This window comes from Virgibacillus tibetensis (assembly GCF_036026595.1).
Lineage (GTDB): Bacteria > Bacillota > Bacilli > Bacillales > Amphibacillaceae > Virgibacillus_P > Virgibacillus_P tibetensis.
The window spans coordinates 115,344-173,014 of sequence record NZ_JARZFX010000006.1 but is presented as its reverse complement, the minus strand read 5'-3'; the positions used below and the strand labels follow the sequence as shown (position 1 = coordinate 173,014).

Annotated in this window: 63 protein-coding genes (2 of these 63 cut by a window edge); 16 read left to right on the top strand and 47 right to left on the bottom strand. The window is 40.8% G+C overall.

What is annotated here, in order from left to right; translation table 11 throughout:
• Nucleotides 1-144, bottom strand: partial view of a S8 family serine peptidase gene (locus tag QGM71_RS13495; RefSeq protein ID WP_327608088.1) — the 5' portion only. 2,976 nt of this gene lie to the left of the window's left edge; 144 of the gene's 3,120 nt are visible here — the first part of the coding sequence; the start codon lies at nt 142-144; its stop codon lies beyond the left edge, outside the window.
• A gap of 732 nt (nt 145-876) precedes the next feature.
• The gene (locus tag QGM71_RS13490) at nt 877-1,953 is read right to left on the bottom strand and encodes a glycosyltransferase family 4 protein (RefSeq protein WP_327608087.1); all 1,077 of its coding nucleotides are present in this window, start codon (nt 1,951-1,953) and stop codon (nt 877-879) included.
• Between the two features lie 202 nt (nt 1,954-2,155).
• Between QGM71_RS13490 and QGM71_RS13485 the strand changes: the two genes are divergently transcribed.
• A complete protein-coding gene (locus QGM71_RS13485; RefSeq protein WP_327608086.1) occupies nt 2,156-2,560 on the top strand; it encodes a hypothetical protein in 405 nt (134 codons plus the stop codon).
• Nucleotides 2,561-2,607: 47 nt separating this feature from the next.
• Here the strand turns inward: QGM71_RS13485 and QGM71_RS13480 are convergent, their stop codons facing one another.
• From QGM71_RS13480 to QGM71_RS13470, 3 genes are read right to left on the bottom strand one after another with little or no spacing between them, the layout of a single operon-like run.
• Nucleotides 2,608-3,267, bottom strand: a complete 660-nt coding sequence (locus QGM71_RS13480; protein WP_327608085.1) for a TetR/AcrR family transcriptional regulator — start codon at nt 3,265-3,267, stop codon at nt 2,608-2,610.
• A 32-nt stretch (nt 3,268-3,299) separates the two neighbouring features.
• Nucleotides 3,300-4,322, bottom strand: coding sequence for an ABC transporter permease (locus tag QGM71_RS13475; protein WP_327608084.1), 1,023 nt, complete (start codon nt 4,320-4,322; stop codon nt 3,300-3,302).
• Between the two features lie 15 nt (nt 4,323-4,337).
• Nucleotides 4,338-5,060 (bottom strand): ABC transporter ATP-binding protein, encoded by a 723-nt coding sequence (locus QGM71_RS13470; RefSeq protein ID WP_327608083.1) that lies wholly within the window; start codon nt 5,058-5,060, stop codon nt 4,338-4,340.
• Between the two features lie 259 nt (nt 5,061-5,319).
• Between QGM71_RS13470 and QGM71_RS13465 the strand changes: the two genes are divergently transcribed.
• The gene (locus tag QGM71_RS13465; RefSeq protein ID WP_327608082.1) at nt 5,320-6,057 is read left to right on the top strand and encodes a threonine/serine exporter family protein; all 738 of its coding nucleotides are present in this window, start codon (nt 5,320-5,322) and stop codon (nt 6,055-6,057) included.
• Nucleotides 6,058-6,078: 21 nt separating this feature from the next.
• Nucleotides 6,079-6,519 (top strand): threonine/serine exporter family protein, encoded by a 441-nt coding sequence (locus tag QGM71_RS13460; protein WP_327608081.1) that lies wholly within the window; start codon nt 6,079-6,081, stop codon nt 6,517-6,519.
• Nucleotides 6,520-6,726: 207 nt separating this feature from the next.
• Here QGM71_RS13460 and QGM71_RS13455 read toward each other — a convergent pair whose 3' ends face one another.
• The 5 genes from QGM71_RS13455 to QGM71_RS13435 form a co-directional block, all read right to left on the bottom strand.
• The gene (locus QGM71_RS13455; protein ID WP_327608080.1) at nt 6,727-7,026 is read right to left on the bottom strand and encodes a hypothetical protein; all 300 of its coding nucleotides are present in this window, start codon (nt 7,024-7,026) and stop codon (nt 6,727-6,729) included.
• Nucleotides 7,027-7,872: 846 nt separating this feature from the next.
• On the bottom strand, nt 7,873-10,944 hold the full coding sequence (locus QGM71_RS13450) for an efflux RND transporter permease subunit (protein WP_327608079.1): 3,072 nt from the start codon (nt 10,942-10,944) through the stop codon (nt 7,873-7,875).
• 2 nt (nt 10,945-10,946) lie between these two features.
• A complete protein-coding gene (locus QGM71_RS13445; protein WP_327608078.1) occupies nt 10,947-11,801 on the bottom strand; it encodes an efflux RND transporter periplasmic adaptor subunit in 855 nt (284 codons plus the stop codon).
• 27 nt (nt 11,802-11,828) lie between these two features.
• A complete protein-coding gene (locus QGM71_RS13440) occupies nt 11,829-12,707 on the bottom strand; it encodes a TetR/AcrR family transcriptional regulator (protein ID WP_327608077.1) in 879 nt (292 codons plus the stop codon).
• Between the two features lie 202 nt (nt 12,708-12,909).
• The gene (locus QGM71_RS13435; protein ID WP_327608076.1) at nt 12,910-13,398 is read right to left on the bottom strand and encodes a competence protein ComK; all 489 of its coding nucleotides are present in this window, start codon (nt 13,396-13,398) and stop codon (nt 12,910-12,912) included.
• Between the two features lie 385 nt (nt 13,399-13,783).
• On the opposite strand from QGM71_RS13435, the gene gvpQ reads away from it, so the two are divergent.
• The 12 genes from gvpQ to QGM71_RS13375 all read left to right on the top strand — a co-directional run bounded on the left by gvpQ (nt 13,784) and on the right by QGM71_RS13375 (nt 20,194).
• Entirely contained in the window at nt 13,784-14,344 is a 561-nt protein-coding gene (gene gvpQ / locus QGM71_RS13430; RefSeq protein ID WP_327608075.1) for a gas vesicle protein GvpQ, read from the top strand.
• Between the two features lie 65 nt (nt 14,345-14,409).
• A complete protein-coding gene (gene gvpA / locus QGM71_RS13425; RefSeq protein ID WP_327608074.1) occupies nt 14,410-14,688 on the top strand; it encodes a gas vesicle structural protein GvpA in 279 nt (92 codons plus the stop codon).
• 402 nt (nt 14,689-15,090) lie between these two features.
• Complete coding sequence (gvpO, locus tag QGM71_RS13420) at nt 15,091-15,357, top strand: gas vesicle protein GvpO (protein ID WP_327608073.1); 267 nt, start codon at nt 15,091-15,093, stop codon at nt 15,355-15,357.
• A 19-nt stretch (nt 15,358-15,376) separates the two neighbouring features.
• Nucleotides 15,377-16,294: a gas vesicle protein GvpN gene (gvpN, locus tag QGM71_RS13415; protein WP_327608072.1), complete on the top strand. Its 918-nt coding sequence runs from the start codon at nt 15,377-15,379 to the stop codon at nt 16,292-16,294.
• A gap of 5 nt (nt 16,295-16,299) precedes the next feature.
• Entirely contained in the window at nt 16,300-17,067 is a 768-nt protein-coding gene (locus QGM71_RS13410; protein ID WP_327608071.1) for a GvpL/GvpF family gas vesicle protein, read from the top strand.
• Complete coding sequence (locus QGM71_RS13405; protein WP_327608070.1) at nt 17,064-17,303, top strand: gas vesicle protein GvpG; 240 nt, start codon at nt 17,064-17,066, stop codon at nt 17,301-17,303. The genes QGM71_RS13410 and QGM71_RS13405 overlap by 4 nt, the downstream gene beginning before the upstream one ends.
• Before the next feature lie 28 nt (nt 17,304-17,331).
• Nucleotides 17,332-18,129, top strand: coding sequence for a GvpL/GvpF family gas vesicle protein (locus tag QGM71_RS13400; RefSeq protein WP_327608069.1), 798 nt, complete (start codon nt 17,332-17,334; stop codon nt 18,127-18,129).
• Nucleotides 18,130-18,143: 14 nt separating this feature from the next.
• Nucleotides 18,144-18,407, top strand: a complete 264-nt coding sequence (locus tag QGM71_RS13395) for a gas vesicle protein (RefSeq protein ID WP_327608068.1) — start codon at nt 18,144-18,146, stop codon at nt 18,405-18,407.
• Nucleotides 18,385-18,684, top strand: a complete 300-nt coding sequence (locus QGM71_RS13390) for a gas vesicle protein K (RefSeq protein ID WP_327608067.1) — start codon at nt 18,385-18,387, stop codon at nt 18,682-18,684. Before QGM71_RS13395 ends, QGM71_RS13390 begins: the two co-directional genes overlap by 23 nt.
• 29 nt (nt 18,685-18,713) lie before the next feature.
• Nucleotides 18,714-19,025: a gas vesicle protein gene (locus tag QGM71_RS13385; RefSeq protein ID WP_327608066.1), complete on the top strand. Its 312-nt coding sequence runs from the start codon at nt 18,714-18,716 to the stop codon at nt 19,023-19,025.
• Between the two features lie 88 nt (nt 19,026-19,113).
• On the top strand, nt 19,114-19,812 hold the full coding sequence (locus QGM71_RS13380) for a YtxH domain-containing protein (protein WP_327608065.1): 699 nt from the start codon (nt 19,114-19,116) through the stop codon (nt 19,810-19,812).
• Nucleotides 19,813-20,005: 193 nt separating this feature from the next.
• On the top strand, nt 20,006-20,194 hold the full coding sequence (locus QGM71_RS13375) for a putative motility protein (RefSeq protein WP_327608064.1): 189 nt from the start codon (nt 20,006-20,008) through the stop codon (nt 20,192-20,194).
• 102 nt (nt 20,195-20,296) lie between these two features.
• Here the strand turns inward: QGM71_RS13375 and QGM71_RS13370 are convergent, their stop codons facing one another.
• A complete protein-coding gene (locus QGM71_RS13370; protein ID WP_327608063.1) occupies nt 20,297-20,512 on the bottom strand; it encodes a hypothetical protein in 216 nt (71 codons plus the stop codon).
• A gap of 238 nt (nt 20,513-20,750) precedes the next feature.
• Entirely contained in the window at nt 20,751-21,170 is a 420-nt protein-coding gene (gene fabZ / locus QGM71_RS13365) for a 3-hydroxyacyl-ACP dehydratase FabZ (RefSeq protein ID WP_327608062.1), read from the bottom strand.
• 170 nt (nt 21,171-21,340) lie between these two features.
• Between fabZ and QGM71_RS13360 the strand changes: the two genes are divergently transcribed.
• Complete coding sequence (locus QGM71_RS13360) at nt 21,341-21,487, top strand: lmo0937 family membrane protein (protein ID WP_327608061.1); 147 nt, start codon at nt 21,341-21,343, stop codon at nt 21,485-21,487.
• A gap of 161 nt (nt 21,488-21,648) precedes the next feature.
• Here QGM71_RS13360 and QGM71_RS13355 read toward each other — a convergent pair whose 3' ends face one another.
• The 35 genes from QGM71_RS13355 to QGM71_RS13185 form a co-directional block, all read right to left on the bottom strand.
• Complete coding sequence (locus QGM71_RS13355) at nt 21,649-22,020, bottom strand: DNA-directed RNA polymerase subunit beta (protein ID WP_327608060.1); 372 nt, start codon at nt 22,018-22,020, stop codon at nt 21,649-21,651.
• 120 nt (nt 22,021-22,140) lie between these two features.
• Complete coding sequence (locus tag QGM71_RS13350; protein WP_327608059.1) at nt 22,141-22,971, bottom strand: flagellar hook-basal body protein; 831 nt, start codon at nt 22,969-22,971, stop codon at nt 22,141-22,143.
• Between the two features lie 10 nt (nt 22,972-22,981).
• A complete protein-coding gene (locus tag QGM71_RS13345; protein WP_327608058.1) occupies nt 22,982-23,785 on the bottom strand; it encodes a flagellar hook-basal body protein in 804 nt (267 codons plus the stop codon).
• 183 nt (nt 23,786-23,968) lie between these two features.
• Nucleotides 23,969-24,970 (bottom strand): rod shape-determining protein, encoded by a 1,002-nt coding sequence (mreB, locus tag QGM71_RS13340; RefSeq protein WP_327608057.1) that lies wholly within the window; start codon nt 24,968-24,970, stop codon nt 23,969-23,971.
• A 322-nt stretch (nt 24,971-25,292) separates the two neighbouring features.
• Entirely contained in the window at nt 25,293-25,574 is a 282-nt protein-coding gene (gene spoIIID, locus QGM71_RS13335; RefSeq protein ID WP_327608056.1) for a sporulation transcriptional regulator SpoIIID, read from the bottom strand.
• 551 nt (nt 25,575-26,125) lie between these two features.
• Nucleotides 26,126-26,248: a hypothetical protein gene (locus QGM71_RS13330; RefSeq protein WP_327608055.1), complete on the bottom strand. Its 123-nt coding sequence runs from the start codon at nt 26,246-26,248 to the stop codon at nt 26,126-26,128.
• Between the two features lie 153 nt (nt 26,249-26,401).
• The gene (locus QGM71_RS13325) at nt 26,402-27,415 is read right to left on the bottom strand and encodes an AimR family lysis-lysogeny pheromone receptor (RefSeq protein WP_327608054.1); all 1,014 of its coding nucleotides are present in this window, start codon (nt 27,413-27,415) and stop codon (nt 26,402-26,404) included.
• A gap of 236 nt (nt 27,416-27,651) precedes the next feature.
• On the bottom strand, nt 27,652-28,488 hold the full coding sequence (locus tag QGM71_RS13320) for a peptidoglycan DD-metalloendopeptidase family protein (RefSeq protein WP_327608053.1): 837 nt from the start codon (nt 28,486-28,488) through the stop codon (nt 27,652-27,654).
• Nucleotides 28,489-28,736: 248 nt separating this feature from the next.
• Nucleotides 28,737-29,933, bottom strand: a complete 1,197-nt coding sequence (spoIID, locus tag QGM71_RS13315) for a stage II sporulation protein D (RefSeq protein WP_327608052.1) — start codon at nt 29,931-29,933, stop codon at nt 28,737-28,739.
• Nucleotides 29,934-30,168: 235 nt separating this feature from the next.
• Nucleotides 30,169-31,176 (bottom strand): ABC transporter ATP-binding protein, encoded by a 1,008-nt coding sequence (locus tag QGM71_RS13310; protein WP_327608108.1) that lies wholly within the window; start codon nt 31,174-31,176, stop codon nt 30,169-30,171.
• 1 nt (nt 31,177) lies between these two features.
• Nucleotides 31,178-32,131, bottom strand: coding sequence for a C40 family peptidase (locus QGM71_RS13305; RefSeq protein WP_327608051.1), 954 nt, complete (start codon nt 32,129-32,131; stop codon nt 31,178-31,180).
• 127 nt (nt 32,132-32,258) lie between these two features.
• Nucleotides 32,259-33,356 (bottom strand): dipeptide epimerase, encoded by a 1,098-nt coding sequence (locus QGM71_RS13300; protein ID WP_327608050.1) that lies wholly within the window; start codon nt 33,354-33,356, stop codon nt 32,259-32,261.
• An 18-nt stretch (nt 33,357-33,374) separates the two neighbouring features.
• The gene (locus QGM71_RS13295; RefSeq protein ID WP_327608049.1) at nt 33,375-34,292 is read right to left on the bottom strand and encodes a S66 peptidase family protein; all 918 of its coding nucleotides are present in this window, start codon (nt 34,290-34,292) and stop codon (nt 33,375-33,377) included.
• 121 nt (nt 34,293-34,413) lie between these two features.
• A complete protein-coding gene (locus QGM71_RS13290) occupies nt 34,414-36,072 on the bottom strand; it encodes a peptide ABC transporter substrate-binding protein (RefSeq protein ID WP_327608048.1) in 1,659 nt (552 codons plus the stop codon).
• A gap of 19 nt (nt 36,073-36,091) precedes the next feature.
• Nucleotides 36,092-37,096, bottom strand: coding sequence for an ABC transporter ATP-binding protein (locus QGM71_RS13285; RefSeq protein ID WP_327608047.1), 1,005 nt, complete (start codon nt 37,094-37,096; stop codon nt 36,092-36,094).
• 8 nt (nt 37,097-37,104) lie between these two features.
• Complete coding sequence (locus QGM71_RS13280) at nt 37,105-38,061, bottom strand: ABC transporter permease (protein ID WP_327608046.1); 957 nt, start codon at nt 38,059-38,061, stop codon at nt 37,105-37,107.
• A gap of 1 nt (nt 38,062) precedes the next feature.
• Nucleotides 38,063-38,995 (bottom strand): ABC transporter permease, encoded by a 933-nt coding sequence (locus QGM71_RS13275; protein ID WP_327608045.1) that lies wholly within the window; start codon nt 38,993-38,995, stop codon nt 38,063-38,065.
• Between the two features lie 133 nt (nt 38,996-39,128).
• Complete coding sequence (locus QGM71_RS13270) at nt 39,129-39,953, bottom strand: M55 family metallopeptidase (protein WP_327608044.1); 825 nt, start codon at nt 39,951-39,953, stop codon at nt 39,129-39,131.
• Between the two features lie 314 nt (nt 39,954-40,267).
• Entirely contained in the window at nt 40,268-41,596 is a 1,329-nt protein-coding gene (murA, locus tag QGM71_RS13265) for a UDP-N-acetylglucosamine 1-carboxyvinyltransferase (protein ID WP_327608043.1), read from the bottom strand.
• A gap of 34 nt (nt 41,597-41,630) precedes the next feature.
• Nucleotides 41,631-42,344 carry a YwmB family TATA-box binding protein gene (locus QGM71_RS13260; protein WP_327608042.1) on the bottom strand — a complete coding sequence of 238 codons (714 nt, stop codon included), beginning with the start codon at nt 42,342-42,344 and terminating at the stop codon, nt 41,631-41,633.
• A gap of 113 nt (nt 42,345-42,457) precedes the next feature.
• Nucleotides 42,458-42,688: a DUF1146 family protein gene (locus QGM71_RS13255; protein ID WP_327608041.1), complete on the bottom strand. Its 231-nt coding sequence runs from the start codon at nt 42,686-42,688 to the stop codon at nt 42,458-42,460.
• A gap of 555 nt (nt 42,689-43,243) precedes the next feature.
• Entirely contained in the window at nt 43,244-43,639 is a 396-nt protein-coding gene (locus QGM71_RS13250) for a F0F1 ATP synthase subunit epsilon (RefSeq protein ID WP_327608107.1), read from the bottom strand.
• Between the two features lie 121 nt (nt 43,640-43,760).
• Complete coding sequence (gene atpD / locus QGM71_RS13245) at nt 43,761-45,173, bottom strand: F0F1 ATP synthase subunit beta (RefSeq protein WP_327608040.1); 1,413 nt, start codon at nt 45,171-45,173, stop codon at nt 43,761-43,763.
• Between the two features lie 40 nt (nt 45,174-45,213).
• Nucleotides 45,214-46,074: an ATP synthase F1 subunit gamma gene (atpG, locus tag QGM71_RS13240; RefSeq protein ID WP_327608039.1), complete on the bottom strand. Its 861-nt coding sequence runs from the start codon at nt 46,072-46,074 to the stop codon at nt 45,214-45,216.
• Nucleotides 46,075-46,325: 251 nt separating this feature from the next.
• Entirely contained in the window at nt 46,326-47,837 is a 1,512-nt protein-coding gene (atpA, locus tag QGM71_RS13235) for a F0F1 ATP synthase subunit alpha (protein WP_327608038.1), read from the bottom strand.
• Between the two features lie 18 nt (nt 47,838-47,855).
• Complete coding sequence (locus tag QGM71_RS13230) at nt 47,856-48,401, bottom strand: F0F1 ATP synthase subunit delta (protein ID WP_327608037.1); 546 nt, start codon at nt 48,399-48,401, stop codon at nt 47,856-47,858.
• Nucleotides 48,398-48,925 (bottom strand): F0F1 ATP synthase subunit B, encoded by a 528-nt coding sequence (atpF, locus tag QGM71_RS13225; RefSeq protein WP_327608036.1) that lies wholly within the window; start codon nt 48,923-48,925, stop codon nt 48,398-48,400. The genes QGM71_RS13230 and atpF overlap by 4 nt, the downstream gene beginning before the upstream one ends.
• 134 nt (nt 48,926-49,059) lie before the next feature.
• A complete protein-coding gene (gene atpE / locus QGM71_RS13220) occupies nt 49,060-49,266 on the bottom strand; it encodes a F0F1 ATP synthase subunit C (RefSeq protein ID WP_327608035.1) in 207 nt (68 codons plus the stop codon).
• 89 nt (nt 49,267-49,355) lie between these two features.
• Nucleotides 49,356-50,078: a F0F1 ATP synthase subunit A gene (atpB, locus tag QGM71_RS13215; protein WP_327608034.1), complete on the bottom strand. Its 723-nt coding sequence runs from the start codon at nt 50,076-50,078 to the stop codon at nt 49,356-49,358.
• A 23-nt stretch (nt 50,079-50,101) separates the two neighbouring features.
• Nucleotides 50,102-50,470 carry an ATP synthase subunit I gene (locus QGM71_RS13210; RefSeq protein ID WP_327608033.1) on the bottom strand — a complete coding sequence of 123 codons (369 nt, stop codon included), beginning with the start codon at nt 50,468-50,470 and terminating at the stop codon, nt 50,102-50,104.
• Between the two features lie 597 nt (nt 50,471-51,067).
• Nucleotides 51,068-53,269: a S8 family serine peptidase gene (locus tag QGM71_RS13205; protein ID WP_327608032.1), complete on the bottom strand. Its 2,202-nt coding sequence runs from the start codon at nt 53,267-53,269 to the stop codon at nt 51,068-51,070.
• A 125-nt stretch (nt 53,270-53,394) separates the two neighbouring features.
• Complete coding sequence (wecB, locus tag QGM71_RS13200) at nt 53,395-54,510, bottom strand: non-hydrolyzing UDP-N-acetylglucosamine 2-epimerase (protein WP_327608031.1); 1,116 nt, start codon at nt 54,508-54,510, stop codon at nt 53,395-53,397.
• Nucleotides 54,511-54,543: 33 nt separating this feature from the next.
• The gene (upp, locus tag QGM71_RS13195) at nt 54,544-55,173 is read right to left on the bottom strand and encodes a uracil phosphoribosyltransferase (protein ID WP_327608030.1); all 630 of its coding nucleotides are present in this window, start codon (nt 55,171-55,173) and stop codon (nt 54,544-54,546) included.
• A gap of 980 nt (nt 55,174-56,153) precedes the next feature.
• Nucleotides 56,154-57,389, bottom strand: coding sequence for a serine hydroxymethyltransferase (locus tag QGM71_RS13190; RefSeq protein ID WP_327608029.1), 1,236 nt, complete (start codon nt 57,387-57,389; stop codon nt 56,154-56,156).
• A gap of 30 nt (nt 57,390-57,419) precedes the next feature.
• Nucleotides 57,420-57,671, bottom strand: partial view of a TIGR01440 family protein gene (locus QGM71_RS13185; RefSeq protein WP_327608028.1) — the final stretch only. It continues 324 nt past the right edge of the window; 252 of the gene's 576 nt are visible here — the last part of the coding sequence; its start codon lies beyond the right edge, outside the window; it ends in the stop codon at nt 57,420-57,422.

Here is a 57,671-nt window from a genome sequence, read left to right as displayed (position 1 = left end):
CGTTTCCTTCAAAATTTCATTGGTAGGATTTATTTTCTTTTGATTTTCTGGAAGAGATTTGGTTAAAGATAATGCACTTACGGATGAAAAGTTACTTAATGCAAGTAAAACTATTAATGCTATGACCGCTAATCTTTTAAACATGTAGTTCCCCCTCGTATTTAATTTATTACTGAACACCTTATGACTGCTTGTCCTCCCCTCCACTGAATGGACTAAGACTTAATATTCAGATAGTATTAATCATACAAAGTTTCGGAAAATTTTACCAGTGTAAATAGACCTAGTAAAATAGAATTACTGTTTCTGGTTTATATGATAAATTCACTTATATATCGAGGGTTTTATGTGAGACTATTGGCCTACGTGGTTAGTTAATAGACTATTTTCGTTTATTGAATTGAGGTTTATAGTAGCAAAGCATCGGGTGTGGGCGGTCGGTTAGGCATGATGGATGATCGGTTACGCGTGGTCGTTGATCGCTTAGACCGGGATGGCGAGCGCTTAGGCATGCTCGTCGATCGCTTAGGCAGGATGGCTGATCGCTTAGACCGGGGTGGAGAGCGGTTAGGCATGATCGTCGATCGATTAGACCGGGGTGGCGAGCGCTTTGGCGAATCGTCGATCGGTTACGCCGGGATGGCGAGCGCTTAGACAGGATCGTCGATCGATTAGACCGGGGTGGCGAGCGCTTAGACAGGATCGTCGATCGATTAGACCGGGGTGGCGAGCGCTTAGACAGGATCGTCGATCGATTAGACCGGGGTGGCGAGCGCTTAGACAGGATCGTCGATCGCTTAGACCGGGCGGACGATCGGTCCTGTACAATGTCGAGGCACAAAAAAGACCAGCTACAGTGTAGCGGGTCTTTCTGCTTTATTGGTCTCTTTTTTTCCTGCCAATCAGCCTGCCGAGCATATCGAGTACGGGGCGTTTTCCGCCCATTACCAATCCAATTATTTCTGCGAATATATGTAGCAGGATTAATACGAACAGGGTGATGATAAGGGCTGTTGTTATGCTTGCATTGGAAAACAGGATGGCCATGGTGCCGAATAAGGAGCTAAAGGCGTAAATAATCAGTACTGTTTTCCGGTGACTGTAGCCTAAGGCGAGCAGTTGGTAGTGAATATGCTTGTTGTCGGCCATCATGATACTTTCTTTATTATATGCTCTTCTGATGATGGCGAATAGTGTATCAAAAATTGGAACTGCCAGTACGATAATTGGTATAATGAAACTGAACAGGGCGATATTTTTAAACAAGCCAAGCATGGAAACGACTGCAATCATATAGCCAAGAAAGTTCGATCCTGTGTCACCCATGTAGATCCTGGCCGGGTAAAAGTTATGATAGAGGAATCCAAGGTTGGAGCCGATCAGAATTATGCACAGATAGGCGACCATCACTTGGGCATCAATAATTGCCATGATGAATATACTTGTTAGTGCGATTGTCGTAACACCGGCAGCAAGCCCGTCCAAGCCGTCGATCAGATTAATCGCATTCGTAATGCCGACAACCCATAAAACCGTTATTAGCACACTGACGAATCCAAGCTCAATCGTTCCAATGAATGGCAATGTCAATTTTTCAATAATGAGGCCGGATGATACAAGAAATGTTGCTGCAATAAACTGCCCGCTGAGTTTAATCACTGGCCTGATGCTGTAGCGGTCATCCAACGCACCTGTCAGTAGAATAACAAGGGCACCAAGTACAATTTCTGGAAGGTGGGGGTGGCTGGGCCATAAATACAGTCCACCTGAAAAAGCACCAAGGAAAATAGCTAAACCTCCCAGCCTTGGCGTTATTTTCGTATGTATTTTTCGATGGTTAGGAAGATCGACAGCCCCAACTTTTATCGCAAATTTTTTCACTGGATAGGTTAGCAGAAACGTTGAGCCCAATGCAATGATAAAAGCGATGAATAAATCCATATAGTTTAACATAATATTCTCCTAAGCTTCTGATAGTCTCGGGTGTAGGCGCAAAATGTTGATTGTCGAACATTAACTGAACTCGTATCGATTATATCGAAACGTGGCACGTATTAGCAAATTATATTTCAAGATCGGATTGAGTAATTTTAAAGTATATGATACTATTACTTGATGTTTTTTTACAATTATCAAAATAAAAGGAGGATGAGAAATGGGACCTTATATTTTTATTACTGCTGCTGTATTAGCTGTTATCCCCATTTTATTTCTTTATAAAATAAATATGGAAAAATTAAAGGAAGATCCAAAGCAGATCAACAAAGTGCAACGAAACTTCATGATTGGGGTCGCTGTAAGTGAAATTATACCGTTAATACTTCTTGTTTATGGATTTATGAATTTAACACCAGTCAGTGGCATCGAAGAATTATTTTTACCTGGCATTATATTGTTGTTCCTTGTGGGTTATTCTATTTTCTTTGTTTTACTACAGAAGAATTTCGATGTGAAGCCGGAGACAAAAGCAACAATCAGTTCTTTTGCTATGGTGAGCCTGCCAATTACAATGGCATTTCCAATTATTGCATTTGTATCTTTGTTCCTAATGCTTCCATAGTAACAGAATGAGAGCCTGCACATTATGCAAGCTCTCTTTTTATACTGTCATTTCCCAATTCCGTTCATTATATAATCAATCGTTTGTTTGATTTCCTGTTCGTCGTTCCATTCAGCATTTGGTTGGATAATGAATCTAGTTATTAAAAATCCAATGATGCTCGGTACAGCCATTCGAATCATTGTTTGATTGGGTATATCCTTCAGGTCACCCCTTTTTTTATAATGATTTAACACTTCACACATAGCAGGATGAACTTTCTCAGTAAAAGCTCTTTTGTATGCGGCTTGTATTTCCGGGTGAAACGATAATTCCTGCAGGACAATTTTAAGTAAAGGCACATTGGTTTTAACGAATTCAAAGCGATTTTCCACAAAAGCATATAAAAATTCCTCAAATGTCTGATAAGATTTGCTGAACGCTTGGTCAACAAATTGCTCAGCAAAGAACGGTGCAGAGATATTTGTTACTACTGGTGTGACAATCGCGACAAGCAGGTCTTTTTTTGTACGGTAATGGCGAAAAATTGTCCCCTCCGCTACTCCTGCCTGCTTGGCGATTTCACTTGTTGAAGTATTATAATATCCTTTTTCAGAAATGATTTTGATTGCAGCTTCAAGGATTTGCAGCTGCTTTTGTGTCATCGTATTATCCTGATTAAGGGTTTCTACCAATTGCTTAAACATCTCTTCATTTGAATCTGACATACATAGGCCTCCTGGAGCATTGCTTTACTATATTATAACTTTCGGTGACGCTTTAAAGCTACTATATTAAGAATGATAAATACAAGTGAAAAAGCAACCAGCAAACCAATGTCAGTTAAAATATCGGGTATTTGCTGTCCGCGAATCATAATTTCCTTTAATGAATTTGCACCATAATATAGCGGCATCAGTTTCCCTATTCCTTCCAACCACGGTATCGATTCAATATGAAAGATACCTGTAAAAAACACCTGTGGGACGATAATTACCGGGATGAACTGTATCATTTGAAACTCGTTTTTAGCATATGCCGACAGCAATGTTCCAAGGCTTAAGGCCGAGATTGCCAGCAAGATAGTAATGAAAAGCACCTGCCAAAAAGATCCTTCCATATAAATACCGAGTACATAGATCGAGAAAACAGCTATGATTACGGATTGGATTACGATGAAAATTCCAAAGCCGCTTAGATACCCTACTACGATTTCCCATCTCCTCAGTGGAGTTGCCAGCAGTCTTTCCAGGGTTCCTTGTGTCCTTTCACGTAGGAAGGTAACCCCGCCGATAATAAATGTGAAAAAGAATACAAAAAATCCAATAAGTACGGGTCCTACATTATCAAATAAGTTTAGATCCATAGAGCCATGAAGGAAATCCATATTAAAGTCAATCTCCGCAGGATTTAATTGTTTCGACATATTGCTTAGTACACGCTGAACAGCTGCTGTCGCTTGAGGATCGCTTCCCTCTAACATTACTTCAATGCTGTTATTGTTAGTATCAATCCCCACATATGCATCAATTGTTTGATCCTGCAAGGCTTTTTCAGCATTGTCTTTACTCATTTTTTTAGTGATAGCATGCTGTGTTTCAATATTGTCCGCTAGCTGTGGAGGTACATCTGTGATGGCAATCGTTGGCTCATAATCCTCAGTATCTAATACAAGCCATAATAATGTCATAACAAATAACGGTGCAAACATCATCAGTGCAACGCTGCGCTTATCCCGTAAAAATTGCTTGATAATCCGTTTAATAATGCCTCGAATTCGCATACTTAGTACCCCCAATTATTTTTTACTTTTTCCATAGTATAAAAATGCTTCTTCCAATGTCTCGGACTCACTTGATTCTTTTAACTCACCAGGACTTCCCTGTGCGATCACATATCCGTCACGCAACAAAGCTAGTCGGTCACATTTATCTGCTTCATCCATTACATGCGTGGTGATAATAATCGTTGTACCTTCTGCTTGAAGCTTTTTCAAATCATCCCAAATAGAAGCGCGAAGTACTGGATCAATTCCTACTGTCGGTTCATCTAAAATGAGAAGGGACGGACGGTGCAATAATGCTGCAGCCAACGACATACGGCGCTTCATGCCACCAGAATAATTGTCTACTATTTTATTAAGATTATCGGATAAATTAACAACAGCGGCTGCCTCTTGGATGCGCTGGTCACGTTCTTTTTTTCCTATACCGTATATACTTGCAAAAAAATCAAGATTTTCTTTTCCAGTTAGATCATTATATAATGCATCCGATTGAGCCATATAGCCGATTTGCTGCAGCTGCTTAAGCGATGGCATTGGAGTGTTGGCAATCTGGACAGTTCCTTCCGTGGGAATCAGCAGACCGATCAGGATTTTCACTAAAGTAGTTTTCCCCGATCCTGAAGGTCCAAGCAAACCGAAAAGCTGCCCCTCCGGTATGGTTAAGTTCAAATCTTTTATTACTGTTTCGTCTGCAAACTGATGTTGAATATTGTTAAGCATAATAAAACCGGACATTTCATCTCCCCCTATTAAAATGAATGGTTGTTTGATTATCAGTGCCGTGTATGACTGAGTGCTCTGTTTAATTTTTGAATCGAACAGTTAGCGAGTGATTACTCACTTTTATTGTACGTTGTTTTATTCACCTTGTAAAGACACTTTTCGTTTCTCGTTATTTTATCAGCAATGTCACTGTTTAAGATTTTAACCTTCCATTCACACGTAACACGCTCTATAATATGATATAGACTTAATCAAAAAGGCAGGTGCAGCTATGAAAGAGCAGGTTATGATCTCGAAAGTATGTATGCTTGCAGGGAAAATTATGCTGGAAAGCGGCGCAGAGACATATCGAGTTGAGGACACGATGAACCGGATTGCCGCAGCCTTTGGATTGGAGGATGCGCAAAGCTATGCGACGCCGACTGGCATTAATTTTTCCGTTGATAGTGGAGAGCCTACGCATTTCAAAAGAATTTCCAATCGAACAAATAACTTACATAAAATAACGGAAGTAAACAGCATTTCCCGTCAGATAACAGCCGGCGAGATTAACATAAATGAAGCAATCTCTTTGTTGAATGGCGTTGGGAAAATGAGTTTTGCCAACTGGCAGAAGATTGTTGCTGCTGCATTTGTCAGTGGATCATTCACCATTATGTTCGGTGGTACTTGGCATGATTTCATTCCATCGTTCGTTGCTGGTGGGGCTGGTTTTGCGGCAATGCTAGGTTTTGAACGGATAGTGGAAATCCGTTTACTTGCGGAGTTTTTCGCTTCCTTTATTATTGGACTTGCTGCAGTAATTTTCATAAGCAACGGGCATGGCGTTATGTTGGATAAAATAATTATCGGCGCAGTTATGCCACTCGTCCCGGGACTTCATATTACGAATGCAGTTAGGGACCTGATGGCTGGACACCTCGTAGCTGGGCTTTCCAAGGGAGTCGAGGCCATACTCACCGCCTTTGCTATTGGCACAGGCGTGGCAGTCATATTTGCTTTTGTATAGTTATACAGGGAGGGAAAAATCATGATGATCATTGCTCAACTTGGAACGAGCTTTATAGCAGCCGCCGGATTCGGCATTCTGTTCAATGCGCCCCGACAAGCTCTTATTCAATGTGGACTTGTCGGTATGTTCGGTTGGATTTTATATTATATACTTGTTCAGCAAGGCATGAATGTTGTGCCATCCACCCTATTTGGCGCGATGCTCGTCGCTATCCTAAGCCAAATTTGCGCGAAGCTGTATAAAACACCAATCATTGTTTTCAATGTGTCTGGCATTATCCCCCTCGTCCCAGGTGGCATTGCCTATGATGCGATGCGCCATTACGTGGAAAACGACTATTTCACGGCCGTGCAGTTGTCCGTGCAGGTTATGCTACTAGCTGGTAGTATTGCGATTGGATTGATGTTTTCGGAGGTAGTGAATCGGATTGTAAATAAATTGGTTATGCGGAAAAGTTAACATAGTAATTCAATACAAAAGACTTGTCTAATTAAGCTAGACAAGTCTTTTTTCAAATATAATTGCGTTAAAATGTGGTTAATTTAAGTAGCATCGTGAGTAGCAGCTTTATCGTTGGGAGTAGGTGCATTACTCATTAGGAAGACTGCAGAGAGCATATGCTTGATTCACACCAACAACAGGGCTCCCATACTGTACTTGGAATCTTTATGCTGATTCTCTGTCAGGCATTAAACCGGTAATGAATAAAACAATTGCTGTTAAAACATGCATTAAAAAACCTACGAATGGGATCCACCCAATTAGCGATGTTATTATCCCTAATATACTTCCGGCGCTTGCCCCTCTGTCCCTTTTTGTCAAAACCAATGTTACTAAATGCAGAAATAGCATGAAAAACAGTGGCGCCCATGCATTTCCAATTATATAAGCCCCACCCAAAATAGGAATACCCAACAGGGCTTCGAGCGATCCTGTAATAAATTTCATTATCCGTGATAGTGACATGTTATTCCCTCCAGTCTAACTTCCATATTTAACATTCCCTAATTAGCTTTAATTGAATCTTTGCTGATGGAATTTCTGTGGATTTTGTTGCGGTGTGGGGTTTGTGGTGGTTTGGTGTTTGGCATGACCGCTGTCCCGCCTTGATTCAGCGATCGATACACTTAATTCAGCGGTCAACTTGCTTATTCCCGCGTTCAGACCAGTTATTTCAGCGCTTGTTCAGCTTAATCCCGCGTTCAACCCGATTTATTCAGCGTTCGACTCTTTGGGCATGAAAACAGACCGTGCTGATCTGCATGCGATTCGACCGTTTTGGGATGACACACGCCCTGCCTCCATTCAGCGATCGATACACTTTTTCCAGCGATCAGATTGTTTATTCCCGCGTTCAGACCAGTTATTTCAGCGCTTGTTCAGCTTAATCCCGCGTTCAACCCGATTTATTCAGCGTTCGACTCTTTGGGCATGGAAACAGACCGTGCTGATCTGTATGCGATTCGACTGGTTTGGCTTGACACACGCCCAGCCTTCATTCAGCGAACTGTCCACTTTTTCCAGCGTTCAGATTGTTTATTCCCGCGTTCGGACCAGATGATTCAGCGCTTATTCAGCTTTATTCCCGCGTTCAACCTGGTTTATTCAGCGATCGACTCTTTGGGCATGAATACAGCCCGTGCTGATCTACATGCGATTCGACCGGTTTGGCTTGACCGCTGCCAAGCCTTCATTCAGCGATCAGCCATTTGGGCGTCAAAACAGCCCGAACCACTCACAACCGACCATGCTACCACACTACACAACAGTAGAAGCTCCCCGCGGACGGGGAGCTTTGGCTTTATTAATCAGCTATGCTTTCTTTTTCTTTCTGCGTCCTACTATTTTCTGTGTTAAATCGTCAAATAATGAGTAGACAACTGGGATGAGCAATAGTGTGAATATGCTGGAGACTCCCAGTCCGAATATGATTGTGACGGCCAGTGGCTGCTGGGTTTCAGCACCTTCTCCTAATGCCATTGCCAGTGGCACCATTGCTAGTATGGTTGTTAATGTTGTCATAAGAATTGGGCGAAGTCTGCTTGTTCCTGCTTCAAGTATTGCTTCGTATCTGTCTACCCCTTTTCGCCGGGTAATATTAATGTAGTCAACTAGTACAATAGAATTATTGACCACTATACCGGCGAGCATGATAATCCCAATGAATGCTGGGATGCTTAGTGGTATTCCCACTACGAACAGTCCGACCATTACACCAACGATAGTTGCTGGTAGGGAAAACATGATGATTAATGGGAACAGGAAGTTTTCAAATTGAATTGCCATTACGGCGTATACCAGGAAGATTGAGAATACTAAGGCCAGTGCCAGGTCGGCAAATGAATCTGCCATATCCTGTGCTTGCCCACCGATCTCATAGCTGTAGCCTTCTGGTAAATTGATGTCAGCCAATACATCCTCTACATCTGAAACGACACTACCTAAGTCACGTTCCACCACATCACTTGTTACATTCATTTGTGGCTGTTGGTTTTGTCGCAGCAATGTAACAGGTCCGCTCATTTCCTGGAAGTCAGTTACTTCTTCTAATGGAAGTAGGGTTCCTGTCGGTGTTTGTATTTTCATATCCTGCAAGTCGCTGATCGTACTGCGCTTGTTCTCAGGATACAAAAGGGTTACATCCATCTCATGACCCGCTTCACGAAATTGTGTAGCTACTTGGCTTGTGAATTGCATTTGGATTTGGCCCAGAATCTGTTCCTGAGTTAATCCGTACATGGCTGCCTGATCATCGTCAATGATAATATTCAGCTGTGGTACCCCTTCTGATGCTGCTGATTCCGGATTGTAAACACCGTTGACTGATGAAATCTCTGCAACTACCTGTTCAGCCAGGTCTGTTAAAACAGCATGCTCAGGGCCGTTTAATTGGATTTGGATCGGATCACCCATGCTCATACCTGAGTCCATGGAGCTAACGGTTATTTCAGCTCCTGGGACGTCGCTTAGATCTTTATCTATATTTTGAACGATTTCGGTTGTTGTTTTATCACGGTCACTGGCTGGGACGAGCTGCAGCGTATAAGTGGCCGAGTTACTGCCGCCCCCCATTCCTCCACCAAAGCCACCGCCGCCAATGCTAACGTAATTTGTTTCGATGTCTTTTTCATAACCCTGCAGCCGTTCATTTACTTGTTCAACAATGCCTTCGGTATGGATTAGCGAACTCCCTGCATCTGTTTCCACACGGATTTCCAATTGGCCCTGATCGGCGGATGGAATGAATTCTGCCCCTATGAACGGGGTTAGTGCCAAGCTTCCTGCGATCGCAAGGAATGTACCTGCGACGGTTGTCTTCCTGTGATTCAGAACCCATTTTAAGACACTGCGGTATTTTCCTTTAACCCAATCGAGAAAACGGTCAAACCAGTAACGGCGGCCGCTGTCCTCCATTGCTTTTGAAAGCAATTTAGACGAGAGCATCGGCACTAGTGTGATTGCGATTACTAGTGACGCAATTAATGCGAACGATACTGCTAACGCGAGCGGTGTAAATAGATCAGATGCAATTCCTTCTACATAAACAATTGGTAAAAATACAACCAATGTCGTTGTGGTGGAGGCAATTACTGCTGGTGCCAGTTCAGATGCCCCTTTAATTGCTGAATCGACCAGACCGTAACCGCGTTTCCTGTAAGAATAAATGTGTTCGAGAATAACGATCGAGCTGTCGACCATCATTCCAAGCCCCAACGCTAATCCACCCAATGTTAGGATGTTCAGCGTCTCTCCTGTGAAATACAAAAGTATAAAGGTAGAGATAATTGCGATCGGAATAGATAATCCAATAACGATGGTTGCCCGGAAACTTTTTAGGAACAGGAGTAAGACAAAGATCGATATGGCTCCACCTATTAAGATATTCTTGACAACAGAATCGATGGACATTTGAATAAATTGCGATGTATCAATAATGACATCCAAATTTACATCACTTGGTAAACCTGCATTCAATTCTGCGATTCCATGTGTAATATTTGTAGCGACATCCACTGTGTTGCTATCTGTTTTCTTCAGAATAGATAACACGACTGATGGGGTGCCATTTACTAATGTCACCGATGAGGAGTCCTTAAATGTATCTTGGACTTCTGCCACATCCTCTACATGGATGGTAGCTCCCGCTTCGGTTTGCAGAATCGTCCGTTCAATATCCCCGATGGATTCAAACTCTCCCTTCACACGAATCTGAAGGTCCTTATTTCCTTTTTCCACCGTTCCTACCGATGCAGACTGGTTCGAACTATTCAGTGCTTGAACGATGCTTTGTGTGTTTACTCCGTACTGCTGCAGTTTAGATTGATCCAATACTACCTGGATCTCACGGTCTTTTCCACCTTCAACAGACACAGATGCGACTCCACCCTGACGTTCAAAATAAGGTACAATCTGGTCGTCAGCAATTTGCGTTAATGCTGCTGAATCCTTCCCGGTTAATCCAACCCACATAACAGGCAGCTGATCCGGGTTAAAGCGCATAATATTCGGCTCTCCTGCACGGTCAGGCAGGAATCCTTTTGTCTGGTCAATCTTCTCCCTTACATCAAGCAGTGCCTGATCGAGATCAGTCCCATTGCTGAACATCATGATTACCATTGATGACCCGGACTGTGATTGGGATTGAATGGTTTCAATTCCCTCTACAGTGCTAACAGCTGACTCGATTGGTCTGCTGACTAAATTTTCTACTTCCTGTGGCGCTGCGTCCTGATATGATGTGGCAACTACTGCGATTGGCAGATCAATTTCCGGGAACAGGTCGATTACCAAACTTCGCATCGAAATGATACCAAGTGCAATAATGGCAGCCACGATCATAATGACGCCAACTGGTCTTTTTACGGATGTACTAATAAGTTTCAAAATTATTCCCCTCTCACCACGTTGACCTGGTCGCCATCAGAAAGTGTCAGCTGACCACTGACAACTACCTGATCGCCTGCTTGGATATCGCCTTCAGCTGCTGTCTCATCTGATTGTGTATCTTTGATTGTAATTGTTGTTTTAACAGCTTGTTCATCTTGAATAACGTAAACAAACGTTTCATCATTTTCCTCCACCACTGCTGCTGTTGGAATAATAATCGCTTCTGTTATTCGTTTCTCCGCAACATACATCGTTCCGACCATTCCAGGTAAAATAGTTCCTTCTTTATTTTCAACTGTCGCCTCAACCGGGTATAGTCCCGTATCATCCGGCATGGTGCTGATTGATGTAATCTCTGCATCATAATCTTCATCGGCAAGCACGATCGTTAACTTATCCTCTTTTTTAAAAAGAGAACGGACATCAGAGGTCACCGAAAAAGTAACCTTTACCGAATCCATGTTAGCGATAACAGCTAGGGGCTCTGAATCGGAGATCATATCCCCTTCAGCCGCTTCCAGGCTGGTGATTTCGCCATCTCTTGATGCGCGGATGTTTTGCTTTCCTGCAGGTGTAGCGATGGTAGCAATAAGATCATCTTCCTCCACCTTGTCGCCATTTTCTACTTCCAGCACATCAATTTCTCCAGGCATTTGTACCATTACTGGTGTCGTGCTCATCGGCGAAGTTCTACCGTAGACAGATTTCTCAATAACTAAGTCTCCAACAATGACCTTTACTGTTTCTACTGATGTTACCCGCTCCGTTTTTTCCTCATTAGTATCATCCTCATTGCATGCAGCAAGTAAACCAATCAAAAGAACAGCTGCCACGCTTAACACGATTTTTTTCATTCTAATTCTCCTCCTATATAAGGTCATTTAATGTATAAGTTCTATATTTAATAATTGAGCAATCCGCTTACACTCCGGCATCAGCTCCGGTGATCGGCCAAAGTGGGCAAGCAGCCCTTGAATAATAAGCGGCTGCAGCTCTTTTTTATTCAGCTCAGCTTCTATCGCTTCAACTACCTGAGACAGCTGTGTCTTTTTATTATCCTGTACCTGATCTGTTACCTTCTTTTTTAATGCCATTATCTGTTCAGCCACCAGCGTCATTATATCTTTTCCGGTGTCTGCTTCATATTCTTCTGGAATATTTATTATTGTAACGAGCGGAGCTTCGTCCTGTTTGAGCATGCCACGAACGATGTCGTCCATTCGCCGAATAATAAACGGTCCGACCATGTCCTTTTCGATATGTATATCATCAATTACAATCCATTTAAAGTAACCATTCATTAAGCCCTCCACTTGAATGATTGTATCGAACAGAAGGTAGTCTATCGAGTCTCCATAGATTGCTTTCACACTATCCTTCATCCAGTGAAAGTTCTCTACTTTCATTTTGTGGATAAGCCTATCGGTATTTTGCCCAATTGAAATATTTTCACGTAAATGCATTACAATGAAATCCTTATGCTTATAAATATAATGTATGAGTACCGTAATTTGCTTTGCAAGGGTTTCTTTTGGGGACAAATTGTCCTGCTTCACCTTTTCTATTCTTTCCGTTATCTCTGTATGGAAATAGTGAAAGGATGTTGCAATAAAATCCTCTTTTGATTGAAAATATAAATAAAATGTACCCTTCGAGATGCCAGCCTCTGTAGCAATTTCCTGAATAGAGGTACTGTGATAACCTTTTACAGCAAACAACTTCATGCCTGCTTCGATTAAATTCATTTTCTTATCGTTCATCATTACCACCTGTTTCTTATACGATTTACTGTTGATTTTGTTTCACTTCGTTATGACTAACCGGTCAGTCATAACATTGCAATAGTGTAAAATAAATACTTTTCAAGTGTACACGTTAGAGCAATTTCCTACAAGTAATTAGTTGTTACAATTTATTGAGCTGCCGATAACGACGGGTTGGTGGGAAACCAACCCTGTTTATTTACCGAGAATAGGGCGACCTGCCAAAAATGACCGGTCGGTTCAGGGCAACAATTACCTGACTTGCACGCTTGTACTGCATGTCTATTGCCCTCTGGGAGATATTTACGTATATTCCTGATCCATCCCTAAATGTAATGTACGTATTTTCCCCATCTTGTTCATAAGCTTCAATATGTTCATAAGCCAGCCATACACGGTCCTTATTCTTAGTAGAAGCTGTTGGCAACATGTAGAGACCCTGCTCCACACTTACTGGGATAGGTAGCTTGCTGCTTGCGTTAAGAATAGATTTTACCACGGTTCTTCTGCCTTCTATAGAAGAAACATCCAGCAGACAATTGTGATCAATGATCTGCTCTGCGGTATATATAGATTTTTTCTTCGTATTTTTTTCCAGAATTAATGATCGGTAGTACGTGGACTCCGTAGTCAATATGGCTTTCGTAAGGGGACTAATAATATACACAGAACTTGCTCTTTGTTCCATCTCTGTATTCCTCCAGTTAGTAATAAAACTATTTTACTATTCTATTACCCTTTGGGCACGCTTTGAAGCAAAATTTAAAATAATTGTAATTAGCTAACGTTAGAACAAAAGCGAAAGCGCCCGTATAGGGACGTACGGAGGTGAAGGAAGTCTCGCTAGTCCCTGGGCGCTTGCGCTGGACGTGGCTATTTAAGTGTAAGAATTAATTACAGCCAAAAATTTCTTATCTTATAAATATTGGACCCACACCCTTCCCTCTGCTACGTGCCTTACCATTTTCCGCGAAGAGAAAAATTTCCCTAGTGGTAAAAAATGTCTAGTTTTCATTTTAAAATAAAGGGTAACTAAACCGATAAGGGTCGTCCAACAGAAAAAGGAGGTTTCAATGCAAGCACCTGAGAAACTCAAAGAAAACCCTAGAACAACTGCCCTGGCTGGAGGTGTAGGACTAGTAGCCTCCACCTTATTCATCCCTAAAGTAAGAAAGAGCCTAAAAGAGAAGATGCCGATTGTCACCAGAATTTTAAAAAAAGCAGATGACCCTGCAGATTTAAAAGAGGAAGTAGAAGGCGAAATAAAGGAAGAACTGGCTTCAGAAATGCGTGAAAAGTTTAAGGAAAGCATCCAATCTAAAGTTAAAGATGCTTCCAGTAAACTGCAGGAAAAGAAAGAGGAAAATGCAGAAAAAGTTCATTCCAACGCAAAAAAAGCTGAAGAAAAGACACAGAATGCACTACTCAAGGTCCGTGAAAAGGTATCTGGTGCAAAAGAAGCCGGAGAATCATTTCAATCTAAAGTTAAAGAGAAGACAAGTTCAGATGACAGAATTCCTGGAGTGAATGATATAAAAGGAACGAATCAAATTAAAAGCTCTACAGGAATTAAAAGCTCTACGAACATTAAGGGGCCGCAGCATGTGAAACATCATTCGGATAGGAGTTCCTAGTACATTTTGAAAAGCAGCAAGGTGGCTTTTTAAATAAAAGTTCATTCAGAGAGGAGCATGTTACGATGGCAATTCAAAAATCAACAGATAGTTCAGGTTTAGCAGAGGTTATTGACCGCATCTTGGATAAAGGAATTGTAATTGATGCGTTCGCACGGGTTTCCGTTGTCGGGATTGAACTGATTACGATAGAGGCTCGTGTCGTTGTAGCGAGTGTGGATACATGGTTACGGTACGCGGAGGCTGTCGGCTTATTACGTGACGAAGTGGAGGAAGATGGTCTATCTGACCGCTTATCCGCTCGTGGAGACAGTATCGATTATGAAGAAGAAGAAGCCAGCTAAAAAAATAGTGGTACAGGGCCAGGAGACTGGCTCTGCACCCTTCCCTATACTTAGAGAGCAGGATCTGAATAAATCAGACTACTGTTCTGGAATTGAACAAAAGCACAAGCGCCCGGTTAGGGACGTACGGACTGGACTGATCCGTAGGAGATTCACTCCAGAGTATAAGATTCACTAAGACTTTCGCCATTTCTGGCGATAAGTCAAGTTCATCTAAAAGGAAACACGGCGACCGGAGGAAGCCGATGTTGACTTATTGTACGGAGGTGAAGGAAGTCTGGCTAGTCCCTGGGTGCTGGAGCTGGACGTGGCTGTTTAAGTGTAAGAATTAAATGTAGCCAAAAACTTATACTTCTTACCCTTAATAAATTTTATGCCTCCTAATGAAAGGATGTGAAAGCAATGATGGTAATGGATGAAGTCACTGCGTTTTTCAAGGAACATATTGCTCCACCACATAAGATTATTTCTGTAAAAAAACAGGAGGAAGATGGTAAGAACGGGTGGCGGGCTCTGGTGGAAGTTATTGAGGAAAAAGAATACATGAAGAAATATGCCAATGATCAGATGGTAGGCTTGTATGAAGTTTTCCTTGATGAGGACAATGATGTCACGGAATTTTCCCGGATAAGCCTGCGCTACCGCAGTGATCTGGAAGAACAAGTGTAGAGGAACAGGAGGACCCACGATGACCGAGACCAAAACAAAGAAAAAGAAGAAGAAACATTTATATGATCAGTCGACCTACTTTAAGGGACTGATTAGGCGGTCGTTACAATACCTGAAAACCGGTTATCCTATTCATTTCACAGGTCCATCCGGCATCGGAAAAACCACACTGGCCATTCACATTGCCAAACAGCACAAAAGACCAGTGATGCTGATTAACGGAAACAGGGACCTGTCCAATCAGGATTTACTTGGCGCATTTAATGGGTACAAAAGCAATAAAGTGAAAGACAATTATGTGCGAAGTGTTTACAAAATAGAAGAAAATGTGACCGAGTCATGGTCTGATGGCCGTTTGCTTGAAGCGGTTAAAAACGGCTATACACTCGTTTACGATGAATTCACCCGCTCCCCGCCAGAGGCAAACAACATCTTTCTGCCTATTTTAGAAGAAAAGATATTACCGCTTTATGGGATGAAGAAGAAAAACTCCTTTATTAAAGTACATCCTGATTTTTCGGTAATTTTCACAAGTAATCCCGTGGAATACGCTGGTGTCTATGACTTACAGGATGCCTTACTGGACCGCATGATTACATTACCACTTGAACACATGGATCAAGAGTCGGAAGCCATAGCTGTTGTTGATAAATCAGCTGTTACTAAGGCGGAAGCTGAGGAAATTGTAGCATTCATGGCCAGAGTACGGAATCTGTGTACAAAGAAGCAGGCATATAATGGGCCCGGACTTCGTGCCTCCATCATGATTGCCGACTTGGCGAAGCGGTATGAAATTCCTATTGACGGCACCAACGAGGCATTCGTTCAATTATGCTTTGATATTACTTGGTTTCCTCTCCAGGCCTGTACAGATAAATCGGATGATCGCATCGAAAAACAGTTACTGGCAGAATGTAAAAAAATTAAAGCGGGGTGATATAAATGGAAGGTGAAAATGGGATATACGTATTTTGCGGGATCCAGACAGAGGAATCAAGCCACTCATTTGGGAGTATAGAATTCGAGGGCGAGGAAAGAGAAACCTACACGATTCATTATAAAGATGCAGCGATGGTAGTTGCTGATGTTCCGGTTAAAATCTACCACCCCAATAAAGATAATCTGATGATGCATCAGCAAGTTATCTCATCTGTGATGAAAGAGTCAGATACAGTAATTCCAATCAGCTTTGGGAATGTTTTTCACACTACAGAAGATGTCACTGTATTGTTGAAAAGCTTATATCCTCAGTTAACAGCCCTGTTCCCAAAGATTAAGGACAAGATTGAAATTGGCTTGAAAGTAATTGGAAAGAAAGAATGGCTGGAAAAGAACGTCAGCCAAAATGATAAGGTGATGAAGAAAAAGCAGGTTGTACAATCCAAGTCAGAAGCAGCCGGCTATTTTGACCGTATTCAGCTTGGTGAAATGGCCAAAGATTTTTTCCAGGCGATACAAAATGATATTCAAGAAGAAATTCATGATGAGCTCGCACCAATTGCTGAAGTGACTCAGACAAATGAGCCGATTGGTGAGAAAATGCTGCTAAACGCTGCTTATTTAGTTGATCGTGATAAAGAAGAGATCTTTGATGAAAAGGTAAATGAACTACATGAGAAATGGAAGGATAGAGTTAAATTTAACTACACAGGACCATGGCCAGCCTATAATTTTATTAATATAAAATTGAAGGTGGAGGAAAGCTCATGATCCAAAAAATATTCACTTCCCCAGTAAACCTGGTAGTAAAAATTGGCGAGAAGGTACAAGAAGAAGTAGAGAAGGAATATTATGATATTGAGCATATCCAAAAGAAACTTATTCATCTGCAAATGATGTACGACCTTGATGAAATCGAGGAAGAAACGTATAAACAATCGGAAAAAGATCTACTTATGAGGTATGAACTCGCCAAAAAACGGGAAATGGAACAGTGGAATGAATAAACAAAGGCGCAAAAGTGAGGAAATTACAATGGATAAGCTAATTTATTTGTATGGAATTATACCTGCAAATGCGGATAACGCCATCCCCCCCATGAAAGGAATAGATGAACACAACCCAATTTTCACCATCCCCTTTGGTGAAATAGAGGCCGTTGTTTGTAATTTAGATGAAGCTGAATATAGAGAAAAAGAACTCGAAGCCAAAACGAATAATATGGAATGGGTGCATGAAAAGGCCTTTCATCACCATGAAGCACTTATGACATTATACGAAATTTTCACCATTATCCCAATGAAGTTCTGCACAATTTATTCTGGAAAAGATAGTTTGCAGAACACCATTGTTGAACATAAACCGAAGATGATCGAGCTGCTCGATGTAATTGCAGGCAAAGAAGAATGGATTATGAAAATTTATTGTGACAACAGTAAGCTTAAGGAAAACGTTGCAGAAGATAATCCGACGATCGCTTCAAAACGAGAAGAGATTGAGCTGCTCTCCCCTGGCCGGCAATACTTGGAGAAGCGAAAGCTCGATCAACTGATTGAACAGGAAACAGATAAAGAAAAAGATTCATTTTCAAGCCGGTTGCATGATCAGTTCGCGCAGTTCAGTACAGACAGTGAAGTTAAGAAGAACTGGAATAAAGATGTGACGGGCAGAGAAGAAGACATGTGCTGGAACAGTGTATATATGCTGGAACAATCTACGGTAGAGGATTTCTTAGCTAACGTCCAAAAGGCGCAGGATAAATGGAAATCATCTGGCTGGTTTATCGAAGTAACTGGACCCTGGCCGTCCTACCACTTTTCAAAAATCAGCTAGAAATGGAGGGTGCTATGTCACAGCGGAAAGAGTTTGAAAATAAAGATGTAGCTTTGATCGATATCTTGGATGTGGTTCTGGATAAGGGTGTCGCGATCAAGGGAGATCTTATTCTCTCCATTGCAGGTATCGACTTAGTTTATCTTGATTTACGTGTTCTTATATCTTCTGTTGAAACACTGATCGAATCCAATCAGGAGACAGCCGAACAATTGTCGTCCAAACGATTTGATTACGAAAAGGAGGAGTTAGACCGTGTCATTAACGAATCTGGATAAGCGTCCTGAAAAAAGTGGGCGTATACAGCTTGATCCTGAGAGCGCAGAACAAGGACTTGCACAGCTCGTCCTGACAGTTATCGAGTTATTGCGTGAGTTGGTTGAACGTCAGGCATTACGCAGAGTGGATGGTGGAACGCTGACAGAACAAGAGATTGAGAACCTCGGGGTCGCGCTCATGAATCTTGATGTAAAAATGGATGAACTGAAAGAAGTTTTTGACTTGGATGATGAGGATTTAAATATCGATCTTGGTCCATTGGGAAATCTGCTTTAGAAGTTTTTTCAAAAAGGAGGGTATAGTTAATGGCCATAGAACAGTCTACCCGATCGAATAGTTTAGTTGATGTCCTTGAAACAGTGTTAGATAAAGGAGTCGTTATTGCTGGTGATATTCGAGTTGGAATTGCCGATGTTGAATTACTGTCGATTAAGATCAGGCTTATCGTTGCATCCGTAGATAAAGCAAAAGAAATTGGGATGGATTGGTGGGAAACAGATCCCTATCTTAACTCTCAATCGGCTTTACAAGAACAGGACAAGCTGAAAGATGAGAATGAACAGCTCCAAAAACGGTTGGAAAAGCTAGAAGCACAATTAGGTGAAAGCAGCCGGTAAAAGTAAGCAGGAACGTATTTCGTTTTTTAAATTGCTTAACCATGTAACAAAAAAGAATAATTAATCAAAAAAACAGGAGGAATTAAAAATGGCAAAGAACAAAGCTAAAAACACCAAAAAGGTAACAAGGAAAGATCTAGTAAAGGGTACTATTATCGGGAGTGTAGTGGGGGCTGCAACATCACTGTTACTGGCACCGAAATCCGGGAAAGAATTACGTGGCGATATAACAGACCAGGCTGTTACAGCTAAAGAAAAAGCCCTCGATAAAACCAAAGAGTATGGTGATTCCACGAAAGTTAAAATAAATGAATTAAAAACAGAGGCAACTAATAAAACAAAGCAATTAACAAGCAAAATTCAACTAAAAAACAAAGAAGCAGACGTTGATGGGGATGATAGTGAGCATGGTTCTCAAATGCAATCGAATGATATGGAAAAGGCACAGGGTAATGAAGACGGTAAGAAGACAGGTTCTACTAGTAAAGAGGAATTAGCAGCTTCACAAGAGGATAAACAAGATAACGATAAAAAAGACGACGAAAGAAAAGGTGATGAGAAGAAAGAGGTTAAAGAGGAAAAGAAGACACAAGAAAAAAAGAGTAATTCAAAAATAGCGCCAAAAACAGATAATAAAAAAAGCAGCACAAAAAGCAAATCAACACCTGCAGCTAAGAAAGATGATAGTACAACAAGCAGCAAATCATCCAATAGTGAAAAGAGCACAAAATCAAAAAGCACTGGGAAAACGGCCACTAAAAAAGATGCTGCCAGCTCTGAGAAATAAGTAGAAAGAATCAATATCTGAGAACCAACACTTAAAGACATCGACCGCTGGGGCTGTACGTAGCTCAATCTGTAGCTTACCTTGTAAAGCGGCTAGTTTTATACCCTCCTTTTAGTAAGAAGCCCCTTTAGTAACCTGACAAGTATGCTATACTGTCAGTAAGAATCAGGTTGCTAATAATGGAGGGTATCGAATGGATATTGCTGCACTATCTATTGGGATGGCTAATCAGCGGGTCCGCTCTGAAGCAGGCTTGGCTATCATGGGAAATGTGATGAATGTAATGGAACAGCAAGGGCTTCAATTAATGGAGATGCTCCAGCAGCCCATATCACCTGCTCCGCACCCATCTCTTGGTAAACAGGTTGATTTAAAAGGTTAAGTAGTACAAAAGCAGAACAATCTCAATACGCTTGAGTTTTGTTCTGCTTTTTGGTTGTCCATCTTCTAAAGCGTACCTTTAAAGATGATAGCTAGTAGTACACTACTGGTTCCCTTGACCGCCATCCATTTCGTTTTCATCTTGAAGTATACCATCGTCGCCTTCATTCATCCCGTTGCCGTTATTTTGATTATTTCCTTGATCTTGTTGTTGTTGATCTAGTGGAGCATCTTCTTCAACAGGATCTGTTCCACACGCAGCTACTAAGGAAATTGCCAACACAGATGCGCCTAATCTTAATAATATCTTTCTTTTCATAAAAGGTTTCCTCCTTTGAAATGTTCGCTATCGCCATTAGCTTAACCATTTGCAAAGAAGTGATACTTATTTTTTGTATTTTTTTTGACGTACTTATCCATCCGCTTTCCGTCGGCTATTTTATATTCTATTTCAAACGAAAGCTCTCTTCGTACAGATTTAGTTAACGACGCAGTGTGCGGTAAGCCGTAAGCCTGAGAAAAATCCCCTTTAATTAAAAAGAGGATTTATTTTTAAATTATTTAATTGCAAATGTAATTTCTGCTTCACAGGCAATTTCTCCATCTACCGTCGCGATTCCTTTACCTTTACCGATAGGTCCCTTCATTCTGGTGATCTCAACTTCCAATTTCAGCTGATCTCCCGGTCTTACCTGACGTTTGAATCGACATTTGTCCACTCCTGCCAAAAAACCTAATTTACCTTTATTTTCTTCTATCCCCAGTACTGCGATCGCGCCTACTTGTGCGAGTGCTTCAACAATTAATACACCAGGCATTACTGCATATTCTGGAAAGTGCCCTTGAAAGAAAGGTTCATTTGCTGACACATTTTTAAGACCTGCTACCCGTTTTCCTTCTTCCATTTCCGTCACCTTGTCCACTAATAAAAATGGGTAACGATGTGGAATAATTTCTTTAATTTGTTCAATATCCATTTTATCTCTCCTTCAGCATCACTGTGGTACAGCAGCAAGAACTGCTTCTCTATACATTATAACAAAGATATGTTTCATACTAAGTAAAAAGAGGTAATAATTAACTACAGCCCAGGTTATGTTTTTCAACAAAGATAATAATTTTAGTTGCCGAAAGGAGGATTTAAATAATGCTTTGGACCATTCTTTTAATTTTATTAATTATGTGGGCACTTGGCTTTGGTTTTGAAATTGCAGGTAATCTGATACACATCTTACTTGTAATTGCTTTGATTGTTTTAATTGTTCGTTTATTTACAGGTAGACGAGTCCCTTAAATAGCATCCCGTTTATCACTGTTTGCTTCCCGTACATCGCGGGCGAGTCGATGTAGCCACAGTTCTATATTTTTGTGTCGAATCAACAATATAGAAAACAGCCATTACTAAAAAGCATTTCACCTTTTACAGGTGAAATGCTTTTCTATAGGAAGTACGCTTTACTGTGGTTTTGTAACAATGTCAATAATATGCTGCCATGTGTCTTTTTTCAAGGCGTCACTTGGAGTACCATCACCAATTACACCATAACCAATCATTAATCCAGCTATTAAAGCAGCTGCACAAAATAGAAGAACGACAATCACACGAAGCCAGATCGGAAATATACGAAGTCTCGGCCTTCTGTTGCTTCTCTTTTCTTCTTTCTGTTTACGTTTTTGTTCTTTTCTTGTTTGTTTTTCTGTTGTGGAAGTAGCAGATGCCTGCTCATTTTTTTTTGCAGACTTCTTAGCAGCAGTATTTCTCTCCTGCTTCTGCTTTTTACGTGTCTGCTTTTCAACACCTGTTTTTTCTGCTTGTTTTGTGGTCATGGTTTTGTTTCTCCTTATTTCCTGAAAAAAATACATGGATCAATTTTTTACGTTCTTTTTTTATAACCTTAGGAATACTAGATAGATTTTATCACAGTAAACGATCTCATATCTAGTATTTTAACGCAATTGATTTATTAATCCCTGCATTTGATCTCCCATAGAAATAGTTCTTGCATTATATTGGTAAGACCGTTGGGCCATAATCATATCTGTCATCTGCTGTGAAATATCCACATTAGAGCTCTCTAACGCGCCGCTTTTCAATACGTTTGTATTCTGGGCAGCAGCCTGAATGATTTCACCCATGTTATAGCCCAGTTCAGCCAAATCAGGTAATCGGAATGCATTCTGTCCAGCAGATTCCAGTAGACGTGGTCGAACAGCTTCAACTACAGCTATGTTACCGGCAATCTCCGTTTGGTTGCCACGCTCTACGCTGATTTGTCCGTTGGCGTTGATAGTAATGGAATCAAAACCTTCTGCAATGACGATCGGCCCATTTTCTCCTAAGACAGGATTCCCATCACCTGTTGTAAGCATGACAGACTGATTATTATTAACCGGGTTCAGGTAAAATGCTCCATCACGTGTATAGCGTGTTTCCTGCACATCATTTTCAGTTACTTGAATTTGAAAGAAATGATTTTCACCAAGTAAGGCTGTATCCAGTACCCTTCCCGTCTCTGCTATTGCTCCCAAAGAAAAATTACTGTTCACAGATCCAAGCTTAGCTCCTGAACCGATGCGCACACCATCTGGAGTAAGGCGACCTTCCGCGTTGGCTGGATCTGTCATATTATTAATTTGCTGAAATAACAATGAAGAAAAGTCTGCCTGGCGATGTTTATAGCCTGTTGTTTGGGTGTTCGCCATGTTCTGACCAATTAAATCCAGCTTATTCTGAAGTTGATTCATTGTAACTGCTGCTTGTATCATCGTTCTTGACATAAGATCCCCCCTAGCCGAGTCGGCCTATTTCACTAACTGCCTTCCCCATACTCTCATCATACGCTTTTAAAACACGCTGATTTGTTTCAAACATGCGGTAGGATTCCATCATTTGTGTCATTGATTGCAGAGAGTCCACATTAGATTGTTCTAAAAATCCCTGTTGGACGGTAAAGGTAGCACCTGCAGGCACAGCACCGGCTTCTCCGTTGAAAAGGTCATTTCCCTCTTTCACGAAATCATTCGCGTTATCCGTATAGGCAATACCCAGTAGAATTGCCTGATCTTCTGTTTGAAGGAAACCGTCCTGTGTAACGATAAATTCCATACCATCTGTCTGGATTTGATTACCAGCCTGATCCAAAACATAATAGCCCTGGTTTGTAACCAATGCTCCTTGCCCATCCACCGTGAAATTACCATTTCTAGTGTAGCGCACTTCTCCAGCCTCATTTTGCACTGTAAAAAACAGACTTCCTGTTTCGTCTGGTATAACACCATTTACCAATGCCATATCTGTTGTAAGTCCTGTTTCTCTAACATCACCCTGAACATAGTTTGGTGCTGTTTCATGTACGTATACGCCTGTGTTCAATGATCCAATTGGATTTTGAACAGGTAAGTTAATCCCTTGTGTTGTCGGAATGTTCTTTTTTCCCATTTGTTGAATCAGCATTTCCGGAAATGCACGTAAGGATGCCTGATCCGCTTTATATCCAGGTGTATTTGCATTAGCAATATTATTTGATAATGCTTCCTGATGACGCTGCTGTGCAATCATTCCACTCGCTGCAGTATAAAAACCTCTTAACAAGACGCTTCCCTCCTTTATGAATTTTTCTATTATCAGGTTTATTTTTTAAAAATCCGGGTAATATCTGACTAGATGTCATTTGACGTTTTTTAAATACGCAGGCTGATCAGCGCAGTACCGGTTCATCCTTCCCATCTTCCTGCAGTGAAAGTTTCGTAAGCAGACTGGAAAGTCCGGGAAGTATTAAACGACTCGCCTGCGTTCAACTTTGTCAATATTTTCAAGCATAATTCCCGTTCCTCTGGCTACACAATTCATTGGCTCGTCAGCCATAAATACAGGAACCTTAAGTTCTGCCGCCAGTAGCTGATCAATTCCATGAATTAATGCTCCACCGCCTGTTAAAATAACACCCCGGTCAATAATATCCGCAGACAGTTCGGGTGGTGTACGCTCGAGCACGGTTTTGGCACCTTGTACGATTAATGAGACAGATTCTCGTAAAGCCGCTTCGATCTCATCTGAATATACCGTGATTGTCCGTGGAAGTCCGCTTACCATATCGCGGCCGCGAATATCCATTTCTTCTTTACGCGCATCTTTAAACACCGTTGCTACATTGATTTTAATATCTTCAGAAGTACGTTCTCCAATTAGAAGCTTATACTTCTTTTTTATGTATTGAAGAATCTCTACATCAAATTTATCACCGGCCATTTTAATGGATTCCGAAGTAACAATGTCGCCCATTGAAAGTACAGCAACATCTGTCGTTCCGCCACCAATGTCAACAACCATATTACCACTTGGCTGGAAAATTTCCATTCCTGCTCCAATTGCAGCAACTTTCGGCTCTTCTTCCAGATAGATCTTCTTTCCTCCGGATTTTTCAGCCGCTTCTTTAATCGCTTTTTGCTCTACTTTTGTAATATTTGTCGGACAGCAAATAAGCATTCTGGGCTTCGACAGAAATCCTTTAACTCTTATTTTATTTATAAAATGTTTTAACATCGCTTCTGTTACATCAAAGTCTGCTATAACTCCGTCCTTTAGTGGACGAATGGCTTCAATATTTCCTGGTGTACGTCCAACCATACGACGTGCTGCTTCCCCGACTTCCAAAACTTTACCAGTATGGCGGTCCATGGCAACAACGGCTGGTTCGTTCAAAACAATACCTTTACCTTTTACATGAATTAAAACGTTGGCAGTTCCAAGGTCAATTCCAATATCCCTAGAAAACATGGGTACATATCCTCCTAGCCTTAATTGCTATCTCGCATTTAAACATCATGCTACTAATATTATATTTTACCACAAATCTCTACAATTAACTGCCATTTTTTGAAAAAACGGCGAGGAATTTATAATCGTAAAAAAGGCTTATTCAGCATCTAGTTCTGTGCTGCAACAAAATGCGTTTCCGTACTGCTGTACTTATATTAAGCTGTATCCTAAGAACCCACCTGTGGCAGGTGGGTTCTTAGGATCAGGCGGATGTATTACATCTTCATTTTTTATCCTTGAATGAGGCAGCACCTCCTTACAAGAATTCGTCCCAGCTCTGTTATCCGACTGGCTTGACTTCATTTTTTTCAGACGTGTCCAGTTTGTACTTTTTCCTGGTTGCTTCTCCTCCACGGAGATGACGGATTGCTTTGTGGTACTCCAGTATTTCCTTTACCTGATTTGCCAGTTCAGGATTGATTTCTGGTAAGCGTTCTGTCAGATCTTTGTGGACTGTGCTTTTTGAAACACCAAATTCTTTAGCTATCATTCGGACGGTTTTTCTTGTCTCCACAACATAATTTCCTATCCTGATAGTTCTTTCTTTGATGTAATCGTGCACACCATTCGCCTCCCTAAGTTGGATATTTCCGAGGTGTGGTTTGAGACAAGGCGTTAATTTTGTTGTGACTTACCTAGCTATGGCAGATTTTCAAGGAACAGCGAAATGACTATGTAATTTAACTAGGCTTCTTCTTCTTTCACCTATATTCCGATAGTTGCAAAGGACGCAGATAGTAGTACATAAAGAGATCGATTAGTTGTGTCTGTAAATTTAAAGTCACACAAGCTCTCACCTCAGACATTTCTGAATGCTTGGTTTGTAACATTTTATTAACAAGCAGGTGTGTTTATGATTAAATTTACATCTTAAGGAAATGCGGACAAGAAGTATTTTATGAAAGAACTGTGATGGAAGGGAAACACATGTTGTGATGAAACAAGTAATGGAACCCACTGTATCAAGGAAAAGCAGTTTAAAATCTATATAAAGAGGTTCAACTTTTTCTTTCTTTTAAAAGTGAATAAAATTTTATTTTATACTTTTACTAAAATGGTACTGTAATCTGATTATGCACTAACTTTAAAATATTCCCCAGGTGGTAAAATATGTTAATCGATATCCCCCAGCCCTGGATCTTTAAGAATAATTTTTTCGTTAAGTAGTGGCTCTGGAGTTAGAAGTACTAAAAATACAATTGCAAAAATCAATAAAAAAGATGCAAATCTTTTCATTTTCTTTCCTCCTCATCAATTTTTTTACAGTTATTGAAAAAGTTAAACACTCTTATATATTTAATTGATTATTGCTTGTGTTGTAGAAATCTTTGAGTTGGTTGGTTAGAGGGGAAATTACAGCAATTTCCCCGGTTTGACAGCACTTGATTTTCAGTGCTTGAAGTTTTTTAACGCATTCAGTGGTAACCTGCTGAAGAAGTAGTCACTTCTTTTTTCAATGAAGTTTGTGTATGACTGAAGAAGGAGGTTTTTATCCTGTTTTGCTAAACCCATATAATATTCCTTAAACGGGCTGTCTATGGATACTTTTTTAAGTATGGCTAATGCTTTTGCATTATTCCCCTTCGCAATTTCAATATGTGCTTGTTCACTTTCGTCCGTCGAAGTAATTCCTTCCACTCGATTAAAGTGAGCTGATAAAAAGGGGATATTGCGTTGTTCTATTAGATGAATGTTAGCAGTAAGATTATGCTTTTTTGATAATTTCAGTGCTTCATTTAAATGAAACATACCCTGTTGATAGGTATCAAACGTATAAGAAACTCCCAGCTTGATATGTGTATTTACCTTCGTTCTCGTATTCGTTGTATGATTCAATATTCGGTAGGCATATTTTCTCGCCATTATTAACTCATTCCTGGTCAAGTAATAGGTTAAGAGAAGCTGATATAACCGTATATTAAAGTACGATATCAGCAGTTTGTCATCTATTGACTCAAATAATTTCGGCTGTACCGCTAAAAAGTTTCCTATGTTGCTGAATTCATTCATCTGATAAAATACTGTAACTCTTGCAAATTCAATTAAACAGACTAGTTCAGGTTCATCGGAGCTAAATTGATTTATACGGTGAAATAATTCCTGGGGGGTATATCGATTGAGTCTTCGGTCAATGAAGATTTGGTAGATGGCTGCCCATTCTCTATTAGAACAGTGCATTGACTCATTATTTTTATCAATCAACTGCTGAAGTTCACCATAAAATCCGTTAATATACAAAAATTCCATACCCTTTTTTTGAATATCATATGAAGTTGATTGCAGACAATAATTTCTCAAGAGCTCTATAACCGTTTGGTCTGTATGTTCCTGTGATAAAGTTTCCATTAGCTGCTCTAATGTTAGCTCATCTCTATTTGACATGTTCAGCGTAGATAAAAGCATGGGGGGCTCCTTTCCTGTAATAAAAGCAAGCTACAATCTATTAATTTAAATCAACAAAATCGTATATTTATTATTCACTATAATACCATAATTTTTGATAAAAACAGGAACTTTCTTTCGACAAATTATGCAAATTTATGAATAGTTATAGAAAACAAAAGAGAACCCAAGCCATAAGGCTGGGTTCCTCTCGTTATTATTCATTTTGGTTAAAACCATCAGATGAATGTACTTGCTTATTCATCTGACTCTTCATCTTCACCAATGGAATCTTCCTCTGGCGTTTCTTCTTCACCTGGGTCTTCCTCTAGCATATCCGAATGCTCGTCTTCTTCAACCTCAGAATTTTCACTTGCCTCAGCTTCTTCTGCATTACTATCCAGGCTGCTGACAGGCTGATTAAAGTATAATTCTGGATTCATGTGGTTGCCATCTTTTCTTAATTCGAAATAGACGTGTGTTCCACTGTCCTTCCCAAACAAGTTCTTTCCTGCACTACCTAATACTTCGCCCTGTTTTACCTTCGCACCAGCTTTTACTTGAACCTCACCTAGGCTTGCGTAATAAGTCATCACTTCGTTCTGATGTGATATAACTACTACATTACCTAATAACGGATCCTCTTTAACTTCAGTAACGGTACCAGTTAATGCGGCAACTACCTCAAACGCCTCGTCATCGGCTGCTGCAATATCAACACCTGTACTTTGATAATAGCGGTTGTTATAAAGAACCAAAGCATTTTCCTGGTCCTCCTGGTCTGCGTTGTAATCATAGAATTTAGTTACGATTTCTGCTTGATCTCTGTCCAATACAGGCATTTGTATTACCTCTTGCTGCTCCATTACTGATTGTGCATCTTCATCTGCAGGATGTGGGCTGAATTCATCGCTGGCTTCCTGACTTTCCTCCCGATCAAGTACCTCTGGAATTTGATTATCCAGATTCTGATACCATACGACCACTGACAGTAGAAGTGCGGCAATTGTTAAATAAACTGCTGGGAAAAACCACTTTTTCCGGAAAATGCGGCTCCACTTATTTTTTGAAGCACCATTGTTTTCCTCATTCATAAGATCATCACCTCAACAATCATTCTGATCAGAAAAAGGAAATTCTATACATCTTATGAAAAAAAATTTTCTTTTTCATGCATTATTTCTCAAAAACAGGGCAAATTAAATGATTATTTCCGCAAAAACAGCTCTATTGAATAAGGAATATACTAAACTTTAATCTTGTAGTTTGCCAGGAAGTACTTCTGCTGTTAGCTGGTTGATCAATTAGTTGCTGCGGATTATAACAATGAAAAAACCCTCGTTTATTTTGATACGAGGGTTGGTGCAGTATCGGTAACCGTACTTACTTCTACATCCTGGTAGTAATAATCCACTATTTCAAGATAGGTTTTACCTTCTTTGGCCATTCCATTTGCGCCGTATTGACTCATTCCGATGCCATGCCCATAGCCTTTAGTTGTGAAAATTAAATGATCATTTCTTTGTTTAATGGTGAAGTCGCTTGATTGCAATTCTAGTTTTTCCCGAACCGCTCTTCCAGAAAACGTGTGGCCGTTTATAATTAATTCATTCACTCGATCACTGCTTGTTTTCGTTACTTCAATAGGAAGTGGCAGCTTCGCTGGAAGGTCTATTTCTAATGCATTTTCCACATCTGCTATCGAGAATACTTGCTGATCTAGAAACTTTGGTGACTCCTCATCCCAATGACTTTTTACACTGCGCAGGTAGGGGAGCTCATTTTCCCAGTAATCTTCTGAGTTTTCGGTGAATCCATTGCTTGTGGAGAAAAATGCCGGAAAGATTGGTGTGCTGTTATGGGTAATAATTTCACCCTCAGTGGCTGCTACTGCTTCTCTTATTTTTCTCATATTGTTTGTATAATTGCTTCCCCATTCTTTTTGTAATTCCTGCTCGTTTCTGAAGACCTGATCATTTACTGTATCTGTTAAGTCATAGTTTTTACTGTTATTATCCTGGAGTAAAAGGTACAGCGTATATGTTCTTGCCGCGATTGCTTGCGCCTTTAATGCTTCTATTTCAAAGTTTGGCGGCATTTCAGATGCAACAACACCCGCAATATACGTTTCCAATGGCACATCTTCAACCGTGTCGGATACATCCCGCATGACAGCTACTGAAAATGGGGATGGATCATTGCCAGCTGTATACTCCTGTTCCTTTTCTAAAGTAGTGCCTTGAACTTCTTCATCCTTCCCAAATGGGATGACTATTAAGGTAGGGATAACCAGAATAATGATAATCAAGCTAGACAACAGAAAAATTGCCGGGACCTTCCATGCTGTTATTTTTCTGTTAAAATAGTATGGTTTCTTATGCTTGGATGGTTTGATTTCTTTTAGACCAGGGCTTCCTGCAGGTGCTGCTGATTTCATTGCGTTTGCTTTTTGTCTTAATTTAATTTGTGTGAGCGTAGAAGGTTTCTTTTTTTTCCATGCCTTCGGACGAGAACTGGAATGATATTTATGATTTCTCATGGATTTCCCCCTTGTTATAGGATTTATGCTTCCTTCTCTAGCATCCCTACTATTAAACTTATACAAAAAGAGAAATAAATAGACCACTATAATTAAAAAAAACCTACATATTGCTAGCAATCAGCAACAGATAGGTTTATACGAGTGAATTTTAAAAAATGTTATCCTGTGAGGACTCTTTATCATCAAGCTCATCAAGCCCTGTCCTCTTTAAGTGCCTTAAGTGCTTGATCTATTATTTCACACCAGCTAAGTTTCTAGCTTTCTCTGTATCTTCCAGATTCTCATCATATAAATGGCAGGCAACATAATGATCTTGCTCTACTTCCTGCCATGTTGGGTTTTTCAAGGAGCAGACCTCCATCGCCATCGGACACCTGGTACGGAAAACACAGCCGCTTGGCGGATTAATAGGGCTTGGCAGATCCCCTTCTAAAATAATGCGTTCCCTGCTTTCCTCAATATCCGGATCGGGAATGGGAATGGCAGATAGTAATGCTTGGGTATAGGGGTGCAATGGTTTTTCGTACAGCTGAGCACTTTCTGTAAGCTCCATCATGTTCCCTAAATACATAACACCGATTCGATCTGAAATCTGCTTAACCATTGACAGATCATGTGCTATGAACAGGAAGGTAAGTCCCTTTTCCTGTTGTATTTCTTTTAATAGATTTACTACCTGTGCCTGAACAGATACATCCAAGGCGGAAATTGGTTCATCGGCAATGATGAAATCCGGATCTAATGCCAATGCTCGGGCGATGCCGATACGCTGACGTTGCCCACCACTGAATTCATGAGGATAGCGATTTGCGTGATCACGGTTCAGACCAACTTCCTCCAGCAGCTGGTAGACTCGGTTAAGCTGCTGTCGCTTATCCTTATATAACCCGTGGACTTCCATTGGTTCAGAGATGACCTCTTTTACTGTTGAACGTGGATTTAGAGATGCATATGGGTCCTGAAAAATCATTTGCATGTTGCGATAGTATGAAAACTTTTCCTTCTCAGTTAACTCATGCACATTTCTCCCATCGTAAATAACATCCCCATCCGTTTTATCATAAAGCCCGAGGATCGTACGTCCTATTGTCGATTTACCGCAGCCGGATTCTCCTACCAGTCCAAATGTTTCTCCTTTATTCACATGAAAGCTTACATCATTAACAGCTTGTAAAACCTGGCCTTTTCCTACTACAAAATGCTTTTTCAGGTTACGTATTTGCAATATTTTTTCATCCATATTATTTCTCCCCTGCTCTGTTCCAATAACGTCTAGCGGCACAGAGCTCTTTTTCATAGATCGTACCTTCTAAGCTGACAATCTCTATTCCTTTTCCTGTCTGTGGCGAATGGAGCATTTTCCCATCACCATAATAAATCCCAACATGATGGAGCTTTCCCTTTCCTTCTTCATAAGCAAAGAACACAAGATCTCCCGGTAAGAGCTGATCAAAGGGCACTTCCACACCCGCATCCGCCTGGTCACCTGCATCGCGGGGAATCTGATAGCCATTGGCCTTATGTGCAGCATACGCCAGCCCTGAACAGTCAAAGCCAAATGACGTCATCCCGCCCCAGAAGTAATCCAGGCCTGTGTATGGTTCTCCTGCTTTTACTATATCCTCTCCGGTACCTTTATCGATTCCTGTATCCGTTGGAAATAACAGAACGGCCTCTTGCGGCAAGTAACTTCTGCCATGGGGCGTTTTTACTTCCACACGATCTGCATGTACCTCAGCTACCGGCAAAAAAGTCATGTAGCTGAGCTTCACTTGTTTTTCACCGTTCTCTGCTTCCAACCAGGCTTTATCCTGTATAACCGTTGCTGTCGTCGGACCTTTCCAGTCTGCCTTAGTCACTTGTGTTAATTGCCCTAACGGTACCCATCCCGGGTAACCACGTTCATCTTTCTTTGACGGCTGGGAAGGTACAACTACATGTGCCCAATTATCTATTATCTCCGTTACGAGAACAGGTTCTCCGTAAACCAGTTGGGATTGCACCCGGTTTTCATTGCATAGTGCCAGGCTGGTTTCGTAGGTTAATTCATCTAGCCATTTATCTATATTGCTGGGGTTTTCTGTTCCCGGTAAATCAATCTCCCTCGCAGACTCTTTTGATGTCCAAATGGTTGCTACTTGAACGGCAGTCACCCACATCTGCTCTGGGAAAATATCAACTGTCTGATTCGTCATTTTCGGTGTGCTCCTTTCGTGATTATGTTTTGTCCCTGTTGTTTGGCAGCCAAGTTTGGTGAGGCGGTCGGTCGATTTGGCGGCGTGCACCTTCCGTTTCAGCCCCTAACTCCCCGCCCGTTCACGCTTAGTCCACAATATATGTCGAATCTATTCCTGTAATCCCCATTCCCAATCTGCTGCCTATTTCTATCTTTCTACCTTTATACTGAATTCCGCCACCCTCGATTAAATCACCTGACAGCATTAATGGTGCGTCGAAGTCATATCTTGTGACATTTGGCTGGCTTGCTGCAAAGTGGGCTGCGGCTGTAATGCCGATTTTGGTTTCTATCATACTTCCAACCATGCATTCTACGCCATAACTGGCTGCCAGCTCAGCAATCTTAAGTGCTTGGTGAATACCGCCGGATTTCATTAATTTTATATTAATTAAGTCCGCCGCACCACATTCCAGCACCCGCTTTGCATCCTGCGGGGAAAACACACTTTCATCAGCCATGATCGGTGTATCGGTATTTGCCGTTACATATTTCAGGCCTTCGATATCATCGGCCCTCACTGGTTGTTCAATTAACTCAATAGTTAAGCCAAGCTCTTCCATTTTGCGAATCGCCTGCACCGCTTCCTTTGCTTTCCAGCCTTGGTTGGCATCGAGACGGATCAATGTGTCTGCGCCAATTTGATTGCGGATTGCTTTGATCCGCTGAATATCTGTCTCAATCAGATCTTTTCCGACCTTTACCTTTAATACAGTAAATCCATCATCTATATACTTTTGCGCATCGCTTGCCATCTCTTCCGGACTGTTTACACTTACTGTATAATCTGTTTCAATGGAGTTCGTATAGCCTCCGAGGAAATTTGTAAGTGGCATGTTAGCCTGCTGTGATATACAGTCATACAGCGCCATATCAATAGCTGCCTTTGCACTCGTATTGCCTACCACACTGCGATGGATTTTTTCAAACACACGCTCACGATATAAAAGCGATTCTCCGATCAGGAGCGGTTTGAAAATTCCCTTAATCACATAGTCGATACTTTCAAGACTGTCTCCTGTGATCACATGGGTTGGTGGTGCTTCCCCCCAACCAATTATGCCACTTTCACAGGTGACTTTTACTATAATGGATTCTGCTGTCATGACTGTTCTAAGTGCTGTTTTAAAAGGGGTGTGTAATGGAATTGCTGTTCGAAATGTTTCGATGTTTTGTATAGTCATCGTCTTACCTCCATCACGTTAATAAATGCCTGCTTCAATAGTCATTAATTTTTCTTTTGTTGACAGTTTTGCTTTGGCTCCTAAAGGCACAGCGAAGTGTGGCATACAGTGACCAATTTTAAATCCGGCGAGCACTGGTCCCGGCAGTTCAGCCAGATAATCCTGAAACACCTGATCCAGTGTCAGGCTCGAATCTACGGTTGGTTCCGCGTCAGCGAAATCGCCAACAATAATTCCTGCAGCATCCGTCAGTTTTCCAGCCAGTTTTAATTGATTTAACATTCCATCGATCCGGTAAGGCTCTTCGAAAATATCTTCAATAATTAGCAGTTTACCTTTCGTATCAATTTCGTAAGGCGTTCCGAGTGAACTTACAAGTAACGAGAGGTTGCCGCCAACCAGCTCTCCCTTTGCAGTACCCGGAGCAATCACTTTTAATGGGGAAATCTTCTCGGTGTAGTCATATGTTTTCGGTTCAAAAAGCTGTTGAAACATTTCTGCAGAAAGCTCGTCAAAATCTTCTTTGCCGATATCCGAAGCAAGCATTGGACCATGAAATGTAACCAGACCGGTAGCTTGGCGGATAGCAGTATGTAAATATGTAATGTCACTGTATCCCCAAATAATTTTCGGGTTTTTTTTAATCAACTCATAATCCAGATTTGGCGCAAGTCTCCCTGTTCCATAGCCACCACGGGCAAAAATAATTGCTTTTATCGCTGGGTCGCCAATCATATCATGTAAATCTTCCAACCGTTCTTTATCCGTACCTGCTAAATAACCATGAGTCTTTTCGATATGCTTTCCCAGTTTTACATGGAGTCCCATTTTTTCAAAAAAAGGAATGGCATGCTTTAATTTGTTCTGATCTGGTGGACCGGCTGGGGCTGTTACACCAATAGTGTCGCCTTTGCTTAAACGTGCAGGGCGTAACATGAACATCCCTCCTCATTCTATTGAGCCATCGTGTTCGTTTATTGTTATGTATGGAAAAAGGAGCGGCTCATATACTTTCGCAGATGAGCCATTCCCCTAGTAATTTTTTTACTTTTTAATCTTAGTTTTTATCTGCATATTTCAAGTCAAAATAACCAACTGGATGACGTAAAATTCCAGTCACACCATCTGCATGCAACACAACGTTATTATAGTAACGGATAGGTGTTGCTACCATTTCATCAGCAAGCATTTGCTCTGCTTCATATAAATACTCCCAACGCTTTTCTTCGTCGACTTCCGATTTCCCATTAGCAATCAACTCATCATATTCCTCACTGGAAAAGCCAGTACGGTTCATGTATGAATCTGTGATAAAGCTTTCCAGGAAGTTAACTGGGTCATTGTAGTCATTAATAAATGAACTACGGGATAATTGAAGCTCTAAATTCTGCTGGGCTTCTGCAAACACATTCCATTCCTGATTTTCAAGCGATACTTCCACACCAAGGTGCTCTGTGAACATATCCTGCAGTGTTTCAGCTACTGATTTATTCAAGTCACTTGTATTGTACGATAAGGCGATAGATGGTAATTCATCGTATCCTTCTTCTTCCATACCTTCTTCAAGCAAGCTCTGAGCTTTTTCCGGATCAAATCCTACTAGCTCTCCATTTGCTTCACGGAAATCGTCACCTGTAGGTCCTGTAAATCCTGGGTTAATGTAGCCATATGCTGGTTCTACCCCATTTTTTACAACATATTCAGCAATATCATCTCTGTTTATTGCGTAAGAAAACGCCTGTCTGATCTTCTTATTCTGGAAAGGTTCCTCTGTAACATTAAAACGGAAGAATTCCAATCCGCCACGATCACCAATAAAGACATTATCACCGTCAATCAACTCATCAGATAACTCTGGTGGGATTGCTGATGTATCAAGGTCTCCACTTTGAAACATTTGATACGAGGTATTGCTGTCATTAACCATTGCCCAGTGGATCTTATCTAAATTTACAGATCCTGCATCCCAGTACTCTTCATTTCTGGCAAATACCATTTCACTGTCATGATCCCATGACTCAAGCATGAATGGGCCATTTGCTACAAATGAGTCTGCTTCTGTATGCCAATCAGGGTTTTCCTGGGCTACCTGATGGTTTATCGGGAAGAATGCTGGATTCGTTAACAGATCCAGGAAGTATCCCGTTGGTGCTTCCAATACAACTTCCAATGTTTTCTCATCAACTGCAGTTACGTTCACATCATCTACTGAACCTTCCCCACTGTTGTATGCTTCTCCACCTTCTACCGTGTAAGCAAGGAATGCTGCTGGAGATGCTGTCTCTGGATCAAGCATATGCTTCCACGCATAGACGAAGTCTTCTGCTACTAATGGGTCTCCATTTGACCAGTTCGCATCTTCTCGGATATGGAACGTGTAAGTCAACCCATCATCTGAAACATCCCATGACTCTGCTGCGCCTTCTTTGGCAACATGATCTTCATCCAAGCGAGTTAGACCTTCCATTAAGTTGTTTAATGGATCCCATGAAACACTATCAAAACCGATAGATGGGTCAAACGATGTAGGTTCTTCAGAGTTATTCAACTTGAGTACCTTTTCTCCATCAGCTGTTTCTGTACCTTCTGAATCCTCATCCGTTTCTTCCGTTTCCGGGTCATCAGCAGGCTCTTGTCCAGCGTCCTCGCCAGCTGTACAAGCTGCAAGAACAGCAATTGTTAACGCTGCGAGTAGTAATAATAAAAACTTTTTCATCCTTTTTTCCCCCTAACGTTTATTTTGCGGCTGTAGCAGCCAAAAGCTGTTTAGCCCGTTCATCCTGCAGCCAGCAATCGACTTTGTGTGAATCAGTAAGCTGGGATGAATTGGGATAAACTTTATTACACACTTCCATTGCGAATGGACATCTGGCAGTAAATGGACATCCTTCTGGAGGTGAGAATAAATCAGGTGGTGTGCCTTCTATTGGGGTCAATTTCTCCCCTTGCAAATCCAGTCGTGGGACGGAATTCAGTAATCCCTGTGTATACGGGTGCTGTGGATCATAGAAAATTTCCCGCTTTGTTCCCACTTCAATAATTTTACCTGCATACATAACAGCAATTCTATCGGCGATTTTCGCCACAACTCCTAAATCATGGGTAATCAATATAATGGAAACGCCCATCTGATTCTGAATTTTTTCAAAAAGCTCAAGAATCTGCGCCTGAATCGTAACATCCAGTGCTGTGGTCGGTTCATCAGCAATTAATAGTTCCGGCTCACAAATTAACGCAATCGCAATAACAATCCGCTGGCGCATACCACCACTAAATTGGTGAGGGTACTGTTTCAGTCGCTCTTCCGGATTAGGAATTCCTACCAAATCCATCATTTCCAAAGCCTTCTCTTTTGCTTGTGAACCCGTTACATCTTTATGCTGGCGGAGTCCTTCCATTAGCTGTGTGCCTATCGTCAAGGTAGGATTTAATGCAGTCATTGGGTCTTGAAAAATCATTGAAATATCCACACCACGAATGGAGCGCATCTTCTTTTCGGAAACCCTCGTTAAGTCTTTTCCTTTGAAAAGTATCTCCCCATTGGAAATCCTGCCGGGTGGATTAGGAATTAATCGCATAATTGCATTCGAGGTAACACTTTTGCCACATCCGGATTCACCAACAATGGCCAGTGTCTCCCCTTTATTTAAATAAAAATCAACACCACGTACTGCTTTTACCGTGCCTCCATAGGTTGTGAAGGTTACGTGCAGATCTTTTACTTCCAGAATCTTTTCCATGGTTTCACCTACTTTCTCAACTTCGGATCTAGTGCGTCCTGAAGTCCGTCACCTAATACGTTAAAAGCAAACATTGTAAAGGATATAAAGAATGCCGGGAAAAACAGTGTCCACCAATTCCCTGATAGAATCGCACCTAACGAATCATTGGCCATGACACCCCAGCTTGCATATGGTGCTTGAATTCCTAAACCGATAAAGCTTAGGAAAGCTTCTGCAAAAATAGCAGATGGAACAGTAAGTGTCATTTGTACAATGATCGGACCCATTGAATTGGGCAATAGATTTTTCCTTATAATCCGTGATGATTTCGTTCCAAATGATTTAGAGGCGAGGACAAATTCATAGTTCTTTATTTGCAGCACCTGTCCCCGCACAATTCGGGCCATGCCGACCCATCCTGTAACTGTGAGTGCGATAATAATGGTTGTTAAGCTGGGTCCCAGAACAACAAGTAATAAGATAACTACTAACAAGTACGGCAGACCATATAATATTTCAATAATACGCATCATAATGTTATCTGTACGGCCACCTCTATAACCGGATATCCCTCCGTATATGATACCAATGGAAACATCAATTAAGGCTGCCATCAGTCCGACAAATAAGGAGATTCGTGCACCATACCAGGTTCTTGTAAATACATCGCGTCCAGCGGCATCAGTTCCAAACCAATGCGCAGCAGATGGCGATTGGTACTGATTCGGCAAATCCTGCCTGTTTACTTCATAAGGGGATAAAATGGGTCCAAAAATGGCCATGGCGGCAAGTAGTACTAAGAATATCAAGCCCATCATTGCAAGCTTGTTTTTGGTCAGCCGTTTCCATGCATCATTCCAATAAGATAAGGAGGGCCTGGAAACCACTTCAGCAGCGCCTTTATCTTCTTCCTTCCAATTAAACCACTCATTTGGGATTTCAGAAGGAGAATGGGTTGAGTTAAGCTCATTTGTTGTTTTCATATTATTCCCCTCCCTTTTTATGCACTTTAATTCGAGGATCAAGTATGCCGTATGCTACATCTACCAGGAAAAGCATAAAAATCAGAAATGCACTGTAGAAAACTGTGGTTCCCATAATTACCGGGTAATCCCGCTGATTAATACTTTCGACAAAATACTTACCCATTCCCGGAATCGCAAAAATCTGTTCAATAACAAATGTTCCTGTCAAAATCCCTGCAAGAAGTGTTCCCATAATTGTTACTACTGGCATTAATGCGTTACGAAGCGCATGCTTGAACGTAATTTTCCATGGGGATAATCCCTTGGCACGTGCCATTTTAATATAATCCTGCGTTAAAACCTCAAGCATAGTAGATCGTGTTAGTCTTGCTATAATTGCCATCGGCCCTGTGGCCAGCGCCAGAACGGGAAGAATCATATGTGCTGGACTTGACCATGTAGCAACAGGTAGGAGGCCAGCTTTAACAGCTAATTGCTGGATTAACAAGGTTGCTAAAATAAAGTTTGGTATGGAAATACCCAATACGGCCAAAGCCATTGCTATGTAATCAATGACACCATTATGTCTGAGTGCAGCTATAATACCTAAAATAATTCCAGAAATGACTGCTACAATAATCGTAATTATTCCTAACTCGAATGAAATAGGAAATCCCCTTTCCAATAAATCATTTACGCTTTGGTTAGGTTGCGTATACGATGGCCCAAAATCGAATGTAGCAATTGACTTGATATAAAGTAAATATTGTATGTAATAAGGTTCATCCAGATTATAATGTTTTTCCAGGTTCGCCTGGACAATTTCATTTGAAGCCCTCTCACTATTGAATGGAGAACCTGGGATACTGACCATCAGTACGAAGGTTAGTGTAACAATGATCCACAAGGTTACCAGCATAATAAGTAATCGTTTACCTATGTATTGCAGCATTCATTTCCACCTCCATAAAACTTTTGTTGGACATCTCTTTCTATGATTCACTTATGTTTTTTGTTAGAATATTAGCTCTTCTTTTTCTAAAACCGTCCAGGGGATTTTAGAGATTGTTTATGTATATCTTCTGCTAGGAGAAAGTCGTTCGCATGGCAAGTTCAGTCATTACAAGCATGGCTTTGTAGGCTTCGACGATATCTTTTGCATGGAATTTTACAATTGTAGTCCCCTGTTCGATTTCTGTACCAGGCATTAAATTAGCCCACTCTGCTTGACCGTAATTCGTAAATTCTATGCGCAAGACTGGGTTTTCCGGTGGTAAAAGTGGCTTGACATTTTCTTTATTTCTTAATGCTTCCTGTACTTTTTCTGTTAATAATTGTCCAGCCTTTTTCGGTGTTAAACTCTTAACAGCGGATCGTGATATAGTTTCTTTTACGGCTGCAGTCGTTACATTCGGTATAAGTTCCTCTGCCTCTTTTGCAGCTTGATCATCGCCTGCAACGAGTAGTATAGGTACTCCATAGTGACCAGCGACGTAGGCATTAAATCCCATTTCTCCAATTACATGATCATTTATGTAAAAGTTTCTAACTCCATGAATCATCGCATGTGACATAACTCCAAATTGCCCTGCACGTGCATGGTATCCAATAAACATTGCACCGTTATATGTATCATCCAGTCCCTCTACCATTGAAAGCGATTTCACGTCACCTGTAATTAATTTGGCTTCAGAATGCAGCTGATCTACTAGTATATTATTCATTTTCGAATGACTGTCATTTACCAGAATGTCATTACATCCCGCTTTATATGCTGCATCAACGACATAGTTCGTTTCTTCTGTCATAATTGTACGGCCTCGTTCATAATTATGCATACTGGAATCTACAAAACTATAATCTGCTAATCCTGTGATTCCTTCCATATCAACCGAGATATAAAGTTTCATGATGGTTGCTCCTTTTGCCGTTTTTTATGTGTTAGTAATTTTCTTTCAATTTTACCATACAAATAATGAAATTAAAAGATGAAATAATGGGATAATTTGTTGCTATAGATATACACGGTGACAAAGTGAAAATTTAAGTTTATATATATATATTACTTGTTATGGGCGAATATTTTTGAATAAGACCCTATTTTTTTAAAAATAGAAACAGCTGGGGTGATAGTATTTTGCACACAAAAACAGACAGGTCTTTTGACCTGTCTGTTACTGGTAAATACAAAATTATAGTTTAAAATCATTTCAGTTATTTAAGCTTATGAAAACTCAGCTACGACTTTATTAGTCTCGTATTCTACTTGTACAAAAGGGTTTATTGAATCGCCTTGTTCATTTACGCGCTCTATATCTGCCCCTAATGAAGCTAGTTTACCCGCCAGGTCAACATAACCACGATCTAAGTGCTTCAACTCTGTAACACGCGTATACCCTTCAGCGTTCAAGCCAGCCAGTATAAGCGCAGCTGCAGCACGAAGATCAGTTGCAGCTACTTCCGCTCCTTGTAGCTCACTAGGACCTTCAATAATCACACTGCGACCCTCAATTTTCATTTTAGCATTCATACGGCGAAATTCTTCCACATGCATGAAGCGATTTTCAAAAACCGTTTCGGTAATAACACTTGTACCTTGTGCACATAGCATTAATGTCATCATCTGTGATTGCATATCAGTAGGGAATCCAGGATGCGGCAATGTTTTAATATCAGTAGCCTTCAGTAGCTCAGGCCCGATGACACGAATCCCTTCCCCTTCTTCCTTAATAATAACGCCCATTTCTTCCATCTTTGAAATAACAGAACGCAAATGCTCACTTACTGCATTTTCGATTAAAACATTACCACCCGTTATTGCAGCTGCAACCATAAATGTTCCTGCCTCAACTCTGTCAGGAATTATGGAATGTTCTGCACCAGTCAATGTTTCTACACCTTCAATACGAATAGTTTCTGTTCCAGCACCTACAATTTTGGCACCCATTTTATTTAAATAGTTTGCTAAATCCACAATTTCCGGCTCTTTAGCACTATTTTCAATAATGGTTTTACCATCTGCTAATGCAGCTGCCATCATTATATTTTCAGTAGCACCTACGCTTGGCACATCTAAATAAATCTTTGCACCTTTAAGACGACCATCTACACTGACTTCGACAAAGCCATTTCCTACATGAACATCAGCTCCCATTGCTTCGAAGCCTTTTAAGTGCAAGTCGATAGGACGTGATCCAATGGCACATCCTCCAGGCATCGCTACATTTGCATGGCCATAGCGGGCCAGTAAAGGACCCAGTACCAAGACAGATGCGCGCATTTTTCGTACATATTCAAAAGGTGCTTTTGTTTTTAATTTATTTGAAGCATCTACATATATTGTATTATTTTCAAATTTCACTTCTGCATTTACACTGCGTAAAACTTCATTTATAGTGTATACATCAGCCAGTTCGGGGACGTCTGTAATCGTACTCTTCCCTTCACTTGCAATAAGGCTTGCAGCAATGACAGGAAGTACTGCATTTTTGGCACCCTCTACTCTAACGGTGCCACTCAATTGGTGTCCGCCTCTTACGATGATTTCATCCATATTTCAAATCTCCTTCAGATCCAATTTCATAATATTAATATTCATTTATTAGGATAGGTGTTCCAATTGTGTATGTCCGCTCTCCTAATTCTTGTTCAATAATAGCTATTTGTACATTTTGTGGTACTTTCTCTATAGAGATTTGTTGATTCCATAGTGATATATACCCGTAAATTATTTTTTTAACCCTAGAATTTTCAACTGTGTCGTATTGTGTATTTATGTGTTCTATATTGAAATGTTCTATTATATTAGTTAAAAGACTATCACTATCCATTATACCATTATCTCCTACAGAGAGACAAGCAAACTTTTTAACAGATTTAGTAAAATACTTCCTTTCTATTGATTCTACTACTGTAAGGTACTCCTTTTTAATAGATTCGTTCCAGAATTCCCCTTCAATAATTACAATCAGCTCTGCATTATGTTGTTCATTTTTAGGCATAACGACATTATATGTTTCGGAAACATCTCCTGATAGTAGGGTGTTCCTAAAGGAATAGTTTATACTGTTCTTCTCTTTTGTAATAGTGACTAAATGACTATTTTTTAAATCTTTTATAATATCGTCACTTTTTTCCCTGCTAATTGTTTCTTTCCATGTAACCTGCCAATTTTCAAATAACAGATCCCTTTCTGTTGCAAATTCAGCTAAGTCAATCATCTCATCCGATGCCGCGCCTTGGGCCACCGTTTCCGTTGTGATCACTAAAAATAAAAGTATGATAAGTACCATTTTTCTCATATTAAAAATCCCCCAGTTCCGACTATAATATCTATAGTATGAACTAGGGGATTATATTACATACTGAACAAATTGTGACAAAATAATAGATTGCTCGCTATACTGGCTTCAGCCTAGAAAAGAAACATAATATCTCTTGACCATTGCATAAAATCGAGGAAAAATCTACTTACACCTGTACCTATAACGATGGTTACGAATAACAAAAGTATTCTTGCTTCTGTTGCTCGTCCTTTTCGTATTATCGGGTCAAAGTTTATCGTCAGAACTACCCGCCATGTTATATAAATAAATAATAAATGGGATATCATACTTACTAATGCTAATTGTCCAATTGAAAACATAAGAACCACCTTACTATTTGTTTTGCTACTAGTAACTTTGCCATTTCCAGTGTGAAAAGTCAATGGATTGCTGTTATTGCAGAGTAAAGTTATTGCAGAATCTACTATCCGTTCGTTTTAAGACTTTATTCGCATAATTTGTTGCTAATGATTTAAACTGCCACACAGTGAAAGTTATCTTACGTAGGGCTTTTTCTCTTTCTAATGAAGATTTAGTGCTTGAATTCGCTCCGGAAGCATACTTCGCATTTCACAGTACTGGATTAGCGCTCATCTACTAAAGGATTGGAGGAAGTCACACTAAATTACGTCACATGTATATATAAATTACCAATTAAGATTGAATACTTTAGAAGCGAGCCTAATTAAAACTATATATACATCAATCTCCTTCATACTGCTACATCCTACAAAAATCTTTTTGTATGAGAATTAGCACGAAATTAGCAAAACTGACTTCCCATTTCCCGGGAAATATCGACACAGAAAGCAACTATTTTAGATCCATTAAAAAATCTCTTACAACATATTGTCATAAGAGATTTTGTCTGTTTGCTAATTACCGACATTTAAGCGGTTTAATGCTCTTTTGAGTGCTAATTCTGCCCGTTGGAAGTCAACATTGTCCTGTTTAGAGCTGAGACGGCCTTCTGCGCGTGCCTTTGCTTCTTTGGCACGTTCCACATTAATATCAGTAGGTTTTTCTGCAGATTGAGCTAAAATTGTAACTTTATCTGGCCTTACCTCCATGAATCCACCGCTTACAGCAAGTCTTTCCACATTATCATCCCGTTTCAAGCGAACCGAGCTGATCGTTAATGGAGCGACAAGTGGAATATGACCTGGCAGTATTCCAAGTTCTCCACTTTCTGCTTTACAGCTAACCATTTCAAAGCTGTCTTCCAATACTGGACCATCAGGAGTAACAACACTCACAGTTAGTGTTTTCAGGTGTAACCCCTCCTTAGACTGGTATGAAGTAACCATAAAAGATATGCCGTCATTTGAACATGCTATAGACAATCTATGGTTACTACTTAACCTTTATCCGGAAACTTCTACCGTATGTTTATTATTCCATGCTTTTTGCTTTTTGAACTACATCTTCGATACGGCCTACCAGACGGAATGCATCCTCAGGTAAGTCATCATATTTACCAGCCAGAATTTCCTTGAATCCTTCAACTGTTTCTTTAACAGGTACATACGATCCCTTTTGACCAGTAAATTGTTCTGCTACGTGGAAGTTTTGAGACAGGAAGAATTGAACACGGCGTGCACGGGAAACAATAAGTTTATCCTCGTCACCAAGCTCGTCCATACCCAGAATTGCAATAATATCCTGTAATTCCTTATAGCGTTGAAGCGTACGCTGTACTTCAAGTGCAACTTGATAGTGATCGTCACCTACAACTTCAGGATCTAACGCTCTTGATGTGGATGCTAAAGGATCCACAGCAGGATAGATTCCTTGCTCTGATAGCTTACGATCCAGGTTTGTTGTTGCATCTAAGTGAGCGAAAGTTGTTGCTGGTGCTGGGTCAGTGTAGTCATCGGCAGGCACATAAATAGCCTGAATAGATGTTACTGAACCTTTATCTGTTGATGTGATCCGCTCTTGTAATTGACCCATTTCCGTTGCAAGTGTCGGCTGGTAACCAACAGCAGACGGCATGCGGCCAAGAAGTGCTGATACCTCAGAACCTGCTTGTGTGAAACGGTAAATGTTATCAACGAAGAACAATACGTCCGCGCCTTGCTCATCACGGAAATACTCAGCCATTGTCAAGCCAGTTAATGCAACACGCATACGTGCTCCAGGTGGCTCATTCATTTGACCAAATACCATCGCTGTTTTAGCAATAACTCCAGAGTCTTTCATTTCATAGTAAAGGTCATTACCTTCACGTGTACGTTCACCAACACCGGCGAATACGGAAAGTCCTCCATGCTCTTGAGCAATGTTGTTAATTAATTCCTGAATTAGTACTGTTTTACCAACACCAGCTCCACCGAATAAACCAATTTTACCACCTTTAATGTATGGCGCTAATAAGTCTACTACTTTAATTCCTGTTTCAAGAATTTCAGTCTCTGTAGATAGGTTTTCGAACTTTGGAGATTCACGGTGAATTGGATCTTTACGTGTATCTGCAGCTAATGGCTCATCCAGATCGATATTTTCACCAAGTACGTTGAAAACTCGACCAAGTGTAACTTCACCTACTGGAACAGATATCGCGCTTCTTGTATTTTCAACTGCCATACCACGCTTAACGCCATCTGTTGATGACATCGCAATCGTACGTACACTATTGTCACCCAGATGAAGTGCAACTTCCAATGTAAGACTGATGGTTGCCTTCGACTGATCTTCAGACTCGATTTGGAGTGTTAAAGCATGATAAATTTCTGGAAGCTGTCCGTCTTCGAATTTTACGTCAACGACAGGTCCCATTACTTGTGTAACGTGTCCTTTGCTCATCGGTTTCCCTCCTAACTAACTTTCAAAAATGGCGGGAGAGCTACTCCTGTGCAGCTACTCCACCAATAATTTCCGTAATTTCCTGTGTAATAGCCGCTTGACGTGCGCGGTTATAAGACAATGTCAAGTCACCGATCAGGTCATCTGCATTATCTGTCGCACTTCTCATTGCCGTCATACGTGCAGCATGCTCACTTGCTTTACCGTCAAGTAATGCCCCATAAATCAAGCTTTCAGCATATTGTGGTAAGAGAACTTCCATAATCTGCTCTTGATCCGGTTCGTATTCGTATTGGCTGGTTGATCCACTCATTGATTCTATATTTGTAATAGGCAGCAATTTTTTTGTAGTTACTTCTTGTGAAATGGCGCTTATATAATGATTGTAGAAAATGTTCAATTCGTCAATTTCCTCATCAATATACATTTGTACCGTCTCTGAAGCCAGTTCTTTAATTTCAGCAAAATTCGGCTGATCTCCCAGACCCAAGATACTCTTAGCTACTGGAATATCACGCTTTCTGCAGAACTCAAAGCCCATACGCCCTATTGCAATTACAGTGTATTCATCAGGTGATGTATGACGCTGTTGAATCGTTTGGTATAGATGTCTTAATATACTGCTGTTATATGCACCTGCTAAACCTCGATCTGAGGTTATCACAAGGTAGCCGGTTTTTTTAACGTCACGTTTACTCAGCATTGGATGACTAACATCCATATTATTGTTAGCAATACTTGCTACAACTTCCTGGATTTTGTCACTGTATGGTACAAATGCCTTTGCATTCTGTTCTGCTTTACTCATTTTCGAAGCAGATACCATTTCCATTGCCTTTGTAATTTGTTTTGTTTTTTTCGTCGAATCAATTCGACCTTTAATATCTCTTAGTGACGCCAAGCTTTTCACCATCCTTTCCTCAAAAGGCTAAGTGCTCCTCACCCACGTCCAGCTTCTGGTGTCCAGAAGACTTCCTACCCTGTATCTTCGATAAGTGACGCCCTGAAAGAAAACCTCTTTCAGAATTCCTTTATCTTGAACTGGAGGGGATGTTCGATTAAATAAACCGCTTTTTCTCGGTGACATCGAACCACCCGCGATGCGCGGGCGCAGTCTTTACGACACTAACCAGTCGCCTTTCGCTTTTGTTCTTACTTTTCTGTAGGTAAGAATGTTTTCTTAAATGTGTTAATTGCATCATTCATTAAATCAGCTTCTGGAAGGTTACCAGTATCTCTGATTGAATTTAGTAATTCTTTGCGGTTACTGTCCAACCACATATGAAGTTCACTTTCAAAACGGGTAATATCTTCTAAAGCGATGTCGTCCAGGAAGCCTTTAGTTAGTGCATAAATAATCATAACTTGTTTTTCAACAACTAATGGTTTATGCAACCCTTGTTTAAGTACTTCTACAGTACGTGCACCACGGTTAAGCTTCGCTTGTGTTGCTTTATCAAGATCTGAACCAAATTGTGAGAATGCTTCAAGCTCACGGAATGAGGCAAGATCCAAACGCAGTGTACCTGCTACTTTTTTCATTGCTTTAATTTGGGCAGAACCACCAACACGTGATACGGAAAGTCCTGCGTTAATCGCTGGTCGAACCCCTGAGAAGAATAGATCAGATTGCAGGAAGATCTGTCCATCAGTGATTGAGATTACGTTTGTTGGGATATATGCAGAAATATCGCCTGCTTGTGTTTCAACGAATGGTAAAGCAGTTAATGAACCGCCACCTAATGCGTCACTTAATTTTGCTGCACGTTCCAGTAAACGGGAGTGCAAGTAGAATACATCCCCTGGGAATGCTTCACGACCTGGAGGACGACGTAATAGCAAGGAAAGCTCACGATAAGCTGCTGCCTGCTTGGATAGGTCATCGTATACAACAAGTACATGTTTCCCGTTATACATAAATTCCTCACCCATTGTTACACCTGCATATGGAGCCAGGTACAATAATGGTGCCGGATCTGATGCACCTGCGGATACAACAATTGTGTAATCCAATGCACCGTAACGACGGAATGTTTCAACAGTATTTCTTACCGTTGATTCTTTTTGGCCGATTGCTACGTAAATACAAATCATGTCCTGATCTGCCTGATTTAGAATCGCATCAACCGCTACAGTTGTTTTACCAGTCTGACGGTCACCGATAATAAGCTCACGCTGTCCACGACCGATTGGAACAAGTGCGTCAATCGCCTTAATACCAGTTTGTAATGGCTCATCAACTGATTTACGATCCATAACCCCTGGTGCTCCAGACTCAATTGGACGAGACTTTGTCGTTTCAGCTGGTCCTTTACCATCAATTGGCTGTCCAAGTGGGTTAACAACACGTCCAATCATTTCTTCCCCAACTGGTACTTGCATGATACGTCCTGTGCGACGAACTTCATCGCCTTCTTTAATCTCTGTATATGGTCCCAGAATAACGATACCTACGTTGCTTTCTTCCAGGTTTTGTGCCATACCCATAACGCCATTTGCAAACTCAACAAGCTCTCCGGCCATTACATTATCAAGACCGTGAGCACGTGCGATACCGTCCCCAATTTCAATAACTGTGCCGACATCACTTACTTCAATATCTGAATCGAATGTTTCGATTTGCTGCTTAATCAGCTTGCTAATTTCTTCAGCTTTGATGCTCATACCATTTCACCCCTATCGTCATTTGTTTGCAGTTACAATATTCCTTTCGATTCTTTTTAGTTTTCCACTAACAGAACCGTCATAAATCGAGTTACCCATGCGGATTTTGATTCCACCTATAATGGAAGGATCGACTATGTTTGTCAGCTGGATTTTTCTTTTGTTAAAACGCTTGGCAAAAGAAATTTCTAGCTCCTGTCTTTCCGAATCCGATAGTTCACGAACAGAATATACTGTTGCTTCTGCAATTCCTTTTGCATCATTCACTAGTTGAAGAAAATGATCAATAATGGATGGAGTGATCTCAACACGATGGCGTTCTACAAGTAACTTCAATGTATTTACGACATCTGTCTGCAGACCTTGAAACACTTCTTCCAGGAACTGTTTCTTTTTCGCATTATTAACACGAGGATGCTTTAGGAATGTATATAAATTTGCATTTGTTTGAAATACTTCTTTCACTACCTGGAGCTCTTCAACGAATTGTTCCAGAACAGCTTTTTCGCTTCCAAGTTGGAAAAGAGCGTCTGCATAACGTTTAGCAACTACTGCTTCACTCATAGCTCTTCTCCTACCTCTTTGATGTAATCATTGATCAACTTCTCTTGATCCTGTGCACTAATTTCTTTCTCAATAACTTTACTGGCAATAAGCACAGATAGTGATGCCACTTTATCTTGTAACGCTTGAAGTGCTTTTTCTTTCTCGTTCTGTATGTCAGCTTGAGCTGCTACTTTAATGCGGTCCGCTTCAGCACGGGCAGACTGAACAATATCCTGTTCCTGTCTGACACCAGCATTTTTTGCATCCTCAATTATTTGTTGTGCTTCTTTTTTCGTCTGTTGGAGCTGTTCGAATGCTTCTTTAGAAGTCTTCTCTGCTTCGACACGGCTTTTCTCTGCAGCTTCTATTTCATCTGCAACGTAATTCTCACGCTTCTCCATCATGTTCATTACTGGGCCCCATGCGAACTTCTTCACTAATAAGAGCAATACAATAAAGAAGAACAATTGCATTAACATATCGCCAACACGAAAACCACCAAGTACTGCGTATATCATCGAATATTCGGTGAATGCTTGCACATAATTCACTCCTTTCACTTTCATTAGCGATCATCAATTATAATAATTAATTTTTTTACTAGAATAGTGTATAAGCAACGGCGAAGGTTCTTTTGAAGATGATCTCCGCCATTTAAATTATTACTCTATTTAAATTACATAACCATTAATGCGATTACTACTGCGATGATAGGCATCGCCTCAACTAAACCAACACCAATAAACATTGTAGTTTGCAGTTGACCTTTTAATTCTGGTTGACGGGCAATCCCCTCAACTGTACGACTTACGATTAAACCGTTACCAATACCAGCACCTAGTGCACCTAATCCTACTGCAATTGCAGCTGCTAAAGCTCCCATAATATAAATCCTCCTCAAAATAGTTATATAAGTTTTTTAATAATTTCCGGTTCCAATAGTTAACTATTAAAACTGGTTAATTAACAATACTAATGCTCTTCACTAACTTTATGCGACATGTAAACCATTGCCAGCATAGTGAAGATAAATGCTTGTATTCCTCCAATAAATATACTGAAACCTTGCCAAGCCAAGAATGGTATTGCTCCACCCACAAAGCCTAATACACTTGAAGTTGTCAGTCCAACGAGCAGTGCCAGAAGAACTTCCCCTGCATACAAGTTACCGAATAGACGCAAACCAAGTGTCAGCGTATTCGCGAACTCTTCAATAATTTTAATTGGAAATAAAAACGGTAATGGCCGGAAATAATCTTTTGCATATTCTTTTCCGCCACGTAATTTAATTCCATAGTAATGCGTCAACACAATAACCATTGTGGATAGTGTTAATGTAATACCCGGATCAGCTGTCGGTGATTTCCACCACAGGTCATGACCGAACACGCCGTTCGTCATAACACCTAACATGTTCCCAACTAGAATGTAAGTAAATAATGTTAGTGCCAGCGGCAGGAAAACCTTCCCTGTCCTCCAATCCATCGTGTCATTAATTATTCCTTTGATAAATTCAAGGATCCACTCCATGAAGTTTTGTGCACCAGTCGGTTTCATTTGCAGCTTTCTGGCACCCAGCACACAAAGAACAAACACAATCAATGAAGTTATAGCTATCATAAGTACATTTGACAAATTAAAGTCAAGCCAGGATATTCCAAATACGTCTTCTACTATTGGTGCTCCATGATCCACCTTATTCACCCCTCTTTCAAGCACTAATCCCTATTTCTAAATAAAGCAAAATCTATCATAATGACCAGGTAGGATGTCATTAATCCAATTAGAACAGCAATGATGTGAAAATTCTCTTCGTAACGAATTGCGATGATTACTACCAATGCGGCGGCTGCAAACCTCGATACCGTCCCAAGACCCCTTGGGGAACGCTTTTGGGCTACAGCATCTGTGAAGTCAACAATCTTCTTTTGCAGGAGATATAAGTTATAGAAACTTACTGCACTACCCATAAGAAGTCCGAGAAAGATACGTGGGTAAGGTGTAAAACCGGCTCCAAGTATCAGAATTGCGAGGAGGTAGTACATCCACTTGCGTTGACGTGCTATCATATTTTCATATTGCGACATAATTCCCTCTTCTCTCGTAATTTACCGAACCATTGAATTTTACCAGTCTGCCCAAGAAAAAAACCCACTATTCTAGATAATGGTTTCCTAGATAGCTTGTCTCCATTCAATTATCACTCTCACCGCGCAGATTTTCCACATTCATTTTAAAAAAAGGAAGTTAGTGTGCGAAAAGTCACTGCATTTGTAAAAGGTATTCGATATAATTATGTAAAATCAACTACCAGAGAACACAATTATTGCAGTATAAATGTAACCCTTGTCACACTAAGTAAGTGTACAATAGCCAAACCTTGTTGTCAATTGGTTTGAGGCATGTTCCACATTTAACTAACTTCCATTATATTCAATCATTTTTCTGAGCATTCCAACGTATTCACACATGTGTTTTTAGCCATCTTCTGACAAAAACACACAAAGGGAAACAGAAGCTGTTTTTATGGAAAGATTACTTCTGCTTCCAGCGGGCTTTTTAGTCGAATACATCGTCATTAAATCGAATGACTGAAGAAATCCATCTTCTATTATAAAGGAAATAACAAGCTACTAACGTGACATTTTTGTGAACATCCATTATCTATTATTCACTACCCCGTTCTATGGCTCAATGTACAGAACAGACTCATAACTTTCATAGGTTCCATCCTCTAAATAAACCGTGATCAGCGCCGTATATTCTCCTGGTTTACCGAGTTCAGACTGATCCAATTGTCCTTCGTTCATCCCCACGTGAAGATCATCTTTTTCCAAAAATAACCGGTCAAACAGGAGTGTATCCTGATCGTACAAAGCAATCTCTACACGTCGGGCAGGATCTGTAATATAGATCTGATATAAATAATTTTCGTCAGAGAACGGTTTTAAAGTGAATTCAAACCCCATTACCTTTGGATTATCTGCTGTTTTATTAACAAACAAGTAAGGCAGGTGATAGGTTTGGTCATATTGATTTAATGTAAGCCACCCTTGATGCATTCCTTCACTCAATTGTCCTGCTGTAATGCTTATCTCAATCGGAATCGTTTTTCTTTCCTTCTTATTTAACGTGAATGACTGGGGCATCTTCCACTGAATCCCTTTTTGTTTTTTTGGTATGTCAAAGGAGTACCTCTGAGCTTCATCAGTCGTATTCTCAAGGGTTACCTCGATCGTCTTTGTTTCCATGTTGTTATTTATTTTTCCAAAAGCCAATAAGGGATCATAAATAATTGTTTCCGCTTCAATTGCTCTGCCTGGCTGTATCTCCCCCATACCTTGAACAATTGGCTGGTCCGGATAGCCCTCAGCTGTTCGCATGCGAAGTGCGGTTGTTTTCAATGAACCAATAATCTGTTCATTCGTCCATTCCGGCTGTGCTTCTTTTACTAAAGCAATGGCTCCAGCAACGTGGGGGGCTGCCATACTGGTTCCTTGCAATTCTTGATATCCTCCTGGGACCGTGCTTACAATGCTTGTTCCAGGTGCGAGAACATCTGGTTTGATGTCCCAATTAACTGTTACTGGTCCCCGCGAACTAAAATCAGCTATTGTATTCTCTGTTTCAATATAGGCTGTTTCCAGGTAGAAGGCACCTTCTTCCAGCTGCTGGTATAGCCATTCCCCGTCTTGCTTGGTAATCGCCGCAACGGGAATTGTAACCGGATTGGGATGATCGATCATCCCCTGGAGAATTCCTTCTTCGTTATTATAAATAACCACAGCTGCAGCTCCGACTTCCTCTGCCCGCTTTGCTTTTTCATAAAAGGGGATTCTTTCATCACGTTTATAAAGGGCTATTTTCCCTGCTATGCTCGTTTGAGGATCATCCCCTTTTACTATTGGATATGTTTTCGCCAGATTCCACGGTTTTGATCCGAGCATTACCTGTAATGGAATAGACTTATCTGTTGTTGCTTCATACAGATAAGGAATGTGCTGTGGTGGCGTGGATGCGCCAACGGATAACGCCTTTGTTGCGGTAGCTGGGGAACCAACTGTCCAGTTGTTCGGTCCATTATTCCCATTTGCTATGACGACAGCCACCCCTAAGTCAACGGCTCGATCAACCGCAACGCTCGTGGGATAATCAGGACCATTGACACTATTGCCTAAGGAAAGGTTCATGACATCCACCCCGTCTTTTACCGCTTGCTCCATCGCTGCGATAACCTGCACTGAAGTTCCACTCCCACCAGGACCCAATGCACGGTAGGCGTAAATATCGGCATCAGGTGCCACGCCCTGTAAATCTCCGTTCGCTGCAATAATACCTGCGACGTGAGAACCATGTATCGTCGGAATTCCATCCTCTCTCCCGGTTTCCATGGGATCATCATCCAGATCCACCAGATCAAAACCAGCCTTATAATTCTTAATTAAATCCGGGTGGTTGTAATCAATTCCCGTATCAATAACACCTACTTTTACCCCTTCTCCCGTATAATTTGTTGTATTAAAGTCAGATGGAAGAATGGCGTTGGGTCCTCTTTCTGATAGTTTATTAAAGGTTAGGGATGTGGTTAGGACTGTTGTTTCATAGGTTTGTACTGTATGTATCGCTTTTATAAAATCAAGGGATTCCATTTTTGCCAATCTGTCAGGGGTCCCCTGCAGTGCGAGCCCATTGAATAGCTGCTCATAGGTTGCAATTACATCAATAAACGGATGATATATTTCAATATAGGCCTTGTGGTCGCGCGGGTTCCCTTCAACTTCGATAATGACTGATTGAATATCCTTTTGTCTTTCTAACGCCTCTGATTGGAGAGGGACAACTATGAGTGCGGTTATGATGGTAAGCAAGGAAAGGATTCGGCGCATGATGGAAACTCCTTTTTTTCTTTTAGCTTTTGGTATAAAAGGGGAGAATATACGTGAGTTAATAATTTAGAAAACAAAAAAACACTGTTCTCTCTAGTATTGAGAGAACAGCTCTTAGCAATCCATTACCTATTAAAATATTCGACAATAGCGTCTGCTATTCTGCGTGATGCCTCTCCATCGCCGTACGGATTAGAGGCCTTCGCCATTTTTTCATGTGCTTCTTTATTTGATAAAAGTTCATTAGCCATATTGAAAATCGTATCTTCTTCCGTCCCTGCCAATTTCAGGGTTCCTGCTTCGATCCCTTCTGGGCGCTCTGTTGTGTCGCGCAAAACCAGCACAGGTACACCAAGTGATGGAGCTTCTTCCTGAACTCCACCAGAATCAGTCAGAATTAAATGCGCTCGAGAAGCAAAGTTATGGAAATCAACTACTCCCAGAGGGTCGATCAGTTGAATTCGGTCATCATTGCCCAGGATGTCACTCGCCGTCTGTTGAACGGCAGGGTTCAGGTGAACGGGATAGATGACATGAATATCATCATGTGCTTCAACTAAGCGTTTGATTGCACGAAACATTTGATGCATATTACTACCTAGATTCTCTCGGCGGTGAGCGGTCATTAAGACAAGCCGCTTATCCCCCAGGGCATCAATTATCGGGCTGGAATATGTTTCGTCAACAGTGGTTTTCAATGCGTCTATTGCCGTATTGCCTGTTACAACAATGCGGTCAGCTGGTTTATTTTCATCCAACAGGTTTTTCTTTGAATTTTCCGTTGGAGAAAAATGCATGTCTGCGATTACGCCGGTAAGCTGTCGATTCATCTCTTCAGGATACGGGGAATACTTGTCCCATGTACGCAGACCTGCTTCTACGTGTCCAACCGCAATTTGATTGTAATAGCCAGCTAATGAAGCCGCAAAAGTCGTTGACGTATCTCCATGCACCAATACGATATCCGGCTTCGTTTCCTTCATTACGTCGTCAAGACCCTCTAAGGCACGGGTTGTTATTTGAGCAAGCGTCTGCTGTTTCTTCATAATGTTCAGATCATAGTCTGGCGTTATATCGAATATTTCGAGCACCTGGTCAAGCATCTCGCGGTGCTGTGCAGTCACTGTAACAATTGATTCGAATTCCTCTGTACGTTTATTTAATTCAAGCACGAGTGGTGCCATCTTAATTGCTTCAGGTCTTGTCCCAAAAATTGTCATCACTTTAATGCGTTTACTCATTATATTCACTCCATTAATCATAATGGGAGATCACTATTTTGTACCGAATAGTCGGTCACCAGCATCTCCAAGTCCAGGGATAATATATCCTTTTTCATCGAGCTTATCATCTAATGCGCCCAGGTAAATATCGACATCAGGATGCTCTTCTTTAATTACTTCCACGCCTTCTGGTGCAGCGATCAAACACATTAAGCGGATACTGCGTGCGCCGCGTTTCTTTAAAGAATGAATCGCATCATTTGCAGATCCTCCTGTAGCGAGCATCGGGTCTAATACAATTAGTTCACGTTCATTAATGTCTGATGGTAATTTAATATAGTATTCAACCGGCTGTAATGTGATTGGGTCACGGTATAATCCAACATGTCCCACTTTAGCTGCTGGGATCAGGTTTAGCATACCGTCAACCATACCTAGTCCGGCACGCAAAATTGGTATAAGGCCAATTTTTTTCCCGGCCAGTACTTTAGCTTTTGTTTCCATTACTGGTGTTTGAATTGTTTTATCCTGCAGCGGTAGATTTCTGGTGATTTCGAAAGCCATCAATGTTGCTACTTCGTCCACAAGCTCGCGAAATTCCTTTGTCCCTGTGTCTTTATCTCTTATGTACGTTAATTTATGTTGAATTAACGGATGATCCAGTACGAAAACTTTTCCCATTGCCGATCACTCCTTTTATTTAATTGCATCTTTAAAATTGTACTCAAAAAACGACAAGGTTTCAAGTTAATACAAGATAATGCCGTTTATTAATTAAAGTTCTTATCGCAAGTTATGTTGCTTTTAATTCTCGTAGTTGATATAAAAGACGATGTAATGAAAATTTGAATTCATGACACTTTTTCTCTTTCTAATGATGGTTGAGCTCTTCATTTCGCTCCGGCAGAATACTTCGCTTTCCATGGGCACGGCCTCAGCCTCCTCAGAAGCAAAGAACGCTTCTTCCGGGGTCTTCAGACACGTGCTGTTCCCATAGGATAAGGAATGCTTCAGCGAAAATCCCTCGCACGAAGAAAATTGCCTTTTATTTTCAAGGAGTCTGCGTATTCTGCCTACGCTGATAAAGATTTCTTGATTAACAATTAGTTATAGTCCATAAAATCAACGTTTCATGTGTGTCTTTTCACCCTAAAAAGAAAGTTATATTAGCTACGGGAAAATGTAAAACTCCTCGAAAAATACATCCACTTTTTTCTTCGTGTGATGTAATACTGCTGAAGCTTTACTGTGGTGGTCTTCAGTTGATGCTTTCCGCAGGAGTCGACTACTGTCCTACGTTCCAATCAACAATAACAAATAGCACGTATTTGTCCACTAAAACAATAGATAAATATTATGACAAGTAAAACACCAACGGAGGAAAAACACGAAGACTCCTGCGGGAATAGCGAAGACGCTGAGACCCCACAGTGAGCGTACTTTGCGAGCGAGGAGGCTCAACGCGAGCCCGCGGAAAGCGTAGTGTATTTTCCGCAGTGGCAGTTAACAATCTATTCCAGAGTTACTTCGTCTTATATATATTATGTGTCGCAAACAACTAGTATTTTCGGTTTTATGCTTATAAAGGTAAGTAAATTTGCTATTGCCTTTATTTATCAAGAGAAAAAGGTGTTCCTATACTACGGAACACCTTTAAGTATTTATGCATATAATGGAAATTTACTAGTTAATTTCATCACTCGATCTGCAGCTTCTTTTAGAATTGCTTCATCTTCATAGTTTCTTAGTGTAAGAGAAATAATTGCAGCAATTTCCTTCATTTCCGCTTCAGCAAATCCACGAGTAGTTACCGCTGCGGTACCGATACGAACACCACTTGTTACAAATGGGCTTTCTGTTTCAAAAGGAATAGTATTTTTATTTGTGGTAATTCCAATATCATCCAGTACTTTCTCAGCAACTTTACCAGTAAGCTCCAGGCTAGTTACGTCCAACAATAATAAATGATTATCCGTTCCGCCTGAAACGACGCGAATCCCTTCATTCCCAAGTGCTTCTCCAAGCGTTTTTGCATTTTTAACAACCTGCTTCGAATAGCTCTTGAAATCATCTGATAGTGCTTCTTTGAATGAAGTTGCTTTGGCGGCAATGATGTGCATTAATGGACCACCCTGCATTCCCGGGAAAACAGACTTATCAATTTTTTTCGCATATTCCTCTTTACATAAGATCATTCCGCCACGTGGGCCACGTAATGTTTTATGCGTTGTCGTTGTAACAAAGTCAGCATATGGTACTGGATTTGGATGAAGTCCGCTTGCTACCAGTCCAGCAATATGCGCCATGTCTACCATCAGGTACGCCCCAACAGCGTCTGCAATCTCGCGGAATTTAGCAAAATCAATAATACGCGAATAAGCACTCGCACCAGCAACAATCAGTTTTGGCTGCACTTCTTTTGCCTTTGCAAGCACAACATCATAGTCAAGCTGTTCCGTTTCTTTTTCCACACCGTAATCAACAAAGTTATACAATGTACCACTGAAATTCACAGGGCTGCCATGTGTCAAGTGACCGCCATGATTAAGATTCATTCCTAATACGGTATCACCTGGTTCCAATATAGTAAAATACACTGCCATGTTTGCCTGTGCACCTGAGTGTGGTTGAACATTCGCATGTTCTGCACCAAAGAGCTCCTTCGCACGGTCACGAGCCAGATCTTCTGCAACATCGACATGCTCACAACCGCCATAATATCTTTTTCCCGGATATCCTTCTGCATATTTATTCGTCAGTACAGAGCCCATTGCTTCCATAACTGCTTCGGATACAAAGTTTTCTGATGCGATCAACTCAATCTTATCCTGCTGGCGTTTCTTCTCCGCTTGTATTGCTTCATATAGTTCATTGTCTGCTTGTTTTATGTGTTCCATGTTAAAAGCCTCCTATGTATATTTATTGTTTTATTTACAACTACTATTAGCCTTCGTGCTATCATAGCTTGCACGCTGCCCGCCAATCAGTTTAGGGCGCGTACGTGCTGCAGCAACACGAGCATTTCCGACAAAACGCTGTTTAAAACGTAATGGAACGGCTACATGCTTTAACTGCATACCAATCATGGTTTCTCCAATATCCATACCGGCATGAGCCTTTACTGTTTCAACAACTACAGGATTTTTCATATTCCTATAAGCATAGGATGCCATTGAACC

Coding starts and splice junctions, on each gene's coding strand:
- QGM71_RS13490 (WP_327608087.1), bottom strand. CDS start 1,953: ATGTTAAACTATATGGATTTATTCATCGCTTTTATCATTGCATTGGGC.
- QGM71_RS13485 (WP_327608086.1), top strand. CDS start 2,156: ATGGGACCTTATATTTTTATTACTGCTGCTGTATTAGCTGTTATCCCC.
- QGM71_RS13480 (WP_327608085.1), bottom strand. CDS start 3,267: ATGTCAGATTCAAATGAAGAGATGTTTAAGCAATTGGTAGAAACCCTT.
- QGM71_RS13475 (WP_327608084.1), bottom strand. CDS start 4,322: ATGCGAATTCGAGGCATTATTAAACGGATTATCAAGCAATTTTTACGG.
- QGM71_RS13470 (WP_327608083.1), bottom strand. CDS start 5,060: ATGTCCGGTTTTATTATGCTTAACAATATTCAACATCAGTTTGCAGAC.
- QGM71_RS13465 (WP_327608082.1), top strand. CDS start 5,320: ATGAAAGAGCAGGTTATGATCTCGAAAGTATGTATGCTTGCAGGGAAA.
- QGM71_RS13460 (WP_327608081.1), top strand. CDS start 6,079: ATGATGATCATTGCTCAACTTGGAACGAGCTTTATAGCAGCCGCCGGA.
- QGM71_RS13455 (WP_327608080.1), bottom strand. CDS start 7,026: ATGTCACTATCACGGATAATGAAATTTATTACAGGATCGCTCGAAGCC.
- QGM71_RS13445 (WP_327608078.1), bottom strand. CDS start 11,801: ATGAAAAAAATCGTGTTAAGCGTGGCAGCTGTTCTTTTGATTGGTTTA.
- QGM71_RS13440 (WP_327608077.1), bottom strand. CDS start 12,707: ATGAACGATAAGAAAATGAATTTAATCGAAGCAGGCATGAAGTTGTTT.
- QGM71_RS13435 (WP_327608076.1), bottom strand. CDS start 13,398: ATGGAACAAAGAGCAAGTTCTGTGTATATTATTAGTCCCCTTACGAAA.
- gvpQ (WP_327608075.1), top strand. CDS start 13,784: ATGCAAGCACCTGAGAAACTCAAAGAAAACCCTAGAACAACTGCCCTG.
- gvpA (WP_327608074.1), top strand. CDS start 14,410: ATGGCAATTCAAAAATCAACAGATAGTTCAGGTTTAGCAGAGGTTATT.
- gvpO (WP_327608073.1), top strand. CDS start 15,091: ATGATGGTAATGGATGAAGTCACTGCGTTTTTCAAGGAACATATTGCT.
- gvpN (WP_327608072.1), top strand. CDS start 15,377: ATGACCGAGACCAAAACAAAGAAAAAGAAGAAGAAACATTTATATGAT.
- QGM71_RS13410 (WP_327608071.1), top strand. CDS start 16,300: ATGGAAGGTGAAAATGGGATATACGTATTTTGCGGGATCCAGACAGAG.
- QGM71_RS13405 (WP_327608070.1), top strand. CDS start 17,064: ATGATCCAAAAAATATTCACTTCCCCAGTAAACCTGGTAGTAAAAATT.
- QGM71_RS13400 (WP_327608069.1), top strand. CDS start 17,332: ATGGATAAGCTAATTTATTTGTATGGAATTATACCTGCAAATGCGGAT.
- QGM71_RS13395 (WP_327608068.1), top strand. CDS start 18,144: ATGTCACAGCGGAAAGAGTTTGAAAATAAAGATGTAGCTTTGATCGAT.
- QGM71_RS13385 (WP_327608066.1), top strand. CDS start 18,714: ATGGCCATAGAACAGTCTACCCGATCGAATAGTTTAGTTGATGTCCTT.
- QGM71_RS13380 (WP_327608065.1), top strand. CDS start 19,114: ATGGCAAAGAACAAAGCTAAAAACACCAAAAAGGTAACAAGGAAAGAT.
- QGM71_RS13375 (WP_327608064.1), top strand. CDS start 20,006: ATGGATATTGCTGCACTATCTATTGGGATGGCTAATCAGCGGGTCCGC.
- QGM71_RS13370 (WP_327608063.1), bottom strand. CDS start 20,512: ATGAAAAGAAAGATATTATTAAGATTAGGCGCATCTGTGTTGGCAATT.
- fabZ (WP_327608062.1), bottom strand. CDS start 21,170: ATGGATATTGAACAAATTAAAGAAATTATTCCACATCGTTACCCATTT.
- QGM71_RS13360 (WP_327608061.1), top strand. CDS start 21,341: ATGCTTTGGACCATTCTTTTAATTTTATTAATTATGTGGGCACTTGGC.
- QGM71_RS13355 (WP_327608060.1), bottom strand. CDS start 22,020: ATGACCACAAAACAAGCAGAAAAAACAGGTGTTGAAAAGCAGACACGT.
- QGM71_RS13350 (WP_327608059.1), bottom strand. CDS start 22,971: ATGTCAAGAACGATGATACAAGCAGCAGTTACAATGAATCAACTTCAG.
- mreB (WP_327608057.1), bottom strand. CDS start 24,970: ATGTTTTCTAGGGATATTGGAATTGACCTTGGAACTGCCAACGTTTTA.
- QGM71_RS13330 (WP_327608055.1), bottom strand. CDS start 26,248: ATGAAAAGATTTGCATCTTTTTTATTGATTTTTGCAATTGTATTTTTA.
- QGM71_RS13325 (WP_327608054.1), bottom strand. CDS start 27,415: ATGCTTTTATCTACGCTGAACATGTCAAATAGAGATGAGCTAACATTA.
- QGM71_RS13320 (WP_327608053.1), bottom strand. CDS start 28,488: ATGAATGAGGAAAACAATGGTGCTTCAAAAAATAAGTGGAGCCGCATT.
- spoIID (WP_327608052.1), bottom strand. CDS start 29,933: ATGAGAAATCATAAATATCATTCCAGTTCTCGTCCGAAGGCATGGAAA.
- QGM71_RS13310 (WP_327608108.1), bottom strand. CDS start 31,176: ATGGATGAAAAAATATTGCAAATACGTAACCTGAAAAAGCATTTTGTA.
- QGM71_RS13305 (WP_327608051.1), bottom strand. CDS start 32,131: ATGACGAATCAGACAGTTGATATTTTCCCAGAGCAGATGTGGGTGACT.
- QGM71_RS13300 (WP_327608050.1), bottom strand. CDS start 33,356: ATGACTATACAAAACATCGAAACATTTCGAACAGCAATTCCATTACAC.
- QGM71_RS13295 (WP_327608049.1), bottom strand. CDS start 34,292: ATGTTACGCCCTGCACGTTTAAGCAAAGGCGACACTATTGGTGTAACA.
- QGM71_RS13290 (WP_327608048.1), bottom strand. CDS start 36,072: ATGAAAAAGTTTTTATTATTACTACTCGCAGCGTTAACAATTGCTGTT.
- QGM71_RS13285 (WP_327608047.1), bottom strand. CDS start 37,096: ATGGAAAAGATTCTGGAAGTAAAAGATCTGCACGTAACCTTCACAACC.
- QGM71_RS13280 (WP_327608046.1), bottom strand. CDS start 38,061: ATGAAAACAACAAATGAGCTTAACTCAACCCATTCTCCTTCTGAAATC.
- QGM71_RS13275 (WP_327608045.1), bottom strand. CDS start 38,995: ATGCTGCAATACATAGGTAAACGATTACTTATTATGCTGGTAACCTTG.
- QGM71_RS13270 (WP_327608044.1), bottom strand. CDS start 39,953: ATGAAACTTTATATCTCGGTTGATATGGAAGGAATCACAGGATTAGCA.
- murA (WP_327608043.1), bottom strand. CDS start 41,596: ATGGATGAAATCATCGTAAGAGGCGGACACCAATTGAGTGGCACCGTT.
- QGM71_RS13260 (WP_327608042.1), bottom strand. CDS start 42,344: ATGAGAAAAATGGTACTTATCATACTTTTATTTTTAGTGATCACAACG.
- QGM71_RS13255 (WP_327608041.1), bottom strand. CDS start 42,688: ATGTTTTCAATTGGACAATTAGCATTAGTAAGTATGATATCCCATTTA.
- atpD (WP_327608040.1), bottom strand. CDS start 45,173: ATGAGCAAAGGACACGTTACACAAGTAATGGGACCTGTCGTTGACGTA.
- atpA (WP_327608038.1), bottom strand. CDS start 47,837: ATGAGCATCAAAGCTGAAGAAATTAGCAAGCTGATTAAGCAGCAAATC.
- QGM71_RS13230 (WP_327608037.1), bottom strand. CDS start 48,401: ATGAGTGAAGCAGTAGTTGCTAAACGTTATGCAGACGCTCTTTTCCAA.
- atpE (WP_327608035.1), bottom strand. CDS start 49,266: ATGGGAGCTTTAGCAGCTGCAATTGCAGTAGGATTAGGTGCACTAGGT.
- QGM71_RS13210 (WP_327608033.1), bottom strand. CDS start 50,470: ATGTCGCAATATGAAAATATGATAGCACGTCAACGCAAGTGGATGTAC.
- QGM71_RS13205 (WP_327608032.1), bottom strand. CDS start 53,269: ATGCGCCGAATCCTTTCCTTGCTTACCATCATAACCGCACTCATAGTT.
- wecB (WP_327608031.1), bottom strand. CDS start 54,510: ATGAGTAAACGCATTAAAGTGATGACAATTTTTGGGACAAGACCTGAA.
- upp (WP_327608030.1), bottom strand. CDS start 55,173: ATGGGAAAAGTTTTCGTACTGGATCATCCGTTAATTCAACATAAATTA.
- QGM71_RS13190 (WP_327608029.1), bottom strand. CDS start 57,389: ATGGAACACATAAAACAAGCAGACAATGAACTATATGAAGCAATACAA.